The sequence below is a fragment of the Hymenobacter baengnokdamensis genome (genome assembly GCF_008728635.1).
Lineage (GTDB): Bacteria > Bacteroidota > Bacteroidia > Cytophagales > Hymenobacteraceae > Hymenobacter > Hymenobacter baengnokdamensis.
The window spans coordinates 3440220-3495924 of the sequence record NZ_CP044285.1 but is presented as its reverse complement, the minus strand read 5'-3'; the positions used below and the strand labels follow the sequence as shown (position 1 = coordinate 3495924).

Here is a 55705-nt window from a genome sequence, read left to right as displayed (position 1 = left end):
TCCGTTACGTGGATAGACGTTTCGCCGACCTGGGTCTTGAATACATGACCTTTCACGCCGATAAAGTCCCCCAAATCGAGCAGCTTCTTGAACACGACATTGTAGAGCGTTTTGTCGTCGCCGGGGCAAATTTCGTCGCGGTTGACGTAGAGCTGAATGCGGCCCGACGAGTCCATCAGCTCCGCAAACGAAGCTTTGCCCATTACCCGCACCGACATGAGGCGACCGGCCAGCGCTACTTCCTGAAAATTATTCAGCTCCGGATGATAATTGTCGTGGATTTCCTGGGCTGAGAAATTAACGTCGAATAACTCCGATGGGAAAGGCTCGATGCCCAGGGCGCGCAACTCGTCGAGCTTGTGACGGCGCAGGATTTCTTGTTCGCTCAAATGGACCACTGATTAGCACGGATTTTAGCGGATTGCACGGATTTTGTGGACGGTTAAATCCAAGCTCGTGCGGCTGCCCGGGCCGGCTGCGGGCAGTCGGGAGGGAGGGCGTTTTCCGCTGTGTGAAAAGTAAAATTGAGCTGCAAAAGTACGGCCCAAAAAAAGCCGCCCCGAATGAGGCGGCTTTTTTGGTAGCTTAATCGTTCACAAAATCCGTGTAATCCGCTAAAATCCGTGCTAATCAGTGGTCTAGGCGGCCATTTTCAGCTCCGGCTCCGGCTCGATACCGAGCAGGGTGGGCTGCACCCGCGTGCGCAGGCGCTCCTGCACAAAGCTGTGCTGCAAGTGAGTGGGCAACTCGCGCACCAGCTGCTCGTAGCGCTCCAGGCCCAGCGCCTTGGCCACGTAGGTTTCGTGAATACCGTTGAGATAGCTCACAATGCTCAGCAACGAGCTGTGAAACAGGCGGAAGTCGATGTCGGCCTCCACGTAGCGCTCAATCTCGCGGCTGCTCTGCGAGATGCGCAGGCGACCCAGCAGGTCGAAAATGGTAGTATAGCCCAGGCGCCAGGTAACCTGCTGCCAGTGCGCGGCGGTCCACTTGTCGAGGGGCTTGCCGGTTTTCTGGCTGCGAATAGCCGTGTTCGGGTTAGCCTGCACCTGCTGGCGCACGCTGATGGCTTTCTGCTTGCGCGTAGTGCGCAAAAACTGCCCAATCTGGGCCTGGGCATCAATCTCCTGCGAAGCAATGTGCAGCCCGGCCTTATAGCCGGCCAGCGGCAGGCGGTGAATGCTGAAGTCGCCATAAGCTCCGGCCGCGTAAAACGAAACCGGGCGCGGATAAGCATTCTTCACCACCAGGCGCCCCACTTCGCGGCGAACAACCTGCTCATTGGTAGAGCGCACGCCGGTGGTAAACAGGAAAGCCTGCAAGCCGGCTAAAATAGTGTGGTAAGCCTGCGGGAAGGTCCAGTGCAAGGCATTGCGCAGGAAATTCTCGTCACCCAACTCGGCCGTAGCGCGGAGCGCATACTCGGTGCTCCAGCACGAATGCAGCAGCTTAGTGAGGGAAGTTACCTCGCCTTCGCTTAGCTGGGCCTGGTGCTGGCGGAAATAAGGGAGGTTAGCGAGGCCGCCCAACGGGCTGTCCCCTTCCTCAATGTGGTAGCTCAGAGCAAAGAAATAGTTGAGAAATACCTGGGCCGGTATCGAGCGGCGCCAGGCTTCATCGGCCAGGCGCTGCTGCTCCTGCTCTTCAGGCGTGAGCAGGGCTTCAGCCGGCGAAACGTTCATCACCGGAGCCGGATACGTCTCGGCCGGAATGAGCGGGATAATGCGGGTTTCGGTTTTCGTTGTCATACCAGATAAACTATCGGTCAATGATTTTAGTTGCACGTTTGCTAATAAAATTAAGGGTGATTTGCTAAAAAAATTAGTGGCAGGCAAAGCCCGGGTTTTTCTGCCTCCCGGGCGGGGAAAGCTTACGAAGCAATACCCCAAAGGCTCGTGAGCCCACCTAGCCCCGCCGGCGCAGCACACAAAAAAAGCTCCTGAGCCAGCGGCTCAGGAGCTTGCAGTAAGGCAGGCGGTTTGCAGGTGTTATTGCCCGACCAAATCCGTCTTGGCTTTCCTTAATGTTGTTCGTCTTTGATAACAGCTACTGCCTCGCCCAGGGTGATATCCTTATTCAGGCCGCGGGTAAAGCGCATCGAGCGGTTCACTTTTACTGAGTCGCCACCGAGGGCCTGGCGGTCGGCTGAGAGGGGCACGAGCGCCAGCGGCGTTGCCGTTTTCTGAATAGTATCGTACTTGTCCGACTCAGCTTTCAGCTGGTGCTGCATCGCGCGGAACTTGTCGAGCTTGAGCGAAACCACCGTTTCATCTTTCCGCTTGCGCAGGCTCTGCACCAGCTCGGTCATCTGCTGGAAGGCCGGGTTGGCCGCTACGCGCGCCTTGCTGTTGGCCTGGAGCTTGGCATAGTTCGGCTGGTCATCCCAGGGGCGGTAGGCGGCCGGCTTGATTTCATCCCATTTCAACGGGTAGTCCGACTCCTTTTCGCCCTGGTCAAGATACGAGAGCACATCGGGCAGCACGATATCGGAAGCCACGCCTTTAAACTGCGTGGAGCCGCCCGTAACGCGATAGAATTTCTGCATCGTGAACTTGAGCGAGCCAAAAGGCTTGAGGCTACTCAGCTCCGAAGGCAGCGTTTCGTCGAGGTCGATGATACGCTGCACGGTACCCTTGCCATAGGTGCTGGCCGAGCCCATGATAATGCCGCGCTTGTAATCCTGAATGGCTGCCGCCAGAATCTCGGAAGCCGAGGCGCTGTACTTGTTTACCAGTACCACGAGCGGGCCGCTATACTGCACGCGCGGGTCTTTATCGTTGAGCACCTGCGTCATACCCTGGCTGGAGCGTACCTGCACCATGGGGCCGCTGGGCATAAACAGCCCGGCCATTTCCACGGCATCATTGAGCGAGCCGCCGCCGTTGGAGCGCAAGTCGAAGATGACACCCTTAACCCCTTCGGCCGTAAGCTTGGCGAGTTCCTTCTTGACGTCGGCCGCCGAAGAGCGGCCGCCGTTGTCGTTGAAGTCAGCATAGAATGCCGGCAGGCGCAGGTAGCCGATTTTTACGCCGCTTGGGTCGTTGATAACCGCCGACTGCGCATAAGTGTCTTCTACCACCACCACATCGCGAACGATGGGAATAACCTTGGTTGAGCCGTCGGCCTTTTTAACAGTCAGGCGCACTTCCGAGCCTTTCTTGCCCCGGATAAGCGTCACGGCCTTGCTGGTATGCCAGCCCTCAATGCTCACGGGCTCGTCGGCGCCCTGCGCAACGCGCAAGATGGCATCCCCCTTTTTCAGCTCACCCTGGCGATAGGAAGCCGAGCCAGGCACAATATCTTCAATATATATCAGGCCATCCTTTTCGCGCAGCGTAGCCCCAATGCCCTCAAAGCGACCAGTGAGCTGAATGTCAAACTCCTGCTTTTCGCGGGGCGCAAAATACTCGGTGTGCGGGTCGTAGGTATTGGCAATTACATTAGCGTAGTTGGTGAGTACATCATTAGTATCGGGCTGGTCAGCAAACTGCTCGTCGTAGTATTTGAGCACGCGCTTGCGGGCTTCTACTTCCATCTGAGCGGGCGTGCGGTCGGGCTCGGCGGTAGCAGGCTCCTTAGCCAGGCTGGCTACGCGAGCCCGGTCGTGGCGCTTGTCCTGCTCGTCCATCATCTCGGTTACGCGCGTCAGCGTCTCATACTTGAGCAGCTTGCGCCACTGCTCGCGCTGGTCGGCGGCATTGGCCGGAAAGGCAGCCTTCTCAAAATCGGTCTGGATGCTTTCGTCGTTGTCGAAGGTAAAGGGCTGGGCCAGAATCTCGTGCGTGAGCGCCTGCATCTGCTTGCTCCGCTCAGCCATGAGCTTAGTGCTCAGGTCCAGAAACTCGTGGGTACCGCGCTTGGTCTCGTCGTCGATATCGGTCTGAAACTTCATCAGCTGCGCTATATCCGATTGCAGCAGAAATTTTTTACGATAATCTAAGCGCTTGATTGCCAGGTCAAATACTCGCTTGCTAAACGCGTCGTCAATGCGTTCGGGCTGGTAGTGCGCCTGCGAAAGGCCTTGCACAATAGTGCCAACCAGTACCTGCTCTTTGCCAGGTACTGCCTGGGGGCCGCTGTGCTCGTAAAAGCGATAAGACGCCAACCCAAATACGGCGGCTACCAGGCCGGCGTAAGAGCTAATTTTGAGGCGGGGGGAAAACATTCAGAAGATAATTAGAAGAAGGCCAAATGTAGGGTCCAGGCAGCAGCTAGTTGCACGGCGCTACCCTAAGTACGGTAAAAACGTCGGCAGGGACGCGAATAGTGCCTACTAATCGATACTTCCAGCCTAATAGCCGATAAGCAGGCAATGTTTAGCTTTTGCGCCTTGCCAGTAGCTTATCCATAACCCGGCGCTGAGGAGTGCTGGCATCAGCTCGGTTAGTAATAATGTATTAATTATAATATAAAATTATTCGCCCCCAACGCTAGGCGCAACTTGCCGGGCCGTGAGCGTAGCCCCCGCGCTGGCGGCAGCTACCAGCCCTACGGCCAGCCACTGCGGAGGTGTCAGGCGCTCGTGTAAAAAAAGAAGCCCGCAAAGGGCGGCCGCGGCGGGCTCGAGGCTCATTAAAATACTGAATGTGCGGCTGGAAAGCTGCTTTAGCGCATTCATTTCCAGCGTAAACGGCAACGCGCTCGAAAGGATGGCCAGCGCGGTGCCCGCTACCAGCAGGCGCGGCGTGAGCGCGGCGTAGCCGCCCGCGGCCACGCTAAACGGCAGAATAACGAGCGAGGCGAACACCATGCCTACGGCCACCCCCTGCGTTCCCGGCAGCACCTCGGCTACCCGCCCGCCCAGTACAATATACACGGCCCAGGCTCCGCCAGCCAGCAACGCAAATAGGATTCCGAGCGGGTCGAGTCCGCTGCCGCTCCAGGGGGCCAGCAGTGCAATGCCGGCCCCGGCCAGCACCACCCACAGCACATCGAGCCCCCGCCGTGAGCCCACCATGGCTACGGCCAGCGGCCCCACAAACTCCAAGGTAACCCCCAGGCCCAGCGGAATGCGGGCTAATGCACAGTAAAACAAAAAGTTCATGCAGCCCAGGGCCACGCCATAGGGTGCTACGGCCCGCCATTGGGCTGCCCGTAGCTGCCCCAGCCGCGGGCGCACCGCCACCAGCAGAATCAGCGCCGAAATGCCAATGCGCAGCCCTGCCGTACCCGCGGCCCCTACTACCGGAAAGAGCCCCTTGGCTATAGCGGCTCCGCCCTGCACGCTCACAATGGCGAGTAGCACGGAGGGCACCGGCGGGAAAGACCTGGAAGACAAGGAGGCCATAGATATAGCGTATAAAGTACTTACTTAACAAAAGTCCCTTCCTGCTCTCAGGAAGGGACTTTGAGATAAAATAACAGATTTTACTACTGCCTGATTTGCACAGCATTGCGGCACCAGTAGCCCGGTAAAGGCGGTAGCCATTGTAAGTGCTAGTCTGACAGGTTGGCGAGCCGCAAAGGTAAGTTGCGCTGGCTGGTGCAGTTTCAGAGTCGCTGTACAGTATGCCGAAACGGCGTTTAACGTTTAATAGCAGCGTCTGGAAAGGCAAGGCCGCTAGTAGCCCAGACCCCCGAAAACCATTAGTTGTGGGCAGGCCCACTGGCACCAACGCAGTGCCTATGCTTCCTGCTTTTTATCTAACCGGCTGAACGCCTTACCCCAGCCACATTTAAGCGTTGGGAGCAGTAAAATCTGCCGCAATCTTAGACAGAGCCTGCTCAGCCGCCAGTTCCTTTAGCAGCAGCTCTACCTCATCCTCGGAGCGCAGCAGGGCGCTTTGAGCCATATCCAGAATAGCCTGTGCGCGCTCGCGCTCTTCAGGAGTAGGTATTGCCCCTTGCAGTAGATAATCCAATAATTCCTGTTCGGTGCGCTGCAAATGCGTTAAAAGCTCCTGCTCATTTACAGCCGGGCCGCCCAGCGCCAGATAAAGGCGTACGCTACGGCGCAACTGGTCTTGCCACGATGCGCTATAAGTATGCGTTACAGAAACAGAAGTAGTATTGTAAGAATTCTCCATATTTTGTGCAAGGTACGATGCAAAGAAGCGTTTGGACAAAATTAGGAAATCGATTCATGCGATACTCATTCAGCAGGCTGTCTGGCAGGTCAAGCTGTGCCGAAAGCAGCGTAAAAAGTGCTGATTATCAAGATATTAAATGAAAAAAAGGCAATCAAGACAGTGCCGCTGGCCGTGCAGGTGCCAACAGCTCAAATAAGCAGGTTACCCAGGCTGGACACACTCGCTCAGCAGCTGCTATGTTAAATATATTATAGTAAAATATATATATTTAACGAGCCTATCTCATTGCCAGAACTGCTGGCGAGTCTTCCCAAATGGCAGTATGCTTCTTTGAAGAAGGCCCGTTTGACAATCGAGCCGCGGCAAATAGCAGTTTAGCTGCGCCGCGCGGCTTCTTGGTCCCGTTGCGGGGCGCCCCAGGCAGTAGTAAATACTTGATTAAGCCTTGACAGACAAGGTATTTGTAGTCTGGTTGCTAGTTAAGAAAGCCATTGCGCACTTGCTTGAGGCGGTGTTTGCGCTGCTCAGCATCTTCCTTTGCCTCGGCAATGTGAAAGTATGAAAAGGAGAAGTGTACAAAGGCATCGAAGCTAAGACTGGCTGTTACTTCCGGGGCTTCCTCGTGGAGCAACTCATATTCGGCAAGGTAGCTGCGGAGCAAATCCCGGCGATTGGCGTAGTGGTCGAACGATTTGCTGGCATCCATTTAGGCTAAGGAAAGAAGGAGCAGAACAGGCTAAAGAACAGCAGGTACACTGACTGCGACGTCTATCGTAAGAAACGACTGTTTGGTTCCGATAGTTAGGCAATATTAGCAGAATTTAAGGAAAAAGTAGTAAAAATGGCGAAAAGAGTTGAGTGGCCGACTTGACCAGGGTAGCCCACCCGGCAGAGTTGGTTTCCCCAAATGCCCATTGCTTTTGCCTAATGCCTTATTGGTAATGGGTTTGCGGGGCCTGCGTGTATATCGACGGGCAGATTATAGCCAGCTGTCGGGGCTCACGCCTTAATTTTGCATTATGCTGGTTCCGATAGAGCTCGAATCCCGGATTATTTCCTTTCGTACCGACCTGCAGGTAATGGTGGTGCGCTGGCATACGCATGCCTCCTTGGAAGTTGTGCAGGCCGATTATGCGCGAATGCTGCGTGGCGCTGTGGAAGCGGGAATGAATCATTGGCTGCTGGATGTACGGCGCCGCGAAAAAGTTGCGGTAGAGCTAAGCGCCTGGGTAACCAATAGCTTCTATCCGGAGGCCGTTGCGCGGCTGGCCCCGACGCGGCTGCGGATGGCGGTGCTTAGCTCCCCGGCTTTATTTGAAGTGTATCGGTCAGATGCCGAGCATAAAAAGTACGTAGCGTATGCCGTAGACCGGGAGCGTCCGTATGATATCGGCCTGTTCCACGATGAAGGAGAGGCGATGCAGTGGCTTTGCGCCCCCGACAGCACCCTTGACCGGTTGTGAGGTAGATAATGCCTCAGGAGGTCTTGGTTTTTGATTACCTCACGCAATTTTAAATGCGTGGCCTAACGCACATTACAGCAAGCAGATGCGCCATGGGAGCGCGGTATTGCCGAATGCTACTCCGCGTTTAAGTAGGCTAATGGTAATAAAATCCGATACGGCTATAGTTCCGTACGTTCCCTTATTCGTAAACCTTTAAGCAGTGTTCTATGAAAAGGCTGACATTCACGAAGCGAAGCAAGGTGGCTCCGGGTAAACCATCCCTGGCTCACCAGTTATGGCAGCGCATTAAGGCTTGTTCTCAGCTGGCACAACCGCCAACCTTTGCGCAGATTGTGGCCGAGTTCAACGGAACAAGGCAGCTTTCGAACTAATGCAGCGCGGGCGGATGTAGCGGGTAGTTGCCAACGCAGGAGAATTTGCTAGTAAGCTGTGCAATGAGGCTGCTTGTCAGCTACTTGCTCGGGCTGCCGTGACTATTAACTTATGCCTGTATGCCTGTGCTAGTAGTAAATGCGGGTATGACGCCACATTAAGGCCTGGCTCGATGCACACTCTGCGGTGAGTAGCTGCCGATCTCTACCTTAGCGCAGCTGCTACGCTAAGGTAGAGATCGGGCTGTCCGCTCGTCGTTCGCGTCACTCATTCTTCCTAAGCGCGTATAGCCGGCAGCACGCTATATACACTAATCTGATACTAGATTTGTTTTGGAGTCGTTGTACGGTAGCGCGGGCTTTTAGTCCGCGCTACTTGACCAGCCTTATCCTGATTCCGAAACTGCTTTAGGGGTATTCGAAGCCGCCACGCTCTACACGGCCGACGTGCTGCTGACGTTCAACAAGCGCCACAACCTGCTGCTGGGCATGTACGGCCCGGCCTCGAATATCAGCGAGGGCGAGTAGATAGAGGACTTGCTGCGCGGTGAGGATGCCGACGTGCTCGACGACATAGGCCTGCTGCTCGCCGCGATGGATGAGCAGGTAGCTGGTGCCGGCGCGGCTGGCAAGGAAGCTGAGCCCGAATACCCCATCGTGGCTGAGTTCAGCGAGAAGTACACGGCCTTTGTCATTGTGTGCCGCAATGAGATTGACGAAAACAACGTGCGCGAACTGCTGGGCGTGGACAAACGCCAGAGTTACAAGAGCCAGGAAGTAGGCCAGACCCACGTAATCGACGCCAAAGCGTTTGCCGAGCGATGCACGTTGAAGTAGGCATTCCCTCGCACAAGCGGGCCGGGCGTATCGCTACCCTCGGTCTGCTGCCCTCGGCCATCGTGTGCATCGCCGAGAGCCAGGCGGCCGAGTACCGCGCCGCGCACCCGGGCGCGCAGCTGGTGACGCACCCCGACAGCGTGGTGGGTCTGCAAGCCAAGCGCAACTGGATGTACCAGCACTTTGGCAACCTGCTCATGGTCGATGACGACTTGACTGACTTTCGCCGGCTCTACCTGCCCGCTGGTGAGCCGGTGAGCGTGAAGGAGGAGGCCCGTAGTCCATCATCAACGAGACGGCCTACGCAGCCAAGCAATCGGGCTCGTTTCTGTTCTGGTTTAATAGCAACCCCTGTAGTACTCCCCAAAAGTTGGACAGTTCAGGCGGGCTATCTTAGTCAAATCCATGAGTCCCAAACGCACCCGCCGTCGCTACACGGCCGAGTTTAAAGCTGAGGTGGCGCTGGCCGCGCTCACCGAGCGCCAGCCCCTGGCCGAGTTGGCGGCCCACTACCAGCTGGCCCCAGCCCAAATCAGTCGCTGGAAGCTGCAGCTATGCCAGCAGGCCGCTCAGGTCTTTGCCGAAGCGCCCGCGCCCGCCGCACCAGCCCCGGACGTAGAGCCCCTGTACGCCGCCATCGGCCGGCTGCAGATGGAAAATGCGCTGCTAAAAAAAACGCTGGGGCCATGTCAGTAGCCCAGCAGCGCGCTGGTTAACCAGACCGACCCGGCCAGTTCAGTGCAGGCCCGCTGCCAGGCCCTGGGCCTCTCGCGCAGCAGCTTCTACTACCAGCTCTGCGGGGAAAGTGCCTATAACCTGGAGTTGATGCGCCTGCTCGAGGAGGAGTTTACGCAGCGTAATTTCAAAGGTGTGCGCGGCCTACGCGACCACCTGCGCCTGGCCGGCCACCTTGTCAACGAAAAGCGCGTGCGGCGGCTCGTGCGCCTGATGGGCCACGAGCCGGTCTATCCTAAGCCGCGGTTAAGCATTCCTGGTCAGGGTGTTACCCCCTATCCCTATCTGCTGCGCGAGCGCCCGGCCACCGCGCCCAACGAGGTCTTGGTGCCGCCGGGGCGGCACTTTGAGCACGGACATCACCTACGTGCCCATGGCCAAGGGCTTCCTGTATCTGGCCGCCGTGCTCGACTGGCACTCGCGCTATGTACTCAGTTGGCAGCTCTCCAACACGCTCGATGTGGACTTCTGCCTGCGGGCCCTAGCCGATGCGCTGCGGGTGGCCCCGGCCCCGCATATCTTCAACTCCGACCAGGGTAGCCAGTTTACCAGCTTGGCCTATGAGCAGGCCCTGCTTCAAGCTGGCTGCCGCATCAGCCGCGATGGTCGGGGCCGCGCCACCGACAACGCTTTCATTGAGCGCCTCTGGCGCACGGTCAAGTGGGAGCATATTTACCTCAATCCCGCCGACGATGGCCACCACCTCCATCACCAATTGCAGACGTACTTTGCCTACTACAACCACCGCCGACCACATCAAAGTCTGGAGGGCCAAACTCCCGCCCAGGTCTTCGCTCAACCTTCGTTTATCCAAGCATAAGCATATTATTTAACAAGCCCCGCTAAACTGTCCAGTTTTTGGGGAGTAGTACACTGGACCTGTACACGGATTATTTGCTGAGTTCGACGGGCCCGACCACGGCTACGGGCTTGTCGCGGCTGTTGGACGGGGCGTTGAGCCACGACCACGTCACGCGCTGGCTGAGCCAGGCCAGCTACGGCCCGGCCGATATCTGGCGGCAGGCCAAGCCGCTGATTCGCCAGGCCGAGGCCCGGCGGCCTGTCGACGAGTTCGCGGTGCTCATCGTGGACGATTCGGTGCTGGAAAAGGCCCACACCGACGCCAATGAGCTGATGTGCACCCATTGGGACCACAGCCAGCAGCGCTATGTCAAGGGGCTGAATTTCGTCACGCTGCTCTACCAGGCCGGCGAGCTGGCCCTGCCCATCGCCGTCGAGCTGGTGCGCAAAACCGTGCCCGTCTACCACCCCAAGACCCAGAAAACCAGCTACCAGAGTCCGTTTACCAAGAACGAGTACCTGCAGCAGATGCTGCGCGTGGCCCAGCAACAGGTGGCCTACCGCTACCTGCTGGCGGATTCCTGGTACGCTTCAGCCGAGAACATGTGCCTGGTGCGGGCGCTGGGCCATCAGTTCGTTTTTGCCCTGGAAAGCAGCCGCACCGTGGCCCTGAGCGAAGCCGACCGGGCGCAAGGCCGGTTTCAGGCCGTGCAGTCGCTGGTCTTTGCCGATGCGCAGCCCGTGCGGGTCTATTTGCGCTCCGTCCAAGCGGCGGTGCTCGTGCGCAGACAAGTCTTTACAAACCAGGACGGGAGCCAGGGCATGTTGTATCTGGTCAGCAGCGACACCGACCTGACACAAGCCCAACTGACCACGATTTACCAGAGCCGGTGGCGAGTGGAAGAATATCATAAGTCGCTCAAACAGAATGCCTCCATGGGCAAGGCGCCCACCAAAACCGTGCCCACGCAGGCCACCCATTTCTTTGCCGCCGTGTTGGCTTACACCAAGCTCGAAGTGCTCAAGCTCAAGTGCGGCCTCGGTCATTTTCGCCTCAAAGCCCAACTCTATACCGTGGGCCTGAAAGCCATGTACCACCAACTCGGTCAACTTCGTGCGTAACATCAGATTCTAATAAGAATGCAATGCCCCTGAGTATCTGGGCTACAAGGCTATTATTCTTTCGTAAATACTAGCGTTACACCGGTTGCCGGGCTAGAGAATGTGCTTTTGAGTTCGTATCCATTTTCATAAATATTTGCTATTGCATGTTGATATATTTCGCCAGAATCAACAAGCTTTTTTTTCTCGCTAAGCAAAGAAGGACCTATTGCATCCAGGATCTCACTCTTTCCATCGGGATAGATAATGGCCAGATACTCGATGCCAATTCGCACTACCAAGACCTGAGGCGCTCTCGTCTGGGCCATCACTGGCGAAGTACTAAGTGAGAATAGGAATGCGCCAATAAGAAGTAGTTTTTTCATAGTGGTAAAGATAATGCCTCACCTCAAACTCATATCTGCTTATTGCAGGTTTAAAGTCGTTCATACTACCTGCCACCAGGGGCTTTTTGCTGCCATTTTTTTGTGGATAAATAATCCATTTTTCTTTCAAAAAAGGTTGTTAAAATTTCTGTAAATCGTTCTTTATCAAGAATATTACAGTATCAACATCACCCCTTAACAACCTCACAATGAGCACCCAAATTCAAGTCAGGGTGGTTTCTTCAGCCGCGCTGGGCAGAGTATCAAGCATTACGCGACTGGTGGCCGCATCAATGCCCGCGCCGGCGTGGCCGACGTTGGGCAGCGTCACTCGGGCGGTGGTATCCGGATGGTGGACGGGGCCACCGGTGAGCACCTGGGCGAGTGGGAGAAAGGCGAGGCCTACATGATTCTCTCCCGCGACACCTACGCCAACAACAAGCACCTGGTCGATGAGCTGATTGATACCAGCCTGTATCGGGGCGGGGCACCGGTGCGGCCCAAGCCCGGCTACTTTGCCGATGGGGGAGTAGGTGGTACCGGCGCGGTACCGTCGGTGGCCGGGGCATCGGCCAGTGGCCAGGAGTTGATACGAGCCGTCGAGCGGGTGGAAGATGCGGTGCGCGCCCTGCCCAGCCGCCAGTATATCGGCTGGGACCAGACGGATACCGCCGCTATTGAGCTGGAGCTAAACTACCGGGCCCAGGACCGCGAGCATGCCGCAATCCGGTAACGGCTTGCCACCCTTTTTGCCACCCTTTTCAGTTTGGACAAAGAAAAAGGCCATTTCCGAGCTGGAAATGGCCTTTTTGCAAACGATTCGCGGTCTGGACGGGACTCGAACCCGCGACCTCCGCCGTGACAGGGCGGCATTCTAACCAACTGAACTACCAAACCGTTTGCTAAAACAGAAAGCATGTCGCTTTTCCGTTTTGGTGATACAAAGGTAGGGCAAGGGAAAACGTTTCCACAAGCAACGGGCCAAAAAAAGCGGGTGTTTGGGGATTGTACAGGCGTTGAGGCTTGTTTTTCAAGGGGATTAATTTTTGATGGCGGCTAGTGTGGGTTTGGGTTTACCTTTGCCGCCCGGTATTTTGGTCGCTTATGGCGCATGAGCTGCTTGGTAGCTCAAGGCCTTTATCGGCACCAAAAACGCATTTAGCACTCCCGATTACTCAGCGACCCCACTTATGCTGCTTGATTTTGAACAACCCATTGCCGCCCTCGAAGACAAGCTGCGTCAGATGCAGCAACTCGCCCAAGACAGCGACGTCGACGTAGCAGACGCCGTTGTAGCCCTGGAGGCCAAGATAGAAGCCCTGAAAAAGGAAACCTATGCCAACCTCACGCGCTGGCAGCGCGTGCAGCTTTCGCGCCACCCCGAGCGGCCCCAGATGCTGGATTATATTGGGGGAATGGTCGACAAGTTTGTAGAGTTGCATGGAGACCGCACCGTGGGCGACGATAAGGCGATGGTGGGCGGCCTGGGCGAGCTGGATGGCCAGGCGGTGATGTTTATTGGTCAGCAAAAAGGCCACAATACCAAGGAGCGGCAGTACCGAAACTTTGGCATGGCCAACCCCGAAGGCTATCGTAAGGCGCTGCGTCTGATGAAGCTGGCTGAAAAGTTTAAGCTGCCTATCGTAACGCTAATCGATACCATGGGAGCTTATCCGGGCCAGGAAGCGGAAGAGCGTGGCCAGGGCGAAGCTATTGCCCGCAACCTGAAGGAAATGTTCATGCTTAAGGTACCCGTCGTATGTATCATTATTGGGGAGGGGGCCAGCGGTGGCGCGCTGGGTATTGCCATCGGCGACCGGGTGATGATGCTGGAAAATACCTGGTATTCAGTTATTTCTCCCGAGTCTTGCAGCAGTATCCTATGGCGCTCGTGGGACTATAAGGAGCAGGCCGCCGAGGCGCTTAAGCTTACGGCTACTGATATGCAGCGGGCCGGCCTCGTTGATGGCATTATCAAAGAACCTCTGGGTGGGGCTCATACCGATGCTGCGCAGATGATAAATACGCTCAAGCAAACCCTGCTCGCAACGCTGGCGGAGCTAGCCGCCATACCGGCCGAAGAGCGCATTTCGCAGCGCATCGATAAGTTTTCGGCAATGGGGGTAGTGGTTGAATAGACGTAGGATTATAAAGTTGAAAGCGCGGGCTGGTAGCCAGATAGCTACGACTTCAGCTTTTAAGCTATAACTCCATATGAAAATCCATTCGATAGATACCGGTTTGTTTAAGCTCGACGGTGGTGCCATGTTTGGCGTGGTACCCAGGTCGATGTGGCAGAAGCTGAACCCACCCGACGCCAACAATATGTGTACCTGGGCCATGCGCTGCCTGCTGGTGGAAGATGGCGGGCGCCTGATTCTTGTCGACAATGGCATTGGCGAGAAGCAGGACGAAAAGTTTCGGGGCCACTTTTACCTGCACGGCGACGACACCCTCGAAAAATCGCTGCGCAAGCTGGGCTTTACGAGTGCCGACATCACCGATGTTTTTCTCACGCACCTGCACTTCGACCACTGCGGCGGCTCGGTGGTGCGCCGGCCCGATGGCGCCTTGCAAACGGCTTTTGCAAACGCTACCTACTGGAGCAACGAAGCACATTGGGTCTGGGCTAACCAACCCAACGCCCGCGAGAAAGCCAGTTTCCTGGCTGAGAATATCCGACCCATTCAGGAAAGCGGCCAGCTCCGCTTTATCGACCCGGCTCACGGAGTGCCCGATGCCCTGCCGCAGTTCAGCGACATTCTGTTTGCCAACGGCCACACCGAGAAAATGATGGTGCCGCTGATGCAGTACCAAGGCCGCACACTGGCCTACATGGCTGACCTGCTGCCAAGTGCGGCCCACATTCCGCTGCCCTACGTGATGAGCTACGACGTGCGCCCGCTCGTCACGCTCAGCGAAAAAGAGGCGGTGCTGCGCCGCGCCGCCGAAGAAAGCTGGGTGCTGCTGCTGGAGCACGACCCGCTGCATGAAGCCTGCACCGTGCAACTCACCGATAAGGGCGTACGGCTGGCCGAAACGCTGCGTATTAGTGACCTCTAATATTTCCGGCACCCTGTTTAAGGGTTGCGAGTGCAAACAGCTATGGTTCCGGAGCTAGAAGGCAGGAGTCAGAAACCGGCGGCCGGTCTTAGCCTGGCCCTGTCGGGCGGTGGGGCACGGGGCATCGCGCACCTGGGCGTACTGGCTGCGCTGGAGGAGCTGGCCATACCGGTTGGCCGGTTAGCGGGCGTTAGCTCGGGGGCCATTGCGGCCACGTTTTACGCGGCCGGCTTTGCGCCGCGCGAGATTTTGCGGCTCCTGCAAACCACTAATGTTGTGCGCCTTACCCGCCCGGTTTTTAGCCGGCACGGACTGCTGGGGCTCGACGCGGTGGAGCAGCTATTGGCCCGGCATCTGGGCCAGCAACTGCGCTTTGAAGACCTGAACCGCCCGCTCACGCTGGCCGCTACCGACCTGCGCGCGGGCGAAACGGTTTATTTCAGTGAGGGGCCGCTGCTGCTGCCGCTGCTGGCCTCGTCGGCAGTACCTATTCTGTACCGGCCCATCGAGTACCAGGGCCGGCTGCTGGTAGATGGCGGCCTGCTGAACAACCTGCCCGTTGAGCCCCTGCTGGGCCCACCCGGCAGCCCGCCGGTAGTGGGTGTGCACTGCAATCCGCTCAACCGCGAAGCCCGTCTGCCCACGCTGCGCCGGGTAATTGAGCGCACGCTCCAACTGGCCATTCATGCCAATACTGTTGCCAGTCAGGCGCAGTGTGCACTGCTGCTGGAGCCGCCCGAGTTGCTCAACTACCGCCCACTCGACTACCGTAAGGCGGCCGAGCTATATGCTGTCGGCTATCGCTACGCGCTAAGCCAGGCGGCCGCGCTACGGGCGTTGCTGCCGACCGGCATCTAACTAAGGCTAGGCCGGGCTTTTTGCCTAGCTTTGCGCACTTTTTCGCTCTTCCACCCCTATGGCCGCCCGCAAAACATCTACGTTCTGGTATTACATCGCAAAGGCTATTTTTGCCGTGGCCGGCTGGCGCCAAACCGGACAGATACCGCCGGATATCCGCAAATGCATGATGATTGCGGCCCCACATACCAGCAACTGGGATATCATTATGGCCCGCGCGGCTTTCTACATCATGGATGTGGACGTGCGCTTCACCGTGAAAAGCGAGTGGACCGAAAACCCCTGGCTGGGCTGGCTCGTGAAAGCTATTGGCGCGCTGCCCGTCAACCGCAGCCGCAACAACAGCCTGGTCGATGGCATGGTGCAGCTGTTTCAGCAGCGCGAGGAGCTGGTTATTCTTATTACGCCCGAGGGTACCCGCGCTTATCAGCCCAAGTGGCGCAAGGGCTTCTACTTTGCCGCGCTGGAAGCGAAGGTGCCCATTGTACTAGGCTTTCTCGATTACAAGAAAAAAGAAGCCGGCGTAGGCCCGGTCGTCTGGCCTTCTGGCGATTACGAAAAAGACCTGGAGGAAATCAAGGCTTTTTACCGCACCAAGACGGGGCGCTTCCCAGCGCAGGGCGTGCGGTAATTTCAGTTAGCAGTTAACTGAAAAATCAATCCTGCGTGAGCGCATATGCCACTAGGTTGGCGCCCATGCGCAGGGCCGCGTCGTGGATGGCGGGCGGGTCTTCGGGGTAGGTGCCCACGTCTTCCCAGCCGTTGCCGAGGTCGCACTCGTAGGTGTAGAAGCACACCAGCCGGCCTTTGTAAATGAGCCCGAAGCCCTGCGGGCGCTTGCCGTCGTGCTCGTGTACTTTGGGTAGGCCCCTGGGGAACTGATACTTCTGGTGATAGATAGGGTGGGAGAAGGGCAGCTCCACGAACTCCAGCTCGGGAAAAACCTTCTTCATCTCGGGGCGGATAAACTTGTCGAGCCCGTAGTTATCGTCGATGTGCAGGAAGCCGCCGCCCACCAGGTACTTGCGCAGGTTCTGGGCCTCGGCCGTGGTAAAGCTGACGTTGCCATGCCCAGTCATATGCAGAAAAGGATATGTTAGCAGCTCGGGCGCGTCGAGTTCCACGGTAGCCTCGTCGGGCGCGATGTTGGTATGCAGCGTCTGGTTGCAGAAGCTGATGAGGTTGGGCAGGCTCGTTTTGTTGGCGTACCAGTCGCCCCCACCGCCGTAGTGCAGCTTGGCAATCTGGTAGCTGGGCGCGGCGGGCGGCGTGGCGGCCGTGGTAGTGAGCAGGAGGCTAGCGGCGAGAAGGAAGTTTTTCAGCATGGCGGGGAGCCGGGCTAGCCGGCCTACTCCACAAAGAAAGGGCTAGCGCAGAAAGTTCGGCGCAGGTCAGTTGAGCAGGAGCAGAGCAGGAAGCTTTGCCATATTTTTGAAAAAAAACAAATTGCGTATCTTATGATAAACAAAATACTTTCCATCGCAACACTTCTCACGTTGGTCGTTAGTTGTAAACAGGCAGACAATCAGCCTTGTGACGACCATTTTATAAAAGGTAATAATTACTTGCTGTCGTCTGATTTTGACAGTGCACTGAAAGAATTTGACATTGCTACAAAAGAAAATTCAAAAAACGCTTACGCTTATTACGGTAAAGGGCTTGTGGCAATGCTGCAAGGGGACTTTCGCAAAGCCATTCAAGAGGATGATAAAGCTTTACAGGTTGACCCAACATTTGTATTTGGCTACTTTCAGCGGGGGAATGCTTTCGCTGCCATTGGGCAACATAAAAAAGCTGTTGTGGACATGGATAAAGTTTTGGAATTGAAACCTAATTTTCTCTATGGGTACTATACCAGGGCAACTTATCGACATGCTTTGGGTGATATTAGTGGGGCAATTGAAGATATGACAAAGGTTATTAGCCTTAATCCAAAGTATGGAAACGCTTATTTTTATCGGGGTAACTTCAATGGAGAAGCCAAAAAATATCAGCTTGCCGTAGCAGACCTGAAAATGTCAATAGAATATAAGGCGGATAACGTTGCGGCAAATACTATAAAAGGGTATTATGAGTACATGCTCGGGCAAAAAGAAAAGGCTTGCGTAGACTTTCTCAAAGGACAGGCAATGGGCGATACTAAAGCAGGGGCTTATATTGACAAACTATGTAAATAAGTCTTCCAGGAAATTATCCCACTCATGACTACCGGCAAAGACCTCCTCGACCTCGGCTTCAAATCGGGCAAATGGTTTAAAGATGCCCTGGCGCATATTAACGAGCATGAGCTGGAAGGCGAGGCCCGGCTAGCCTACCTCGACACGGTGAAGCCGCCAGCCGAGATTCCGCTACTGGCTACGTCGCTGCCGTTTTACGAGAATATCCGAGCCGAAACGGCCGTGGAGCAGCAGAATATCGACGCCGTGCGGCTGTCGATGCAGCAGCTCATGCGCACGCCCACTGTGGTGACGGGCGCCATAATGCCTGACGCCTGCCCGGCCGGGCCATTGGGCACCATTCCGGTGGGTGGCGTGGTGGTGGCGCGCCAGGCCATTCACCCCGGCATGCACTCGGCCGACATCTGCTGCTCGGTAATGCTGACCAACCTGGGCAAAATTGACCCCAAAACGGTACTCGACGTGGCCCAGCAAGTCACGCACTTCGGGCCGGGCGGCCGGCTGCCCGAGCGCCAGTACGCGCTGCCCGCCGCGCTACGTGCCGAGTTTGCAGAGAACCCGTTTCTGAGCTCCGAGAAAACCTTGAGCCTGGCGCAGGAGCACCTTGGCACGCAGGGCGACGGCAACCACTTTCTGTACGTGGGTACCTCGGCCGCCACCGGCGACACGGTGCTCGTGACGCACCACGGCTCGCGGGGCGTGGGCGCGCGCCTCTACACCGAAGGCATGAAGGTGGCTGAGCGCTTCCGCCAGCAGCTATCGCCCGCCACGGCCCCGGCCAATGCCTGGCTGCCCGCCGAGTCGCCCGAGGGCATGGCCTACTGGGCGGCGCTGCAAACCGTGCGCCGGTGGACCAAGCTTAATCACCTCTGCCTGCACGACGACATTGCTGGGCGCCTGCAAGCGCCGGTGCAGCAGCGCTTCTGGAACGAGCACAGCTTCGTGTTTCGGGCCGGCGACCTGTATTACCACGCCAAGGGTGCCACGCCGCTCGACCCGCAGTTTATGCCCGATATCACCGGCCCCCGCATTATTCCGCTGAATATGGCCGAGCCAATTTTAATTGTCGAAGGCGACACCACGGCCAATAACCTGGGCTTTGCCCCGCACGGCGCGGGCCGCAACCTCAGCCGCACCCGTCACAAGTACAGCAAGGCTGACAAAACCCGCGAGGAGTGGTTTGCGGAGGAAACCCAGGGCATTGACGCGCGCTTTTTCTTCAACGAAATCGACATTTCGGAGCTGCCCAGCGCCTACAAAAACGCCGCGCAGGTGCAGCAGCAGATTGCCGAGTTCAAGCTAGCCCGCACCGTGGACGAGATTCGGCCCTACGGCTGCATCATGGCCGGCGACTGGGAGAAAAATGCCCCCTGGCGCGTGAAGAAGCGTCAGGGTAAAACTCCTTAGCTCTAAGTTCGTTATGACGCCATTAGATAAATCGACAGCTACCCTGAAAACTGGCGACGAAGCATTGGTTTTTAACCAAATCGCCCTCCACTACTCGCTGCTTGATTTTTGGCGTTGGAGTGTTTCCGATGTTTTGAGCAATGCCACGCGGGGCCGGCTAGCCGAATTTATCGTGGCTACCGCAGTAGCTATTGACATCACAAAAGTTCGGGAAGAATGGAGTGCGTTTGACCTAGAAACTCCTGATGGAGTAAAGCTGGAAGTGAAATCTTCGGCCTATCTACAGTCGTGGTTTCAGCGAGCATTATCCAGTATTTCATTCAGCACGAAACCCGCTTTACCTTGGGATAGTCTGACCAATAAGCAAGGTACTGTAGCCGGGCGCCACGCCGATGTCTACGTTTTTTGATTGCTTCATTATCAAGATAAGCAAACGGTTGACCCGCTAAACCTGAACCAGTGGGAATTTTACGTTTTAGCCACGGCAGAATTAAATAACTACACGCGTAGCCAGCATTCGATTACGCTTAAATCATTGAAAAAGCTGACGGCAGTTTTAAAATACGACCAGCTAGCGGCGGCAGTTGCAGCAAAGCATTTGCTCAATAAAGTAGTAGTTTAGCTTTTAAGCTCCCGCACTACCTGCGCCGTGAATACGGCCGCCAGCGCGGCCGTTTCGGTGCGCAGACGCGAGCTGCCGAGCGTGACGGGCCGCACGCCCCGACCCAGCGCCAGCTCGATTTCGCTAGGGGAGAAGTCGCCCTCGGGGCCGATGAGCACGCAGCAGCGCGGCGCGGCGCCGATAACCTGGGCGAGCGCCGTGCGCTCGCCGGCTTCAAGGTGGGCGATGAAGGTGGTGGCTGGGTCGAGGCTAGCCAGGAATTTGTCGAAGTCGATTAGTTCGTCGAGCTGGGGCAAGTAGGCCTGGCCGCTCTGCTTGAGGGCGCTGACGGCGATTTTCTCCAGGCGCTCCAGCTTGAGGTCGCGGCGCTCGGAGCGGGCGCAGCGCAGGAAGCTCAGGCGCTCGATGCCGACTTCCACGGCCTTTTCAACCAGCCACTCCATGCGGTCGAGGTTTTTAGTGGGGGCCACGGCCACGTGGGTGTAGGTGGGGCGCGGGGCGATGGTTTCGCGGCCAGTAATAGTGAGCGTGCAGCGCTTGGGGTTGTCGTCGGCGATGAAGGCGGTGGCCACCGTGCCGTGCCCATCTACGAGCACAACGGGCGCGTCAGGGCGGAGGCGCAGTACGCGCACCGCGTGCTTGCTTTCCTCTTCCGAAAGTGTGTAAGTGGCTAAAGTGGGCTGAAGGTCGGGGGCAAAGCAAGTGAGCATGAAGGGCAAAATAAGGCTTGCGGAGGGAGTACTGCTTAGGGAGTAAAAAAGAAACCGGCGGAACTATCGGTCAGCGCGGGAAGGTTAGGGCTGAAATCTAATCTGGTAAAATACCAAGACCTGCCTGTACATTCTCTCTATCCGCTATGTCAACTGCTTCGCTATTTCTTCTGCCGCTGGCCGCTCTGCTGACTTTCAGCGGCCGGGCCCAGACGGTTTCGTCCCAAACGGTAGTCGAGATGACCCGCGAAATGAGTGCGCGCTTGCAGCTCAACGAAGGTCAGTTTGTGAAGCTGCTTACGCTAAACAGGATGCGCCTGACCCGGCAGCGGGAGATTGAGCAGGCTACCCGTAACGACGGGCCCGCCCGCGCTAATCAGCTGGCCGAGCTGCAGTCGCAGTACGAGCAGGAATGCGGCCGAATAATGTCGCCCTCGCAGCTGAGCCAGCTGCAGCAAGACGAAACCTCGGGCGGCGGCAATGGCTAAGCCGCTGATTAGGTAAATAACTACAAGCCCGCTGCCGCGTGCAGCTGGCTTTTTTTATAAATTTACGGTAGGGGGTCAGCCTGTACCTCCGTTACCGTGCCAAGCGGGCCAAAATGAATGCTCAGGCGCGGGCCGCTGGTGTGGGGGCGGCGCGGCCCACATTGGGCGCCGGGCGTAAGGTAGTAATGATAGACCTTTTCGGTCTGGGCCAGCAGCTCTTCCTCATCGGGCGGGCCGAGCACGGCCGTTACATCATTGGCGCGGGCCTCATAGAGACGGGGGCGGGCCGCCAGCAGCGGCGGGAGCAGCGCGGCGCGGTGCCCGCCGCAGGCATAGCGGTCGGCCCGCCAGGCCGGCGCGGCAAAGCCCGGAATATCGGGCAGCGCACGGCCGCAGCCAGCCAGCAGCACTCCGCTCAGCAGGAGCAGAAGCGGCCGAACAATCGGGCGTTGAAGAAGGAAAACAGCCATATAGCAGTGCCCGCAAGCGCGATGTAGTCCGGCTTGGGCAAGGCGAAGCTAGGGCTGAAACCTGATTTGCCCCCCAGGGCCAGTGCCCACGTAAGGTGCTGGGGATAACCTGGCGCGCGGTGGTGCGTTACACAGCCTGTAGCTGGGCTATAGCGCGGCTACGCTATGCTTTCACACTCACTCTTATTCTTTGCAGTTTATGCGCCTGAACTTTCGCGTTATTATTGGCCTCATCATCGCAGTGGTAACGCTGCTGGGCTACTTTTTTAACACTTCAACCAACCCTGTCACCGGCGAGAAGCAGCACGTGAATATGTCGGCCGACCAGGAAATTGCCCTTGGTGTGCAGGCCGCGCCGCAGATGGAGCAGCAGTACGGCGGCGAAAGCAGTGATGCCCGGGCCACGGCCGCCGTGCAGCAGGTGGGCCAGCGCATCGTGCAGGCCAATGCCCTCGACCAGAAGACCAAGTATCAATACCGGTTTCACCTGCTGGCTGATGACCAAACAATCAACGCGTTTGCCCTGCCGGGCGGCCAGGTGTTTATTACGCAGGGCTTGCTGAAAAACCTGACCTCGGAAGCGCAACTGGCCGGCGTGCTGGCCCATGAGATAGGCCACGTAGTGGCCCGGCACTCGGCCGAGCAGGTAGCCCAAAGCCAGCTGACGCAGGGCCTGACCGGCGCGGCGGCCATCGCGGCCTACGACCCCAACAGCCCCGGTAGCAGTGTGGCCCGCGCCGCCGCCGCCGCCATGATTGCTAAGCTCGTAACCCTGCGCTTTAGCCGCAACGACGAGTTGCAGGCCGATAATTTTGCCGTGAAGTTTACGCCCCAGGCTGGTTATGACCCTCACGCCATGATTAACGTGATGCAGATGCTGGAAAAGCAGGCTGGTAGCAGCAACCCGCCCGAGTTTCTGAGTACGCACCCCAACCCGGGCAACCGCATTGAGGAGCTACAAAAAGATATTCAGCAGGATTACCCGCAGGGAATACCGAGTGGGCTAAAACAATAGTAGTTTGTGGGAGCCGGGCCAATATATTTGTGCCTATGCTTCCTGAACTTACCTCTGCGCCGACGAGCTGGCAACGACTAGCCCCCCGCTGGCAGTTTCTACTAGTGGCCGCCAGCCTCTACCTGGTATGGCTCATTGGCTACGAAGGCTTTATTGGTCCCGATGGCCGGCTCGACAGCTGGCTTTCGGTGAATATCGCGGCGGCCAGTGCCGGACTGCTGCGCCTGTTGGGCTTTGCGGCTACGGCCGCTGCGGGCTCTACTACGCTGGCGGTGGATGGTCAGCCCGCTGTGCTGGTAGGCTACCAGTGCGATGGGCTGGTACTCTACGCGCTGTTCTCGGGTTTTATTATCGCTTTTCCGGGGCCGTTACGGCCCAAGCTTTGGTTTATTCCGCTGGGAGTTGTTACATTATATTTATTGAATATAGTGCGCGTAGCAGCGCTGGCGTTGAATCATCACTACGCCCATCGCTCGGTTGATTTTAATCACCACTACACGTTTTCCTTCGTGGTGTACGCCTTCATCTGTCTTCTCTGGATGCAGTGGGTACGCTGGTTTGGGTCACCGGCCGCCTCTGAAGCATGAGTGGTCGGGTGGTATTAGGACCGGTTACTCCCCTCAAACCTGGGCAGCTGATGCTGGCTGGGCTTTTGGCCGGGCTTATATTTTGGGCAGGTATGGAATCGGAGGCTGTTTTTGCGGCCCTGACGCGTGCCTGGCAGGCGCTATTTGAGGGTTTGGGCCTAAGCGGCGCTATTAGCCGCTGGCAGCGCGGTACGAGTAACCTAGTTACTACCCGTAGTATTCCGGCCATGGTGAGCTATAGTATTCTCTACGTTGGGGGCTGTATTCTGCTATTGCATGTGCTGCTGCGTAACCCACAGCGAACACGCTGGGTGATTCAGTTTTACTTGGTGTTGCTGGTGCTTTATGCGCTGCTGGTACTGGGAGGCCGGCTTGGGGGCAATATTGCCTGGGCATTTAAGTTGAGCCGGCGCATTATCGACTTTCTGGTTTCACCCCTACCCGTCATGCTGCTGCTGCCTTTGTTGTGGCCTGGCACTCGTGGCATTGCCCGGCGCTGAGCGGCGGCATGCGCGGGATAATCTGATGGAGCACCGAATTAATACCCACTACCTGCAAACAGCCCCGCCAGAGCTATCTGGCGGGGCTGTTGTACTAAATGCAGGCTGCTGGACTATTCCACAACTAATCGTTTGGTAACCTGGCCGCTGGTAGTAGTAGCGCGCACTGTATAGACACCCGCGGCAATGCCCACAAGGGGTAGCTCAAAGGTGTCGGGGCCACCGGCCGCTACTGTGCGGGTGAGCACAGTCTGGCCGAGCGCATTTACTAGCTGCACCGAGCAGCTACCTGCCCCGCGCAGCGCCTGTGGCAGCAGCAGCGTGGCCGTGCCATGCGCAGGGTTAGGATATACCGAAGCCAGGGCAGCCAGCGCGGCCGGCGCCGTAGCCAGTGGAGCAGTCGGGCTGAATAGGATAGCAAACCGCCCGTTAGATGGCGTAGCGGTTAAGCTGAGCGTAAGGCTGGGCGTGAGGCTCAGGTCGGTGTACGTATTCAGGATGGCATCACGCAGGTAGGCGTGGTAGCCGGCGGGCAGGTTGGCGAGGGTAGCCGCCCGCAGCGAGTACGTGCCGGCCGCGGCCACGCCCACTTGCAGCGGAATGGCAACGCTGCCCGCCAGCGCTGGCTGACCATTGATAGCCAGTACGTCAGTGCCGGCTTCCGTGGCCAGCAGCAAGCCATTCAGGAAAGGCAGCGCCGTTGCATCGTAGGCGTTGTCGAACCCTGCGGTGGCGCCATTCTGGAAATAGATATCCGTTTGCGAGGCCGTTTGGCCATTGCTCAGCTCCAGCAGCAGCTGCGGGCGCGCGTCGGCGGCTGTGCGCTGAAACGGAGCCGTAGCGCCCGTCGTGATGCGCTGGGTATTCTTAAAGTTGATATTGCCCGTAGCCCCGACCGCACTGGTTTGCACAAAGAAACCCTGAGCGACCGGAATAACATTGGTACCGCCATTAGTGCTCTGCCCGTTTATGTAGCTGGCATAAATGCCCCCGTACTGACTATTGCTTTTAAACACATATACTGCATTTCGAATATTAACCAGGCCGCCGGTAGCTACTACCTGGTCCCAGTCGAGCGAGCTGGGGTAGGGGTTGCCCAGCAGCTGCCAGCCCGCGTTGGCCTTGGCGCTGCGGCCCTGGCCGGCCGTGCTGATGTCGCCGTTGGTAAGCGTGCCATTAAAATCAACCAGCTCATTCCCGCCCAGGTTTACGGTGTAGCCCGTGCCGGGCACCCACGGCGTAGTACCATCGGTGGGCGAGTAGTAGCCCTTGTCAAAATCGGGGGTGGCGGCGCTGGCCGGCGAGCTTTCGTACTGCGCCTGGCTGTAGCCATAAACGGTAGGGTAGGGCCGCACAGTGCCCGGCGTGGAGCTGGTATTGTAGCTGGCATTGAAAACCGGCGTAAAGGTGCTGGTGGCCAGGTCGCCCACCGTGGTATTGCTTACCGGAGCCGAATAGTGGCGATAGCCCAGGCCAGGGTTGGTCGGCGTGATATAGCGCTGTACGGTAGCCGAGCCCGTAGCCACGCCGCCGCTGTTAACCACGTAGGCTGTGCCGCTGGCGTTGGAGAGGAGAGTAAATGGCTGGTTGGGACCAATAGCCAGGTTGCCAATAAGCGTGAGCCCGCTTTGCACGCTCACCGGCCCGGTGGTGAACGTGCGCCCGCCGCTGCGCCCATTTAGGGTGCCGCCCAGCACCAGGTTCTGAAAGGCCGAAAGGCTCGGACCGGCAATCTCGTGGCGCAGGGTGTCAACCAGGGCTACGGTGCCGCTGCCGCTACCCAGCACGGTACCATTGTTATTAATAAAATTGCTGCTGACGTTGAGCGTGCCGCCGTCAGCTGTGGTGAGGGAGGCGCCGCCATCCAGGGTTATCGAAAGCGCAAACTCGTTGTCGCTTACTGCGGGCTGCCGGGGCGTGTTGCCCGGAATCAGCACGTCATCGGCCGACGTAGGTACCCGGGCGGGCGTCCAGTTGGCCGGCAGGTTCCAGGCGGTGCTTACGCTGCCGTTCCAGGTTAGCGGCATCACGGTAGCCACGGCAATATTGAAAATTACGTATGGCACCTTGCCCGAAATATTAGAAATCAGCGTGGCCCGGCCGGTTGTCAGGTTCAGCGAGTACAGGTTGGAGGCATACGTAACAATGGTGCCGGGGCCCGGCCGCCCTTCCAGCAAAAAGGCCTGGTTGCTGCGAGTCGGGCGGTCATAAAATACGTCAATATCTATATTTGCCGTAGGCGAAGCCAGGGGGTAAGGTCCGGGCTGCGACGAGCCGGTAATGTAAAATGAAGCCGGGGCTACCGTGGTCAGCTGGCCATCATTAGGCGACGGCATCCCTTGAATAGAGAGAATACCGTTCGTATTGGTATCGTCGAAGTCGTAGAGCGTGGGGGCCGATAGCCCGATGCTGGAGTTAGTATAGGCGACTGCGCCGATGTAAGGCGCGGGTGGCAGCGTTACCCCGGCCGGATTGGCTACGTATTTCAGCGGCGTATCCGTTCCAACCAGGGTGCCGGTGTTGGGGTCGAGGCGGTAGTTGTTGCCGTTGGGCGCTACTACCCGAATGCGGTCGGTACGGGCGTTGAAAGCAAAGCCCACTACCGGCACAATGCCTGAGGTATTGCTGGAATTATTGCCGGCCAGCTCCAGGCGAAAGGCTCCGCCTACGCTGGTTGCCAGGCCCGTAGCTGGGTTTAAGGTATAAAGCTGGACGTTGTTGCCGTTGGTGGCAGCGTCGTAGCCCAGCCCATAAAGCTGCCCCGTATAGGGCCGCACCTCAATGGCTGCCAGCACCTGCCCTGGGGTAAGGCCCGTGATTGCAACTACCGGCGCGCTGGCGCTGCTCGGGTTGGCCGGGTCAATACTAACCAGGTTTTGATTGCCAGCCAGGTTTTGGCCACCATAAACCGCTCCTGGAGTGTACACACCCAGTCCATAGATAATGGTGGGCTGGGCATGGAGGCCCGACGCGCCGGCTGCGAGTAGCAGTACCACAAGCGCACCTAGCCAACGGCGAGTTCGCAACATGACAGAGGAAATTTTTTCCATAACGTGTTAAAATATAGGTACTTAAGTTCTGTTCTGCTGCCGTGCTGTGTCGGCTGGGCTAAGGTACGAATTTGCGCATCAGCAGGATGAAAAAACTGGCATTATTTCCATAATAATTTGCTAGCGCTCAGCTTAAAACTGGGGTGGCTGCAGGTTTTTGAAATGCCCGTTGAGGCGCACGCGCTCTTTGAGGCGCTCGGCCTCGAGCACGGCCGGCAGCAGGCGCTCGAGGTGCTCGCGTACCAGCTCCTGGCGCTCAAGCTCGGCAGTGGTGCCCAGCAGCTGATATTCCTGCTCGGTGCTGAGGCCAAGGTGGTGGGCCACGTCGAAAATGCGAAAGGCGGGGTCCAGCTCCAGCAGCAGCTTGCGCAAACCCAGCGCCTCGTATAGCTGGCGCACCTGCCGGGTAATGGTAGCGCGCAAAGCCGGGTCCGATTCCTCATCCTGCCCCACGTCCTCTACCTGGCCGGCGGCGTAGAGCTTGCCGGGTGCCTGGCGGTAAAACTTTTGCACCCGAAACACGCTCACGGCCTGCGTGCGGATGTCCATCTCGCCCCCAGGGTGGGTTTTTTCCACGCTTAGCAGGCGCATCCGGGTGCCCAGCTCCTGCACAGCATCATCCAGAAAAGGGATGATGCCGAAGGGCTGGTCCTCGGTGAGGCAGTCGCGCACCAGCTGCCGGTAGCGGGGCTCAAAAATGTGCAGATTCAGCTTCTCGCCCGGAAAGGCTACCAGGTTGAGCGGGAAAAGGGGAAGTAGTTGCATAGTGAGCCAAGAATACGGCGGCCCGCGAAATGTTTTGAGTAAGCCCAGGGTGCCGCTTGTTTAGAAAAGCTCTGAATTTTGTAAATCAGGGCTTCCGGACAAACTTTCGGTAGCCGACAGCGTTTTGGGCCTGATATGAAAGCGGTGGTTGCCTTTTTTCTTGCTTGCCTGATGCTGATAGGTAGCTTCATTCCGCAGAACGACCTGTCGGAGCTGAGCAAGCTGCCGCAGCTGCTGGAGCACTACCGCTTTCACCATTCGGCGGCGGGCGGCGGCTTGTCGCTGGCCCAGTTTCTGGCCGAGCACTATGGCTCGGGTACCAAGCAGCATTTTGGTTGCACCTTTTCGGCTCAGCACCAGCAAGACCACCAGGGGCTGCCCTTACACGGGCAGCACGGCGATAGTAGTCATATATCATTTTTGGTATACTTGCCGGCTTCATTGCTGCTGAGGCAGCCGCTGGCGCTGGGAGGCCCGGCCTACCGGCCCGCCGCTCATACCCTTTACCAGGACGGGCCGGATGCGGCCCTGCTGCAACCCCCACGAGCGTAGTCCGGCTGTGCCCCTGGGGGCAGTGTGCGCGGATAGCAGCACCTCGCTTGCGAGTTGAGGTGCCGGTTGCCCCTTGCGCACGGGCCGGTCGTTTGTTGGGGCAGTGCGCCCCGCGCGGTTGTATTGGTAATTCTGGCTTTTGGGAATGCGCTGGCCGTGCCGTTGGCACGCGCCGCGCTGATGTGAAGCGCTATGCTTCGCAGCCCAGGGCCGCATCCCTTTGTTTTCATGCTTTCCAAAATTATTGCGGCCAGCGTCCGCAATAAGCTCATTGTGGGCTTGCTGATGCTGGGCCTGCTGGCCTGGGGCGGCTTTTCGGCAGCCAACCTGCCGCTCGACGCCATCCCCGACGTCACCAACAACCAGGTGCAGGTTATTACCCAAAGCCCCGCGCTGGCGGCGCAGGAAGTGGAGCAGATGCTTACTATCCCGCTCGAATTGCAGCTGCGTACCATTCCGGGCGTAACGGAAATTCGCTCCATCTCGCGCTTTGGCCTGTCGGTGATAACCGTAGTGTTTCCCGACAACGTCGACACCTACCGTACCCGGCAGCTGGTGGCCGAAAAGCTCACCAATGCCCAGGCCGACCTGGTAGCCGGCTCGGGCACACCCGGCATGGCGCCCATTACTACCGGCCTGGGCGAGATATATCAGTACAGTATTCGGGTGCTGCCGGGCTACGAAAAGAACTTCTCCCTGGCCCAACTGCGCGACGTGCAGGACTGGATAGTGAAGCGCCAGCTCGCCGGGGTAACGGGCGTGGTGGACGTAAGCAGCTTCGGGGGCTTTGTGCGCCAGTACGAAGTGGCCGTCGACCCCAACCGCCTGGCGGCCAATAATGTAACGATGGTTGAGCTGTATCAGGCGTTGCAGGACAACAATGCCAACACCGGCGGCTCGTACCTGGAGCGCGGCCCCAATGCCTACTTTATTCGGGGTGAGGGGCGGGTAGCCTCGCTCCAGGACCTGGGCGCTACCGTTATTAAGCAGGCCGCTGCGGGCGCGCCGCTGCTGGTGCGCGACGTGGCCACCGTGCGCATGGGCCACGCCGTGCGCTACGGGGCCATGACCCGCAACGGCCAGGGCGAAACCGTGGGCGGCATTGTGCTGATGCTCAAGGGTGCCAGCTCCGAGAATACGATTAAAAGCGTGAAGGCGCGGGTGGCGGCCATTCAGAAAACGCTGCCCAAGGGCCTCGTTATCACCCCCTTTCTCGACCGCACCAAGCTCGTTGACAAAGCCATTGCCACCGTCGAGCACAACCTGATTGAGGGCGGCGTGATTGTGCTATTTGTGCTGCTACTGCTGCTCGGCAACTGGCGCGCCGCCGTGGTAGTGGCCACCATGATTCCGCTGTGCATGCTCTTTGCGCTGGGTATGATGAGCCTGTTTGGGGTATCGGCCAACCTGATGAGCCTGGGCGCACTGGACTTCGGGCTTATCGTGGATGGAGCCGTGATTATCGTGGAGGCCGTTATCTACCACCTCGTGCATCAGCGCGACCAGGCCGCCCACGAAACGATGGACGACATGACCGAAGCTGCCGCTACGCGCCTCATGTCGTCGGCCTTGTTCGGGCAGTTTATCATTCTTATCGTGTACTTCCCCATTCTGTCGCTCACCGGCATTGAGGGCAAGATGTTCCGGCCGATGGCGCTCACGGTCAGCTTCGCTATTGTGGGGGCCATGCTACTCTGCCTCACCTACGTGCCGGCCGTTACGGCCTGGGCGCTGCGTAAGGATATAAAAGAGGAAGGCACGATTTCTTACCGTATTATGAAGTTTTTGCACCGGGGCTACGACCCGGTTATCCGGGCGGCGCTGCGGGCGCGCTGGGTGGTGGTGGGCGCGGCCGTGGGACTGCTGGTGCTGGCGGGATTCATTTTTTCGCGCATGGGCGGCGAGTTTATTCCGCAGCTCGATGAGGGCGACATTGCCCTGAACGTGACGCTGGCCCCCGGCTCATCGCTGAGCCAGACGGTAGCCACCAATACCCGCGTGCAGCAGATTTTGCTGAAGAAATTCCCCGAAATCGAGCAGATTGTGGGCAAAAGCGGCACCTCCGAGATTCCGACCGACCCGATGTCGCTCGAAGACAGCGATGAGATGGTGATTCTTAAAGACCGCAGCCTGTGGACGTCGGCCACCTCGCGCGAGGAGCTGGCCAATAAGATGCAGGCCGCCCTGGCCGGTATTCCCGGCGTGACCCTGGAGTTTCAGCAGCCCATCCAGATGCGCTTCAACGAGCTGATTTCGGGCGTGAAGTCGGACGTAAGCATCAAGATTTATGGCGACGACCTGGCCGTGCTCTTCGAGAAAGCCAACGACGCGGCTGACCTGATTCGGCCCCTGGCCGGCGTGGGCGATTTGAAGGTGGAGCAGATTGCGGCCCTGCCGCAGATGCGCGTGCGCTACGACCGCCAGAAGCTGGCCCAGTACGGGCTGAAAGTGAGTGACCTGAATACCCTGCTGCGCTCGTCCTTCGCCGGCGACGTGGCGGGGCAGGTGTACGAAGGTGAGCGCCGCTACGACCTGGTAGTGCGGCTCGACAGCGTGCACCGCGCCGGCCTCAGCAGCCTGCAAGACCTGTACGTGGATACGCCCGGCGGCCAGAAAATTCCGCTCGATGAGGTGGCCCAGGTGAGCTACCACAACGCGCCCATCCAGATTTCGCGCGACGATGCGCGCCGTCGCATCAACATCGGCATCAACGTGCGGGGCCGCGACGTGCAGAGCCTGGTCGAAGAGATTCAGGGCAAGCTCAGTACCGGCCTCAAGCTGCCGCCCGGCTACACCCTGAGCTACGGCGGGCAGTTCGAAAACCTGATTCAGGCCAAAAAGCGCTTGTCGGTAGCCGTGCCGGTCTCGCTGACGCTGATTTTTATGCTGCTCTACCTCTCGTTCCGGTCGGTGAAGCAGGCGCTGCTGATTTTTACGGGAGTGCCGCTGGCTACCATTGGCGGCATTGTGGCGCTGTGGCTGCGCGGCATGCCGTTTAGTATTTCGGCGGGCGTGGGCTTCATTGCCCTGTTTGGGGTAGCCGTGCTCAATGGCATTGTGCTGCTGGCCAGCCTCAACGAGCTGGCGGCCGAAGGCGTGAAGAAGGTGCGTGAGCGCGTGTTGCGCGCCACCGAGGAGCGCTTCCGGCCGGTAATACTCACGGCCAGCGTCGCCTCGCTGGGCTTTTTGCCGATGGCGCTTAGCACCTCGGCCGGGGCCGAAGTGCAGAAGCCCCTGGCCACGGTGGTTATCGGCGGGCTGATTTCGGCCACGCTGCTGACGCTGGTCGTATTGCCGGTGCTCTACACCTTCTTTACCAAGGATGGCGAGCCTAACCCCGAAGAAGTAGCCGAGGCCGAGGAAAAAGCCAAGCACGCTGCCGAAGTAGGAGAGGTGCCCGCCGACCCGGTTCAGGAAGGCGGCCCGAAGGCCAGCCCGGCCCCGGTAGTGGCCGCTATTCTGTTGTTGGGCGGGCTGCTGGGGTGCGCCGGCTTGGCTCAGGCTCAGAACACGTTGGGCTCTACCGCCGGCCAGCCGCTGAGCCTGAGCCAGGCGCTGCAAACGGCTACCGGCCAGAACCTTTCGCTGCAAACTTCCAGCTTGCAGGTGGAGCAGCAGCGGGCGCTCAACCGCACCGGCTACGATGTGCCGCGCACGATAGTCGATTACCAGTACGGCCAGATTTCGGGCCCGTACAACGACCACAGTATCAATATCATTCAGCAAACGGCCCTGCCCAGCGTGTACGCGGCCCAGCGCCGGCTGCTGCAAACGCAGGCCCTGACGGCCGAGCAGCGCGCCCGGCAGCAGCGCCGTGATGTGGCCCAGGTTATTCGCAGCAACTACTACCAGCTGCTGGTAGCTTACCGGCGGGCCGCCGTGCTACGCCGCCAGGACAGCCTGTACCGCCGGGCTGCCCACGCGGCCCGCATTCGCTACCAGGTGGGCGAAACCAACCGTCTCGAGCAGGTATCGGCCGAGGCGCGCAGCCAGGAGCTGCGCAACCGGCTGGCCACGCTGCGGGTCGATATTCAGGTATTGGAGCGGCAGCTGGGGCAGCTGCTGGGTAGCGGGCAGCCGGCCCGCTTCGATACCACGGCCAGCCCCGTAGCACTCCTCACGCCCGCCGACACGCTGGCCCTCTCGCCCGAGAGCAACCCGCAGCTGGGCCTACTGCGCCAGCAGGTAGCCGTGAGCCGACAGCAGCTTAAAGTAGAGAGTCTGCGGCGCCTGCCCGACGTGCGGGTGGGCTATTTCAACCAGACCATCAACCTGGAAAAGGGCTTCAACGTGGGGCAGGTGGGCCTAGCCGTGCCGCTGCTCGGGGGTGTGCAGAAAGCCCGGGTAGCTGCCGCCCGCCTGGGCCAGCAGGTAGCCGACCAGCAGCTTACCTATGCTCAAAGCCAGCTTACTACCCAGCTCACCACGCTGCGCCAGCAGCTAAGGCGGGCGCGGGCCTCGCTCACGTACTACGAGCAGGCCGCGCTGCCGCAGGCTCGCCTCATTCTCGACACCGCCGAAAAAAGCTTTCGTGCCGGAGATATAGAGTATGTTGAATATGTGGTGAACACCCAGCCAGCCTGGCAAATTCAGGAAGGCTACCTCGACCAGGTGCGCCAGTACGACGACCTGGTGGTGAGCCTGCTGGCCGTGGTGGGTACCGAGCCGGTAGCTGCCAAATAGTAGTCATTTTTGCTAACGCCCAAGCGCTTAGTCGCTTTTATTATAATGTATTTCAACCCGAAGCTTTACTCTTTTATTGGCACGCTGGCGCTGCTGGCTGCCTGTCATTCGAAGCCCGATGCGGCGGCTGGCAAGGATGCCCCCGCCGGCAAAGATGCCAAGCCGGCCGCCGCCGCTGCCCCCACCAACCCCGACCAGGTAGCCGTAAGTCCCGCCCAGGCGCAGGCCGCCGGCATTGAGCTGGGCAGCTTCGAGCGCCAGAACATGACCACCGAGGTGCAGGCCAACGGCTCGGTAGAGGTGCCGCCCCAGAACCGCGTATCCATCACGGCTATTATGGGGGGCTACGTGCAAACCGTGCCCGTGCTGCCCGGCCAGCACGTAGCGGCCGGCTCGGTGGTGGCTACGCTGCGCTCGCCCGAGTACCTGACCATGCAGCAGACCTATTTGCAGAGCAAGGCCAAGGTGCGGTTTCTGGCCGAAGACCTGGAGCGCCAGCGTATCCTCGACGTGGAGGATGTAGGCGCCAAGCGCAAGCTGCAGCAGGCCCGCGCCGACTACGCCACCGAGCAGGCTACGCTACGCACGACGGCCGCACAGCTGCGGCTGCTGGGTATCTCTACCGCCCGCCTCGACGCGGGCACTATCGTAAGCAGCGTGCCGCTCACTACGCCCATCGCCGGCTACGTAAAAGCGGTGAATATCAACCCCGGCCAATATGTAAACCCGCAGGATGTGCTGGTAGAAGTGCTGAGCCGCGACGACCTGCACCTGGAGCTTAAGGTGTTCGAAAAAGACGTGGCCTTCGTGAAGCCGGGCCAGAAAATCCTGTTCAACGTGCAGAACACCGGTCGGCCCGAGGAGCTGATTGCCCGCGTCTTTCTGGTAGGCAAAGCCTTCGACGACAATGCCCGCACGGTGCGCGTGCACGCCCACCTGGAGCCCGAGCGCTCCGATTTGCTGCCCGGCCAGTTTGTAGCGGCCCGCATTCAGACGGCCGGGGCGCGGGTGCGCACCCTGCCCGAGGCGGCCCTCATTCAGGCCGGCGACCTGAGCTACATCTTCCAGCGGGTAGGTACCGATTCGGGCCGCACCGTTTTTCGGCGCGTGAAAGTGCGGGCCGGCCAGCCCCAGCACGGCGACGTAGCCGTGACCGTGCTCGACCCGCTGCCCGATACCACGCAGCTGGTGCGGCGCGGGGCCTATTTTCTCGATGCCGAGCTGCGCAAAGGAGCCGGGGGCGACTAAAACCTTGTCTTATATAACCCCGCCGGATTTGCCGACCTACGGCTGGCTAGTACCCCCCAAACCAAGTATATGGAATCTCCCTTAGTTATCAGCCCAGCGGCTGAAGAAGCAACCTTCGTCTTACAAAAAGTGCAGCCGGCCCTGCTGGGGCTCATGGATGGCTCGGTTTCGACGCTGGCCCCGCTCTTTGCGGCGGCCGGCCTGACCCATTCGGCGCATGCCGCGTTTTTTGTGGGGCTGGCCGCGTCGGTAGGGGCCGGCATCAGCATGGGCCTGGCCGAAGCGCTCTCCGACGACGGGGCCGTAACGGGGCGCGGCAACCCCTGGATGCGCGGCCTCATCACGGGCGGAGCCACGACGCTGGGCGGAATGCTGCACACGCTGCCCTTCCTGATTAGCGACCTGGCCCTGGCCCTGCGCGTGGCCTATATCGTAGTAGGGGTAGAGCTGCTGCTGATAGCATACATCCGCTTTCGGTTTATGAAAACCCCGCTGGCTTCTACTATTTTTCAAGTAATCGTAGGGGGCGGTATCGTTTTTGGTATCGGTCTATGGCTGGGTCGCATCGGCGCCGGAGGATGAGTGTTTTCCCTTACTCCGCACTCGTCTGGTGAGGCACGCGTTGCCTACGTAATTACCTTTTAATTTCTCCTTCTAATGCGCTCATTTTTGTTAATCAGCAGCGTGGCTGTCGTGGCCACGGCTGCTCCGGCCCAGGCCCAAACAGCTTCGGCTCCTACCTGGAACGCCTCGTTGCCCACCGCGCTGGAGCAGGCTAAAGCCAGCCAGAAGCCAGTATTAGTCGTTTTTTCGGGCTCCGACTGGTGCAAGCCCTGCATGATGCTCAAGCAGGAAGTATTTGACCAGCCCGAGTTTGCGCAGTTTGCCAAAGACAAGTTTGTGCTGGCGCGCTTTGACTTCCCGCGCAACAAGAAAAACCGATTGCCCGACGCGCAAACCAAGCTCAACGAAGATGCCGCCGCCCGGCTCAACAAGGAAGGCTCGTTTCCGGCCGTAGTGCTGGTATCGCCCGAAGGCAAAATTCTGGCGCGCACGGGCTACCGGCCCGGCGGAGTTGCCGCCTACGATACCTATCTGGAGCAGCTGCTCGCTAAAAAATAAGCAGTATGCCCATTTTTGGCTTGCCTGCCTGGTGGCGTAAAAGCGGAATACTACTCGGCGCGGGCCTCTTGGCCCTGAGCGCAGGCTCGGCCGCGGCCCAGCCCGTAGCCCCGGCCCGCGCCCGCACCTACACCCGCGAAGCCCACCTCATGGGCTCGCACTTCACGTTCACGGCCGTCTCGGCCGATGACTCGTTGGCCTGGCGGGCCGTGCGGGCGGGCCTGCGCGAAACCCAGCGCATCGACCGCCTGTGCTCGTACTGGGACTCTACTTCTCAGGTAGTGAAAATCAATCGGATGGCCGGTATCCGGCCGGTGGTGGTAGACCAGGAAGTGTACGACCTTATCCAGCGTACCCTCAGAATATCGGCCCTGAGCGGCGGAGCCTTTGACATCACCTTTGCCAGCGGCGATAAGATATATCAGTTTGACCGCCAGGAGCATGCCAGCTTGCCCGATTCGGCCGTGGTGCGGCGCTCGGTCAAGCGCATTGGCTGGCAAAAGGTAAAGCTCGACCCGGCTACCCACTCGGTTTTCCTGCCCGAAAAAGGCATGCGCCTCAACCTGGCTGGCATTCTGCAAGGCTACGGGGTGCGCCGGGCCCAGGAGCTGATGAAAAAAATGGGTATCACGGGTGGCCTCATCAACGGCTCGGGCGACGTGTATTGCTGGGGCCACCAGCCCGACGGCTCGGCCTGGCGCATTGCCATTGGTGACCCGGCCCGGCCGCATACCGTTTCCTCCTGGCTGACGGTGAGCGACCTGGCGGTCGTAACGGCCGGCAACTACGAGCAGTTCTTCACCGTCAAGGGCCGGTATTATGGCCACATCATCAACCCGCACACGGGCTACCCCGCTACCGGGTTGCGCTCCGTTACGATTATCTGCCCCGATGTGGAGCTGGCCGATGCCCTCGACGATGCCGTGTTCGTGCTCGGCCCCGTAGAAGGCCTGGCCCTGATAAACCGCCTCAAAGGCATCAACTGCACCCTCATTACCGACGAGGGGCAAACCCTGGTTTCCAGGGGTATGCAACTCAATCCATACCATAGCGCAGCGCCCGCCGCTGCTAACGTGCCTCACCCCCCAAAGCCATGAGATATTCTGTTGTTTTTCGCCCGGCGCTGCTGGGTTTGCTGCTGGCAGGCAGTGCCGCACTGCCCAGCTGCGTTTCGGTAGCCGCCTACCAGAAAGCTTACCTCAACGACGAGGATATGAAGCTCGCAACGAAAAAAGTTGAAACCCCGGAAGTAAACTTTGAAAGCTACCGTGAAGGCGCCGGCGGCGCCAATGGGGGCAAAGTAGGCGGTGGCTGCGGCTGCAATTAAGGAGAAGGAGGCTCATTGTATAGTAAATTTTGAATATAATAAATTAATTTGTGAGAAAGCTAATCCTCCTTGCGCTCATTTGCACGGCCCCGCTTGCTGCCTTTGCTCAGGCTACACCCACGCCCAACCGCCTCGATGGCTCAGGTATTTCACCCGTCAACGCGTCGCAACTGCCCACGCCGGCCCGCTACGGCGAAACGGAAGTGGATATATTGGGTAGCTACTACCAGCAAAACGGCGACCACAGCGCCGTGGAAGGCGGTATTGGCAGCCAGCACCTTACCGATACGGCGCCGACCATCCTGCTCAACGTGCCGCTCGACTCTACCACGCGCCTCTCGGCTAATGTCGGCATCGACTACTACGCCTCGGCCTCTTCCGATAAAATCGACCAGGTGATGTCGTCGCCCTCGGCTTCCGACGTGCGTTACCATGCCGATTTTGGCCTCTCGCACCTGCTGGCCGATAAGCTTACCACGCTGGGGGCCGGTGCGGGCGTGTCGAAAGAGTATGACTATCTGTCGTTTAACCTGGTTGGCTCCTGGGCGCGCACTTCGCTCGATGGCAACCGCCAGCTAAGCGTGAGCGGCCAGGCATTCTTCGACCAGATAAAGCTCGTAACCCCCGCCGAGCTGCGGGTGGGCGGCACGCGCAACCACAACTATGGCTCCGACACCCGCCAGAGCTTCACGCTGTCGCTCGTTTATGCGCAGGTGCTCAGCAAGCGCCTGCAGGCTTCCGTCAGCGTAGAGCCGGTGGTGCAGCGCGGGTTGCTGAGCACGCCGTTTCAGCGGGTGTACTTTAAAGACCGGCCCGATGCCAATGGCCAGCTCGGCACGCTCGGTACGGCCCTGGCCGAGGTGCTGCCGCGCCTGCGCTACAAGTACCCGGCCAGCCTGCGCCTAACGTACTACGCCACCGACCTGGTGCAGCTGCGCGGCTTTTACCGCTTCTACAACGACAATTTTGGCATCCGGGCCCACACTTTCGAGCTGGAAGTGCCGGTGAAGGTGAGTCCTTTCTTTACGCTCTACCCGTTTTATCGCTACCATACCCAAACGGCCGCCGACTACTTTGCGCCCTATCTGGCGCACGTTTCGACAGAAGAGTATTTCACCTCCGACTACGACCTGTCGGCCTTTTCGGCTAATAAAGTCGGCCTGGGCTTCCGCTACGCGCCGCTTTATGGGCTGGGCCGCTTCAAAGCGCCGTTTGGGGGCCGCATCACCAAGTTTAAGTCATTGGATTTGCGCTATGGCTACTATCGTCAAAGCACCGGCCTCACGGCCAACGTAGTAAGCGCCGACCTGTCTTTCACCATGCCCTAAGCAGCTGCCGCTTATGAATCCCATCACTGCGCCTGCGGCCGAAAAGCACCTCACCAGCTCGGCTATTTTGCAGGATATAGTTATCGGCCTCTCCGATGGCCTCACCGTGCCCTTTGCCCTGGCGGCGGGTTTGAGTGGGGCCGTGCAGTCGTCGGGCCTCGTCATCACGGCGGGGCTGGCCGAAATAGTGGCTGGCTCTATTGCAATGGGGCTGGGTGGCTACCTGGCCGGCCGCACCGAAGTCGACCACTACGCGGCCGAGCTGGCCCGTGAGCACGAGGAGGTTCGCACCGTGCCCGACGTCGAGCACCGGGAGGTGCAGGAGCTGTTCGTCGAGATGGGTCTTTCCGAAGCAACTGCCACCCAGGCTACCAATGAGCTTGTGAAAGACCCTGAGCAGTGGGTCAAGTTTATGATGAAGTATGAGCTGGGCCTTGAGCAGCCCGACCCCAAGCAGGCTTTCAAGAGCGCTATTACCATCGCCGGGGCCTACGCCGTAGGCGGCCTCATTCCGCTCAGCGCGTATTTCCTGACTGCCACTCCGCACGCGGGCTTGCTGTGGTCGGGGCTGATTACGCTGGTTTGCCTGCTCGTATTTGGTTTTTTCAAGAGCCGCATGACCGGTCAGGCACCCATTGCCGGCGCAATAAAGATGGCGGCTACCGGAGCTGCTGCCGCCGCCGCAGCCTTTTATGTAGCCCGGCTGGTGCAGGGGCAAAGCATCTAGCAGTAGTCAACAAAAGAGGGTTACCCAATTATGGGTAACCCTCTTTTGTTGATTGGCAAACATCACCTACTCAGTAGGTAGAGATAGTTCTACGCTTCTACTTAGTAGCGTCGCGCAGCGCTTTAATCTCATCGTGCGCCTGCTTTACGCCAGCGGCCTGCTTGGTCAGTACCGTGTGCAGGGCGCTGGGCAGGTCTTGTGCCTTAAGGGCAGTTTCGTAGGCTTTTTTAGCGTAGTCTTCGCCGCGCTCACACTCAGCAAGAACGGCGTGGTTGTCTTTGCTGGTAAGCGCCGATTTTAAATTAATCCAGGCGCGGTGTACGGTGCCGGTCACTGAGGCGCTTTCGTCGGGCTTAAGGTCCAGCTTAAACATCTGGTCTTCAATCTCCGTGACATAGCTGGCGCGCTGGGCGGCATATTTTTTAAACGTGTCTTTCAGCTTGGTGTCCTCCACATCGGTCATCGCATCCGAATAGCCTTTCTGGCCATCCTTAAGGGTTTCTACGAGTTCGTTGAGCAGGGCTTGAGTGGCTTTGGCTTCCATGAGTGGAAAAGAAATTTAGTTGGAAAAGGTGAGTGAGTTTACTACTCAACTGCCCACAAGGTTACAATTGGCCCGAAGATGCCCAAATTCTATTCTCCGGCTTCGGCACCGTTTGCCTACCCCTTAGTCGGCCTGGCAATCGCCTGCCCTGCCAGGAAACCGGTCGTCCAGGCCGCTTGAAAATTAAACCCGCCGGTAATGCCATCTATGTCAAGTACTTCGCCGGCAAAATAGAGTCCGGGCACGCGGCGGCTTTCCAGGGTAGTCAGGCTTACTTCGCTGAGCGGAACGCCCCCGCAGGTCACAAACTCGTCTTTGTGCGTGGTTTTGCCCTGCACCTGCAACGGCGTGCGCAGCAACAGCTCCAGCAGGCGGTTTTGGGCCTTAGCTGGCAAGTCGCTCCAGCGGGTTTCGGGCCCGATGCCGGCTTCGGCTGCCAGCGTGCGCCATAGCCGGGCGGGCAGGCCAAACTGCGGATGAGCGGCCACCTGCTTTTTGCCGTTTTCAAGCCGAAATTCCTGGGCCCAGGGCCGCAGGGTTTCATCGGTGTGAATGGGCACCCAGCTTACCAGCGCCGTGCCGTGGTAGCCCAGTTCGTGCAGGCGGCGGGCACCCCAGGCCGAGAGCTTGAGCACGGCCGGCCCGCTCACGCCCCAGTGCGTTACCAGCAGCGGGCCTTCGTATTGCAGCTTTTCACCCGCCAGCACTACCCGCGCCTGAGGTACGCTGACGCCCGGCAGCTCGCGCAGGGGCGAGGTAGGCACGTTGAAGGTAAAGAGCGAGGGCACTGGCTCGGCAATGGTGTGGCCCAGCTCACGCAGCCAGTCGTAGGCCGCCGGTTTTGGGTTGCCGCCCGTGGCTACCAGTAGCCGGCTTACGTGCAGCTCCTTGCCCAGGAGCGGGTTTACTTCGCTGAATGTCAGCGTAAAGCCTCCCGCCGCCAAAGGCCTGATTTGCTCAACGGCGGTGCGCGTGAGTACCCGTACTCCGGCCCGCCGGGCGGCATCTTCCAGCGCGCGGACGATGGTTTCGCTGCTGTCGGTGGTTGGAAACATGCGGCCATCGGCCTCGGTTTTGAGCGCTACGCCGCGCTGCGCAAACCAGGCAATGGTGTCGGGTACCCCAAACCGGCGGAATGCTTCTTTTAGCTGCCGGCCGCCGCGCGGGTAGTGCTGCACCAGCTGCGCGGCCGACTCGCAGGCGTGGGTTACGTTGCAGCGCCCGCCCCCCGAGATGCGCACCTTGCCCAGCAGCTTCGGGCTTTTTTCCAGCAGCAGAACCGTTAGCTGCGGATTGGCCTCGGCGCAGGCAATGGCGCCGAAAAAGCCGGCGGCTCCTCCGCCCAGCACCGCCACTACTTCAGGCTGGGTTGGGGCAGCGGCAAGAGACGAAGGCATGCACAAAGATAACCTGCCGACCAGTGCTCCGCTGCTCGCGGCCTAGCAATAGGGCAGGGCGGCCAGCACATCGTCGTGCTGAAACGTGTAGGGGAACAGGGCGCGCAGCCGGCTGGAATCAACGGTTTTACCCCCACTGCCAGTTGCCTGAAAGGTTGGCGGCTCCAGACCCAGATAGGCCGCGGCGGCGGGGTAAAAGTCGCGGCGCAGCGGGTGTTGCAGGGCGCAAACATTAAGCGTGTGCCCCCAAATCTGCTGGCCAATAATGGTGCTTAACACGCCTACCGCATCGGTGAGATGCAGCAGGTTGGTGGGTGCGTCGCCCTGCGGCAGGTCGCGGCGGCCGGCCAGAAAGCGGCCCGGTGCCCGGTCGGGCCCAAAAAGGCCGCCCAGGCGCACTACCGAGCTTTGCCACTGACCATAGCGCGGCACAAAATGCCCTTCGGTGCGCAGCACATCCGACGCCGCATCGCGGGTGCTGATAGCATCCGTTTCGCGCATTATCCGGGGCTCGTCGGGGTAAACCCCCGTGGTTGAGACAAATAAAACGGCCTTGAGGCGTGCGGCGGCTACTGCCCGGTGCACGGGGCGCAGCAGCGTGGGGTACCCGCCAGCCACCGCCGCGCGGGGCGGTACATTCAAGACCAGCGTATCGGCTTGCGACAGCCAGTGCGTGAGGCTGGCCTCGTCGGCCAGCGTAAAGCTACTGCCCAGCTGAAGCAGCTGAGGCTCGATGCCGGCGGCAGCCAGTAGCGGCACTTGCTCGGCAGTAGTGGTTGAGCCCAGCACCCGGTGGCCCTGGGCTAACAGCTTCTTTGCTAACGGCATCCCCAGCCAGCCACAGCCCAATACGGCTACCGTAGAAGACTCGGCTACCGGATTGATAAGCGTGGTAATAGACATAAAATATTATTCTTGATTACTAGGTGCCTATGTAAAAAGGCTGCAAGTTGCACATGAATCGATAAACCCTGTATCAGCTATTTCAACCTGGTAAGAATTACTACTTACCTTCGGGCGTTTCTCAACCTTAGCTGCGTACTGCTTAATCCCATTTGCCTGATGACAAATTCTTTTGCACAACCGATGCTGCGCGATAATGCGCTGGCTGGTAAAACCATCATTGTAACGGGTGGTGGAACAGGCTTGGGCAGGGCCATGACGACGTATTTTCTGCAATTAGGTGCCAATGTGACCATCACCAGCCGCAAACTCGCTGTATTGGAGCAAACAGCGGTCGAACTGCGCCAGCAGACGGGTGGGCGGGTACTGGCCCTGGCCTGCGATGTGCGCAAATACGATGAAGTAGAAGCAATGCTGACGCGCACGTATGAAGAGTTTGGGCGCGTTGATGTCTTGCTCAATAATGCTGCCGGAAATTTTATCAGTCCCACGGAGCGCCTCAGTCATAAGGCCTTCGATGTGATAGTCGATATTGTGCTACGGGGCTCCTACAACTGCACCCTGGCCGTAGGCAAGCGCTGGATAGCCGAAAAGCAGCCCGGCACCATCCTCAATATCGTGACTACCTATGCCTCCGTGGGCTCGGCTTACGTAGTGCCTTCGGCCGCCGCAAAGGCCGGGGTGCTGGCACTTACCCGCTCGCTGGCCGTGGAGTGGGCCAAGTACGGTATCCGCTCCAATGCGATTGCCCCCGGCCCGTTTCCTACGGAGGGCGCCTGGAGTCGCCTGTTTCCCGAACCGCTGGCCAGCAAGCTCGACCCCGCCGCTAGCGTGCCGCTCAAGCGCGTGGGCCAGTATCAGGAGCTGGCCAACCTGGCAGCGTACCTCGTGTCTGATTTCTCGGCCTACGTAAACGGCGAAGTCGTCACCATCGACGGGGGCGAGTGGCTCAACGGGGCCGGCGAGTTCAACAAGCTCGAAATGCTTACTCCCGATATGTGGGATACCATCGAGAAAACCATGCGCCGCTAGACCACTGATTGGCGCGGATTTTAACGGATTTCACGGATTTTGTGGACGATTTGTCACTAAGGAAAAAAGGCTACCGGGTAGGTGGCCTTTTTGGGTATACTTGTACGAGCGTTCAGCCGATGCTAAGCAGAAAGTAAGCGAATCGTCCACAAAATCCGTGAAATCCGTTAAAATCCGCGCCAATCAGTGGTCAGAGTTTATAGCCTTTGTAGCCTTTGCTAAACTCGGCCGGAGAAATTGGCTGGTTGGCTATAATAGCAGAAAACATATATTTCTCATATAAGCCGCGGTCATCATATACTGTGACGGAAGTCGGTAGGTAGCTTTTTGCCTCTACCGTTACTAATACGCGCCGGCCATAGGCAGTAGGTACTTGCAGTACCTGGCCCTCGCTGAGCTTGCTATCAGCACTTAGCTTGTTGCGTTCGATAATCCGGTATTCGCCGCAGCTGAAATGAGTTGCTATCGATTCAATACTTTCATTTTTGCCAACCCGATAAGCAATATAGCGAAACTGAGGGTAGTCGGAACGCAAGATATAGCCGCGCTCCCCTTGGATGGTAGTATCGCCCACATAGCGAAACGACTGGCTGAACGCGTTGTCGCCCCGGCCATTGGGACCACCCAGCAGGTTGGCAATTAAGGAAAAGCCGGCCTGCAAAACCGTGTGGTGCTGGCCTTTGCGCATTAAAGTACCAGCTGGGTTAAGGCTCAGCGTGATGTAGGGGAAAGCGGCCGGATACACCCAGGCCTCATTGTCGTTCTGCCCGGTTACGTACAATACTTCCACCCCTTTCTGGTTTTTCAGGTATACGCGATAGGGGTTGAAGGCAAGCTTCATTTGGGTGTAGTCGTGCGTTGTACTCGTGCCGACGCGCTCGCGCAGCTCAGTAGCGACGCGCAGTGTTTTGAGCCCCTGAATAGCCGAAATCAGCCCCGTAGTGAGCTGCTGCGTGGTAATAGGAGTTGCCTCCAGCGCCCAGCCGGCTGAGCTGCAGATAAATAAGCCGGCAAAAAATAAGGAGCGGATAATCACTGCGTAACTAAGTGAGGTGCAACTACTATTGAATCTGCCGAATATAGTTAATTCAGGCTGATAGTGGGAAACTGGGCGGCGGCGATGTCAAAAATAAACAGCTCGTCTATTTCAAGTATCTCCAAAAAAGCGTAGAGGGGAAAGCTTTCTACAATGCGTCGAACGGCTAGTTCATCTTCCCCATTGAGCACGACCCAGCCGCGCCCACGGTCAGCAGTAATGGCGTAAGCCTGAATAACCTGCTCAGCAATTAAGCGATTAATAAAAGTGCGGTGCTGCGGAATAAGTGCAAAAAATGCTTCGTCGAATATAGCCGGCAGGCGCAGGGAAACAGAAAAGGTCGGCATAAGCAAAATAAGGCGGATTGCTCGGGCCTCGCAGCGCGTAGAAAAAGCGGGAGGTCTGGCTAGCAAAGGCTACGATAACGTATTTAGGAATGGCCCAACTCTGCCGTGGCGGGCAGGCTACGGTCGCCCTGGGCCGGAGCCGACGCCTGCAGGTGCGCATTCCGGCCTTCCCAATCACGAAATCGCCCCAATTCTGCCTGAAATTTTCCGGCAAACCAACTTATTAAGCTCAGGTCGTCCAGAAAGCCCAGCACCGGAATAAAATCAGGGATTAAATCAATCGGGCTCAGTACGTAAAGTAACACGGCGAGCCCAGCCACAATCGTACTGGTCTTGATTTCCCGGTATTCTCCGGTAACGTAGCTGCGAACCAGTCGGATAAGCGTTGCTCCGGCAGCAAAAAGCTGCTCGAATTTATTAGCTTTACTATTTTCATCCGCTAGTTTGTCAGCGGTTTCATTAAGAATAGTAATAACTTTAAACGGCCGGCCCAGCAGCCGGCCAGCTCTACGAATAAATAAATTGAAAATTGCATTCTTGGAAATTCGGAGGCCCTGCTCAGTAAGAGTCGACATGGTGGTTGGCTTTAGATAAAAGCAATGGCAACCTGATACGCAGCCTTACCGCCTAAGTTGGCGCGCCAGCTTAACCTAGCGAGTGCTTTATTTTTCAAACAAAGGAGTAGTGCCGCCTACCCAATCCATATTTTTATTAAAATCTACCCCAATCATCTCTCCGCGGCTCAGGCGGGCCAGACCTGCCACCAGCTTGGGCTCAGGGGCAGTAGGCGGCCAGATGTAGAGCAGCCGGATTTCGCATTTCACCAAGCCATCGGGCGACTGCACTACGGGCTCGTATTTTACTTTACGCTGCAATAAATAATTATGCTTGTCGGGGAGCGCATCGAGGTCGCTGGCTGTAATGTGCAGGCGCACGCCCGCGCCAGCAAACGAAAACAACGGCTTCAAAACGTAGTTTTCCAAATCGGCCGGATACGTATTCAACTCGTGTAAGTAGTAGCTGGGCGGAGCAAACTCGCTGAAAATAAGAGGGAGCGTATATTTGCTGATTCGAAAAAACCAGTTGGGGTGGCCCACCCAGGTTACATCGACCTCATCAGTCAGATTAAATTCCGGGTTCAGGTCTGGATACCTGGCCAGCTCGTCAAAAATAATACGATTATAAATTCGCTTAATTACGATTTCCCGGCCGTCCTTTTCATAAAATAGTTGCCTGCCCCGCTTGCGTATATCGGGCAGCGAAACGGCTTCGATGCCCCAGTAGTTCTTCGATAACGCAAAGTCGATGCGGGTCTTCTGGCGCTCCGGAAAAAGCTCCAGCAAAATTACGTTTTCTGGGTTTTCATCCGCCAGAATCAGCTTTCTAAGCGCTGCTTTATAAGCATCCGAATCGGGCACGTCGATAAACGGTGAAACTGAATCGGCAATTGGGTAGTGCCTGGCAAATAATTCGGGTAGGTAGGCCTGAAACGCATAGAGCGAAGGAAAGCCTTGCATTTCAATTAGCTGCGGCTCCAACTCGCCGGCGTTGTTGCGGCATACTGCAAAATCGAAAGTCAAAAACTCAGCGTGGGCATCTTCATTCGGCACGCGCTGCCTGTCGGGAATAGCGCCTTCCGTGAGCTGCTTGAAAGTAGGCTGCTGAATTACGCGGATAATATCCTGGCCGGCCCGGATTAGTTTATCGCGTAATTCGGCAGGTACGAAAACCGGCGTTTCGGCTACTCTGAAGTCGAGCTGGCCGGGAAGCTGCTGGTTGATATCGGCCAGCATTTCCTGGTAGCGCTGCGGAGAAAAAGCAGCATTAAATAACTGACGCGGAGCAGGAATCATAACGGCAACGGGAAGAAAGAAATAAGTACGCGCGCAAGCCGGTTCGCGCCACTGCTAAATGCGGGGCTAAATTCTTAATCAGGCAAGTACAGGCTCGCTAGTGGCTGCCAGGGCCCGCCGTAAAAAAGAGGGCACTATCGTCGCCTCAGTTAGCGCAATGGCCTCGGGAGTAGCCAGCAGGCGCACCATCTCGTGGTATTTTTCTTCGCCATACGCTGTGATAACCTGCTGCTTACGCTCGTCGGTGCGCATGTAGCGCAGCATGCCTTCCCCATCAGCCTCCGGATGAAACTGCGTACCGAGTATCTCGGGTGAAAATCGCAGCGCCATAATGGCGCGCGCCAACGGAACGTGGGGCCGCTCCTTTTCGAGGCACAGCACGTCTACGCCCAGCTCGCGCAGGCGCTCGGGCAGCAAATCGGTAAGCTGATAATCGCGGGAGTCAACCGCGTAAAAAGGCTCCGGCAGCTGGGCAAAAATGGGGTCGGCGTGGCCGGCCGGCGTCAGGTGCACAGGCAACACGCCGAAAGAGGTAGACTTACGCTTGCTGATTTCTCCCAGCCCCAGGTGCCGGCTTACCAGCTGAAAGGAATGACAGATTAATAATACGTGCTTCTTGCGCTCGGCCGTAGCATTATACGCAAATAAGGCATCAATAAAATCGAAGTAGCGCGGCTCCCACGGCTCATTCGATGGCAGCGGACTGCCGGGCCCGCCTGTAGAAATATAGATATCATATTCGAGGTCAGGTAGTTCGGCAGTTGCCCGAACGTTGAAGGTATCGACCTCAAAACGGACATGATTAGCGGCTTCGGCTTGTTGTAATAGCTGGCGAATACAACGCATTCCCTCATTCGGGAAATTATTATACATATCTAGCAGGGCGATTCTTATGGTAGGCATAAACTCTGGGTGACTTTCAGAAATTTGCCGATTATTTACCGGCATAGCTACTAAATACGGGCAACGGGCTGCTTACAGCCCATAAATCGTTTCGCTCAGGATATAATCCACTACTTTGGTCAGGTCGCCGGTCTGCTGAAATACGGCGAGCTGGCGGTCGGCACCGGTGCCCATCTCAAGCATTTTAAGAATATATTCCACCTCGTGGCGGCTACCCAGCTCGTCGAGCACGTCATCCACAAAATCGAGTAATTCCAAGATAAGCTGGCGAGCCGGCTTCTCTTCTTCAGTACCAAAATCAATTAGCTGGCCATCAATACCATACCGGGCAGCCCGCCATTTATTTTCCTTGATGAGCGAGCTGCGGTAAAGCCGGAAGTTCAGGTTCTGGCACTTAAGCTTGTAAATCTTGGCTACCAGGGCCTGCATCACGGCTGCTACCGCAATAGTTTCGTCAGGCCGCATCATCATATCACAGATGCGATATTCGATGGTGTCGAAAAATGGGTGTAGCCGTAAATCCCACCATATTTTCTTGCCGTTATCAATGCAGCCAGTTTTGATAAGCAGCGCAATAAACTCGTCGTATTCAGATGCACTGCTGAAATAATCGGGAATGCCAGTGCGCGGAAACCGCTCGAATACTTTAGTTCTGAATGACTTATAACCTGTTTCGCGGCCTTCCCAGAAAGGAGAGTTGGTACTGAGCGCAAACAGGTGGGGTAAAAAATATCGCAGCGCATTCATCATATACACGCCCAAATCACGGTTTTCGATACCAATGTGGACGTGCATTCCAAAAACCAGATTCGAGCGGGCAGCCTCCTGCAATTCTTCCACTATTTTGTCGTAGCGGGCGTCGGGCGTAATAGGCTGGTCTTGCCAGCGCGAAAAGGGGTGCGTACCCGCCGCCGCTATTTTCAGCCCCACGCGGTCGGCCAGCTCCACTACCTGGCGGCGCAGGTGCAGTACTTCGGTGCGGGCCTCCTCAATATTTTTACAGATAACCGTTCCTACTTCCACTACCGACTCGTGCATTTCGGCCTTCACCTGCTCGTGGAGCGTAATCTTGCCGTCCTCCACAATCTTCGACATATGCGAGCGCAGGTCGCGCGTCGTGGGGTCGATGGTTTGAAACTCTTCCTCGATGCCGAGGGTGAAAACGGGGCGGGACATAGCTAAAAGTATATGTAATGAAAGTAGGTTAAACGCCGGCCACCTGTTTAGCGCAAGTACCAGAAAAAGGGCTGCCTCCTGATGGCGAGGGCAGCCCTTTTAAAAAGCACGCGCAATAACTAGCTGTTACGATTTTTTAGTTGTTGGTTTTTTGGGCTTAGCGCCTGAGCTGGCGGCTTTAGGAGCAGCAGTTGGCTTGGGCACTTCACCGGCGGGGGCTACAATGCCGGAGGCTGCTGGTTTGGTAGAAGTGGTCGCTTTTTTAGCGGCCTTGGGTGGATTGGTGCCTAAGTCGTTGGTTTCGTGCACCGCAGTCCCAACCTCTACTGGACCTTTCGTAGCCGGGAAGGCAGATTGCTGCCGGGCCGATTTCTGCACAAACGTGCCCCAGGTCAGGTTGTCCTGGCCCGGCCGCTGGGCCTGGGCGCGCGCAATGGCCAGGTTGGCCGCGTGCTCTACCACCCACTCAAAGTTTTCGGCGCCAACCGAGTTGATGTCGGCATCGGGAGCGGGGTTGCCAAAATCGATGGCAATCGGAATACCGTCACGCACGGCAAATTCCACGGTGTTAAAGTCATAGCCCAGGCCCTGACACAAGCGCAGCACATAGTCTCGGATAGTAGCAAGCAGCTTTTCGCCGGCCTCGCCCTGGGTTTTCATTTCCGTCTGGTAGCGCTGATGAGGGGCATTGCGCGGCTCATAAGGCATAATGAGCACGTCTTTGCCGCCGAGGCAGTAGCAGCGGAAGTAGTCGTCGAAGTCGATAGCCTCCTGGTACAGCATCACGAGCTGGCCGGTTTCGTCGTAGGCGCGCCACGCTTCCTCGGGGTTATCAACCTTGTACACGCTCTTCCAGCCACCCCCGGCGTGGGGCTTCATAAAAGCCGGGAAGCCAATTTTTTCGAAGGCCTTATGCCAGTCGAACATCGCCAGATTACGAAACGAGTTTTCGCTCGTATCGTCGGGGCGGGCTTTGCTGGGCAGCAACAGGGTTTTGGGCACCGGCACGCCAAGCTGCACGGCCAGGGCATTGTTGAAGAACTTCTCGTCGGCGCTCCACCAGAAGGGGTTGTTAATCACCGCAGTGCCCGTGAGGGCAGCATTTTTGAGGAAGGCGCGGTAAAAGGGCACGTCCTGCGAAATGCGGTCAATAATAACCGCGTAGTCGGTGGCTACGGCCTGCTCGACCTCCTCAATCCGGACAAACTCGGCCGTGATGCCATCAACGGCCTTCTGGTTGACGCGGTCTACAAAAGCCTGGGGAAAGGTATTTTCCTGGCCGAACAAGATGCCGATTTTTTTCATGGTGAAAGCTGAGCGTAAGTGCGAAGGTGTAGGTAAGTGCGCTACTTCTACGGAAGAAGCGGTTTAAAAGATAGAGGATACATAGTCCGGAAACATATCGCGCCACACGGGCCAGTCGTGGGTGCCGTAGGGGCGCACGTCGAGGCGGTGCGCAATGCCTTTGCGGGCCAGAATATCCGACATCCGGTAATTGGCCTCTTTGCAGAAGTCGTGCTCGGCAGTACCCAGAATGATGTTCATTTTATAGAAGTCAGCATTCTGCGCATCAGGCATATAATCGGGCGGATTGTGGAAATAGGCCTGCTCGTCGTAGTGCCCGTCCAGAAACATCCGAATGTCGAACGAAGCCCCCATCGAGAAAAGATGCGCTACCTGGTCGGGATGGCGAAAGGCGAAGTTTAGGGCCTGATAACCGCCTAAGGAGCAGCCGGCTACGCCTACCTTATCTACCTGGCACTCCTGCTGGAAGCGCGGCACCAGCTCGTCGGTTATCATGCGGTCGTAGAGGCCGTGATTGTGCACGCGGGTGCCGGGGTGCAAGTGCTTGGCGTACCAGCTCCACTTGTCGCCGCTGTCGATACAGATGAGCTTGAGCAGCCGGTTTTCCACAAACCAGCGTACCGAGTCGGTGAGGTGAAAGTCGCGGGCCTCGAAGTAGCGGCCGTTGGAAGTCGGGAAAATAATAACCGGGTAGCCGTAGTCGCCCACGACCAGCATTTCCATGTCAACGCCCAAATGCTGGGAATAAAAGCGGCGGTATTCTTCGTGCAAGGGGCAAGGCCCGGCGGGGATGACATGCGCCGGAACCGGCCGCAAACTAAGCAGAAAAACTGAACGGCCAAGTTTTCTTTGGAATGCCGGCAGGTATGTTTATTTGCAAGCCAATGGCCTTTTCCCGCTTTCAATCGCCCCGCGGCACCACGGTAGCCGTGCGCCACGACGAGTCGTTATTTTCGGTGGCGCTGGGGCGCGTGGTGCGCCTCGACGTGGTGCTGCCGCCGGGTTTTTCGAGCCGGGCAGCTACCCCGTATCCGGTACTGTATCTGAATGATGGCCAGGACCTGGCGCGTCTGCAGTTGCCGGCTACGCTCAACCGGATGTTTCGGGCCGGTGAGGTAAGGCCGTTCGTGGTAGTTGCTATTCACGCGGCCGACCGCCTGCAGGAGTATGGCGTGGCGGCGCGCCCCGATTACCTGGGCCGGGGCAGCCGCGCCGGGCGCTACACCACGTTTATGCTCAAGGAGTTGCTGCCCTACGTACAGGGCCGCTACCACGCCAGCGCCGACCCAGCCCAGGCAGCCGTGGCCGGTATGTCGCTGGGCGGCCTGATGGCCTTCGACCTGGCCTGGCATCACCCCGAGGCATTTCTGCGCGCCGGCGTATTCAGCGGCTCGTTCTGGTGGCGGGGGAGGGGGCTGCACGACGGCTATACCGACGCCGACCGCCTGATGCACAGCCTGGTAGCGGCCCGGCCGGCCCGGCCGGGCCAGCAGTTCTGGCTGCAAGCCGGCACCGACGACGAAACCAGTGACCGCAACAACAATGGCATTATCGATGCCATCGACGATACCCTGGATATGCTCGCGGCCCTGGCGGCCCAGGGCTTGCCCCCGGCCGCAGCGCGCTACGTGGAGGTGCCGGGTGGCCATCACCACCCCGGCACCTGGGGCGCTATCATGCCCGATTTTCTGCGCTGGGCATTTGGCACCAGGGGCTTGGAAGCGCCGCAGGTGGCCGCTACCGAAAAGCTACCCCTGCGTACCCAGCTTGGTGGGTTGGCGCTAACCCGCCGCCCCCAGGGTGCGGCCAGCCTGAAGTTTCGGTATCTGCGGCGGGCGGCTACCTTTGCCGCCATGTCTGCTGCTCCTGCTATTACCCAAGTGCGCCCGGCGCCCGGCACCTACCTGCCCTACACCCAGGCGTATATCGACCTTATTCCGGCCGGGGCCGACCCCTTGGTCCAGCTGCGCGAGCAGGCTGCCGAGCTGCACCGCGACCTGGCCAGCCTCACCGAAGCCCAGGCGCTGATGCGCTATGCCCCCGGCAAATGGACGCCCAAGGAAGTGCTGCTGCACATTCTGGATGCCGAGCGCATTTTTACGTACCGTGCCCTGCGCTTTGCCCGTGCCGACGCCCAGGAATTGCCGGGCTTCGACGAAAATGAGTTTGCAGCTCATAGCGAAGCCAATGACCGGCCAATGAGCGACTTGCTGGCCGAGTACCAGGCCGTGCGGGCAGCTACGCTGGCTTTCTTCGGCGGCCTCAATGGCGGGCAGCTCGACCGGGCCGGGCGCGCCAACGGTGGCCCGGTTACCGTGCGGTCGCTGCTCTATATAGTAACCGGCCACGAGCAGCATCACTTACGCATTCTGCGCGAGCGCTACTGGCCGGCTTTGCCCCCTGCCTAAAGGCCGCTTGGCTGCGCTCCGCTGCACAACATCAGACGGGCGCCCTGCGTTAATTTGCCGCTCCAGCTACGTTTTATCACCTTCACCCCCAACCAGTTTTCACTCATGGCCAAAGCCCAGGACGCCCGTAAAGAGAAAAAGAAAGAGCCTACCAAGTCGCTCAAGGAAAAGAAAGCCGAAAAGGAGGAAAAGAAAGTTGCCCGTGCCCGCAAGCAGGATTAATGTAAGTCTTACTGACAAGTTGCTTAAGCTTAAAAAACGCCGCCAACACACTTGGGGGCGTTTTTTGTCTTAAAACGAAGGAGCAGTTAAGGAAGCAGGATAAACCAACGCAGCGCGTCCGGCTCCTCTGACTTCCCCTCATCGAAGTGGTGCTACTGCTTGCTTCGCGAGGTGGCAGGGGTTCATATTATCATTAATATATTTATCTTTATAATTATAATAAATAACTGATTATAAAGAGCTTACGGGTAAGTAATCCTGCCTATAACGTATAGTAAGGTTCCTTTTCCTTGTCGTGGTAGCGCAGGTAGCCGTGCAGCACGAGCTTGATGAGGGTGCGGTAGGCGCGGCGGCGGCTCACGTTGATAAGCCTGGTGTACTGCGCTACCGTAATGCGCGGCTGGGAGGTTTTGAGGTAGTCGAGCACGCGCAGCTCATCCTTGTTAAGCGGAATTTTTTCGAGTCGGGCCGCGGGCTGCTCGCGCTCCAGAACCTTCTCGGTGAGGGCGCTGGCCTGCACGCTTTCGTCGCGAACGCGCACGTAGCCCCGCCACTCGCCGGGGGCTATCTGGGCGCGGTGCGGCTTGTTGTGGCTTTCGGCTACCTTGACTACCAAGACGATATGCTCGCCCTCCGTTTCAATTTCCCGAAATTCCAGCGTCAGGGGTGGGTCGATGTAGTGGGCAGCCGCCTCGCGCAGCACAAACATTTCTTCCTCGGCGTCGCGCACGCCCACCACGCGGCCATCATCGTCGACGCCTACCAGTACCTGGCCGCCGTGCGTGTTGGCCAGCGAGGCCAGCGTGCGCGCAATGCGGGTAGGGTGAGTAGTTTTCTTCTTGAATTCGAGCCGTTCGCCCTCGCCCTGGCTGATAAGTGCGCGTAAGTTCATGGCGCTTTAACGTAGGCCCGAACGCAAATGTGCCGCCCCCAGGAAAGGAGGCGGCACAAACCAGCTGTGTTCTGAAGCTTACAGCGCAAAGCAAGGCGCAAGGCGCCGCCTGGGCGTTTTAGAAAGGCAGGTCGTTGTCGTCGTCGCCGGCGATGGGCTGAGCCGTAGGCTGCGCGCGCAGGTTCGGATTCTGGTTTTGGGCCGGGCGCGCAGCAGGCTGCTGGCTGTAAGATGAGCCCCCGCCGCCAGCCGGCGCACCACCCGTGGCTGGCTCGATGCGCCAGGCTTCAAGGTTGGTGAAATACAGCATCTGGCCATTCTTGTTAAAGCCCCGGCCGCGCAGGTTAAAGGTCACTTTTACTTCGTCGCCCATTTTAAACGGGTCGATAAGCGCAGTTTTGTCCTGCACCAGCTGAAACTTAATCTGCTCAGGATATTGGCCATCCTGTACTTCGAGGACGAACTCACGCTTGCGGAATTTTTCGCTTACCTGCTGTTCGTCAAAGATTTCGTGCAGGCGGCCGGTTACGTCGTATGCCATCGGAAAGGGGAATGTTGAAATGAAGAAAACTAGAGGCCAAACCTACGAAAAAAAACTGAAGGAAGCCGGGCTTTAGCTACGAAAACCCGGCGTTTGAGAAGCAGCTTTCAGGCACTTACCACGCGTTTGGCTAAAAAAAATAGCTGATAGTACTGGCTATAAACTACTGATGGGTACTAAATTACTGCTCGCGGGCGCTTATTTAGACCCACTTTAAGGGCGGAAAGTGCCGTTCTTGCGAAAGAAACCTGGTTAATTAGCAAATTAGAATATGTTCGCTCTTGCTTTGCACGGCGGTGCCGGCACCATTGCCCGTACCGCGCTCACCCCGGCCCTCGAAGCCGATTACCGCGCGGCGCTGCGGGCTGCCCTGGCTACCGGCACGGCTCTGCTGGCCGGGGGCGCGCCCGCACTCGATGCCGTGGAAGCTACCGTGCGCAGCCTCGAAGACTGCCCGCTCTTTAATGCCGGGCGCGGGGCCGTGTTCACCCACGATGGCCATCATGAGATGGATGCTGCGATTATGGACGGGGCCACGCGCCGCGCCGGAGCCGTAGCCGGCGTGCGCACGGTCCAGAATCCTATCCGGGCCGCCCGGCTCGTGATGGAGGCCACGGAGCACGTATTGTTGGCTTACCCTGGGGCCGATGAGCTGGCCCGCGAGCACGGCCTGCCCTTGCAGCCGCCCGCCTATTTTTTTACCCAGCAGCGTTTCGACCAGCTTCAGGAGGCTATTGCGGCCGGCCGGGTGCAGCTCGACCATGCTGCCGCAACTGCCTCAGTGCCCGACCCCAACTGGAAAAAAGGTACCGTGGGAGCCGTAGCCCGCGATGTGCGGGGCCACCTGGCCGCCGCCACCAGCACCGGCGGCATGACCAATAAGCGCTACTCGCGCATCGGCGACGCGCCGCTTATCGGGGCGGGCACCTGGGCCGACGAGCGCTGCGCCGTCAGCTGTACCGGGCACGGTGAGTTTTTTATTCGGGCCGTAGCCGGCCACGATATCGCCTGCCTGATGGCATACAAAGGGCTCTCGCTGGCCGAAGCCTGCCGCGTGGTGGTGCACGACAAGCTGGCTCCCATTGGCGGCGAGGGCGGGCTTATTGCCGTAGATGCCGCTGGCCAGCTGGCACTGCCCTTCAACTCGGAAGGCATGTATCGGGCTAGCCGTAATGCAGCGGGTGAGGAAGTCGTTTCAATATATTAAAAAATACTTGTATATTATTATTTGCGTGCTGGTGAGGCCTTGGCAGGCGTTGGGGTAGTATTGGGTACCACTTATTTCCTGATAGCCTTAACTAGAAGAAATAAGCAACAAGGGCCGGCTAGCACTGCTAGCCGGCCCTTGTTGGCAGAAAGAAGGATGAGCTTAGTATTTCGTAACGCGTACTACCTGCTGGCCCTGGGCGGTAGCCAGACGTAGGAGATATACGCCGGTAGGCAGGCCGCTCAGGTCGAGTGAGGCGTGCTGGGCAGGGGCGGCCAACTGCTGCGTCAGCACCGGAACGCCCAGCATATTGAGCACTTCTACCCGCGAAACCGCAGTGGCCCATACGTCGAGCGGCCCGGTAGTGGGGTTGGGAACTGCGATGGTGGTGCCAGCCAGCGCATTGCCCGCTACCGCTACGCTGGGCGAGTAGCTGGTTGTCCCATCAAGGTCGGTCTGGCGCAGGCGGTAGTAGGCGGTAGTAAGCGCGGGCTGGCTGTCGAGGAAGATATAGCTGTGGGCCTGGGCCGAGGTGCCGGCCGCTGCTACGCTGCCTAGCGTACTAAACGACTCGCCATCGAGGCTGCGCTCTACGCTGAAGCTGCGGCTGTTAGCTTCGCTGGCGGTAGTCCAGGCGCAGCGAACGGCGCTGCCCGTGCGCTGCGCAGTGAAGGATGTGAGCACTACGGGCAGCACCCCATTGGCCCGCGACGAAACCGCAAAGGGCGAGAAAGAGGTAATGCCGGAGCGCGTAACGACATAAGGCCCGGTAGTGGAGCCTACGCCCCATTCGCTGGCATTGGTATTGGTATCCCAGGCCCCGCCGGTATAATGGTTGATGTGAGCGGTAGCCGGAGCGAAGTCAGCCGTGGTTTCGCTCGCGTTCCACTGGAGCGCCATCGTCACGTTTGACGCATTGGTCGGCACTTCTTTGCTGATAAGCCAGGTTTTCAGCGCATTCTGGTACAGAACGGCACTGCCGGTCGGGTTATAGCTGGCATCGTAGGCTGTCGAAACGCCGTCGAGCACCCTGGCCTCAAATACGTCGTCGCTTACTGATGTCGTTTGCTGCAGCGTGACGGGCGTATAGGAAGTGTAGCTGCTACCCACCGGGAAGCTAACAGCCGGCCCCGAGGCCGAGCCGCTGGCGCGAAGTACCTGCAAGCGCAGGCGGCCGGTGCCATTGGTAACGACGTAGCCCGTGGCCGAGCTGGTAGTAATGCTCCCCGGGCTGAGGATGGTGAGGTCGTAGTTGCCCAGTACCAGGTTGGCGCCCGGCGCGATGCTCAGGTTACCGGCCAGCAACGTGGGGCCGGTCAGGAGGCGGGCATTCAGGCTGCGGTCGGCGTTGCTGCCGCTGATGGTCAGGTTACCATACTGCGTAGCCTGCACCGGAATCTGGTTGTCGGTGGTAGTGTATTCAACCGTGCTGGTGGTCGCTAGCGAGCCCAAGGTGAACGCCGGCGATTGAGCTTGATTGTGCGTGAAGTAAGAGCCGGCAGCTACGTCGATGG

The 55705-nt window shown here is 58.4% G+C and carries 56 protein-coding genes, 1 tRNA gene and 2 pseudogenes (2 of these 59 only partly in view); 32 read left to right on the top strand and 27 right to left on the bottom strand.

Annotated features, from left to right (window positions below):
• The 6 genes from lysS to F6X24_RS14925 form a co-directional block, all read right to left on the bottom strand.
• Positions 1–398, bottom strand: partial view of a lysine--tRNA ligase gene (gene lysS / locus F6X24_RS14950; RefSeq protein ID WP_151088784.1) — the beginning only. The gene continues 1153 nt to the left of window position 1, outside the view; only the first 398 of its 1551 coding nucleotides appear in the window; its start codon is at positions 396–398; the stop codon falls past the left edge of the window.
• A 240-nt stretch (positions 399–638) separates the two neighbouring features.
• Positions 639–1748, bottom strand: a complete 1110-nt coding sequence (locus F6X24_RS14945; protein WP_229725131.1) for a hypothetical protein — start codon at positions 1746–1748, stop codon at positions 639–641.
• Between the two features lie 272 nt (positions 1749–2020).
• Positions 2021–4165, bottom strand: a complete 2145-nt coding sequence (locus tag F6X24_RS14940) for a carboxy terminal-processing peptidase (protein ID WP_151088783.1) — start codon at positions 4163–4165, stop codon at positions 2021–2023.
• Positions 4166–4414: 249 nt separating this feature from the next.
• Positions 4415–5287 (bottom strand): EamA family transporter, encoded by an 873-nt coding sequence (locus F6X24_RS14935; protein WP_151088782.1) that lies wholly within the window; start codon positions 5285–5287, stop codon positions 4415–4417.
• 388 nt (positions 5288–5675) lie between these two features.
• Positions 5676–6065: a hypothetical protein gene (locus F6X24_RS14930; protein ID WP_151088781.1), complete on the bottom strand. Its 390-nt coding sequence runs from the start codon at positions 6063–6065 to the stop codon at positions 5676–5678.
• Between the two features lie 439 nt (positions 6066–6504).
• Positions 6505–6735, bottom strand: coding sequence for a hypothetical protein (locus F6X24_RS14925; RefSeq protein WP_151088780.1), 231 nt, complete (start codon positions 6733–6735; stop codon positions 6505–6507).
• Between the two features lie 313 nt (positions 6736–7048).
• On the opposite strand from F6X24_RS14925, the gene F6X24_RS14920 reads away from it, so the two are divergent.
• The 7 genes and pseudogenes from F6X24_RS14920 (at position 7049) to F6X24_RS14890 (ending at position 11361) form a co-directional block, all read left to right on the top strand.
• Positions 7049–7492, top strand: coding sequence for a hypothetical protein (locus F6X24_RS14920; RefSeq protein WP_151088779.1), 444 nt, complete (start codon positions 7049–7051; stop codon positions 7490–7492).
• 911 nt (positions 7493–8403) lie between these two features.
• On the top strand, positions 8404–8703 hold the full coding sequence (locus F6X24_RS14915; protein WP_151088778.1) for a hypothetical protein: 300 nt from the start codon (positions 8404–8406) through the stop codon (positions 8701–8703).
• Positions 8688–9152 (top strand): GREB1-related protein, encoded by a 465-nt coding sequence (locus F6X24_RS14910; RefSeq protein WP_151088777.1) that lies wholly within the window; start codon positions 8688–8690, stop codon positions 9150–9152. Before F6X24_RS14915 ends, F6X24_RS14910 begins: the two co-directional genes overlap by 16 nt.
• Positions 9109–9399 carry a transposase gene (locus F6X24_RS14905; RefSeq protein WP_151088776.1) on the top strand — a complete coding sequence of 97 codons (291 nt, stop codon included), beginning with the start codon at positions 9109–9111 and terminating at the stop codon, positions 9397–9399. The genes F6X24_RS14910 and F6X24_RS14905 overlap by 44 nt, the downstream gene beginning before the upstream one ends.
• 129 nt (positions 9400–9528) lie before the next feature.
• A pseudogene (locus F6X24_RS19490) lies at positions 9529–9621 on the top strand (hypothetical protein); the annotation flags it as partial.
• 163 nt (positions 9622–9784) lie between these two features.
• A complete protein-coding gene (locus F6X24_RS19200; protein WP_229725129.1) occupies positions 9785–10258 on the top strand; it encodes an IS3 family transposase in 474 nt (157 codons plus the stop codon).
• A gap of 38 nt (positions 10259–10296) precedes the next feature.
• Positions 10297–11361: an IS701 family transposase gene (locus F6X24_RS14890; RefSeq protein WP_151088773.1), complete on the top strand. Its 1065-nt coding sequence runs from the start codon at positions 10297–10299 to the stop codon at positions 11359–11361.
• A gap of 53 nt (positions 11362–11414) precedes the next feature.
• Here F6X24_RS14890 and F6X24_RS14885 read toward each other — a convergent pair whose 3' ends face one another.
• Positions 11415–11726, bottom strand: coding sequence for a hypothetical protein (locus F6X24_RS14885; RefSeq protein WP_151088772.1), 312 nt, complete (start codon positions 11724–11726; stop codon positions 11415–11417).
• Between the two features lie 307 nt (positions 11727–12033).
• Between F6X24_RS14885 and F6X24_RS14880 the strand changes: the two genes are divergently transcribed.
• Entirely contained in the window at positions 12034–12459 is a 426-nt protein-coding gene (locus F6X24_RS14880; RefSeq protein ID WP_151088771.1) for a hypothetical protein, read from the top strand.
• A gap of 90 nt (positions 12460–12549) precedes the next feature.
• Here the strand turns inward: F6X24_RS14880 and F6X24_RS14875 are convergent.
• Positions 12550–12623, bottom strand: a tRNA-Asp gene (locus F6X24_RS14875).
• Between the two features lie 293 nt (positions 12624–12916).
• Between F6X24_RS14875 and F6X24_RS14870 the strand changes: the two genes are divergently transcribed.
• The 4 genes from F6X24_RS14870 (at position 12917) to F6X24_RS14855 (ending at position 16278) form a co-directional block, all read left to right on the top strand.
• A complete protein-coding gene (locus F6X24_RS14870; protein ID WP_151088770.1) occupies positions 12917–13864 on the top strand; it encodes an acetyl-CoA carboxylase carboxyltransferase subunit alpha in 948 nt (315 codons plus the stop codon).
• A 76-nt stretch (positions 13865–13940) separates the two neighbouring features.
• A complete protein-coding gene (locus F6X24_RS14865; RefSeq protein WP_151088769.1) occupies positions 13941–14789 on the top strand; it encodes an MBL fold metallo-hydrolase in 849 nt (282 codons plus the stop codon).
• 42 nt (positions 14790–14831) lie between these two features.
• The gene (locus F6X24_RS14860) at positions 14832–15647 is read left to right on the top strand and encodes a patatin-like phospholipase family protein (RefSeq protein WP_151088768.1); all 816 of its coding nucleotides are present in this window, start codon (positions 14832–14834) and stop codon (positions 15645–15647) included.
• Between the two features lie 58 nt (positions 15648–15705).
• The gene (locus F6X24_RS14855) at positions 15706–16278 is read left to right on the top strand and encodes a 1-acyl-sn-glycerol-3-phosphate acyltransferase (RefSeq protein WP_151088767.1); all 573 of its coding nucleotides are present in this window, start codon (positions 15706–15708) and stop codon (positions 16276–16278) included.
• Positions 16279–16303: 25 nt separating this feature from the next.
• Here the strand turns inward: F6X24_RS14855 and F6X24_RS14850 are convergent, their stop codons facing one another.
• Positions 16304–16972, bottom strand: a complete 669-nt coding sequence (locus F6X24_RS14850) for a DUF4159 domain-containing protein (RefSeq protein ID WP_151088766.1) — start codon at positions 16970–16972, stop codon at positions 16304–16306.
• Positions 16973–17104: 132 nt separating this feature from the next.
• Between F6X24_RS14850 and F6X24_RS14845 the strand changes: the two genes are divergently transcribed.
• From F6X24_RS14845 to F6X24_RS19195, 4 genes are read left to right on the top strand one after another with little or no spacing between them, the layout of a single operon-like run.
• Positions 17105–17824: a tetratricopeptide repeat protein gene (locus F6X24_RS14845; RefSeq protein ID WP_151088765.1), complete on the top strand. Its 720-nt coding sequence runs from the start codon at positions 17105–17107 to the stop codon at positions 17822–17824.
• A 24-nt stretch (positions 17825–17848) separates the two neighbouring features.
• Entirely contained in the window at positions 17849–19231 is a 1383-nt protein-coding gene (locus F6X24_RS14840; protein ID WP_151088764.1) for an RtcB family protein, read from the top strand.
• Between the two features lie 13 nt (positions 19232–19244).
• Positions 19245–19640, top strand: coding sequence for a hypothetical protein (locus F6X24_RS14835; protein WP_229725125.1), 396 nt, complete (start codon positions 19245–19247; stop codon positions 19638–19640).
• Complete coding sequence (locus F6X24_RS19195; protein ID WP_229725123.1) at positions 19641–19853, top strand: hypothetical protein; 213 nt, start codon at positions 19641–19643, stop codon at positions 19851–19853.
• On the opposite strand, the gene F6X24_RS14830 is transcribed toward F6X24_RS19195, so the two are convergent.
• Complete coding sequence (locus tag F6X24_RS14830) at positions 19850–20563, bottom strand: RsmE family RNA methyltransferase (protein WP_151088763.1); 714 nt, start codon at positions 20561–20563, stop codon at positions 19850–19852. The genes F6X24_RS19195 and F6X24_RS14830 overlap by 4 nt on opposite strands.
• Before the next feature lie 146 nt (positions 20564–20709).
• Here F6X24_RS14830 and F6X24_RS14825 point away from each other — a divergent pair, with 146 nt between their 5' ends.
• Entirely contained in the window at positions 20710–21051 is a 342-nt protein-coding gene (locus F6X24_RS14825; protein WP_151088762.1) for a hypothetical protein, read from the top strand.
• A 62-nt stretch (positions 21052–21113) separates the two neighbouring features.
• Here the strand turns inward: F6X24_RS14825 and F6X24_RS14820 are convergent, their stop codons facing one another.
• A complete protein-coding gene (locus F6X24_RS14820) occupies positions 21114–21521 on the bottom strand; it encodes a hypothetical protein (RefSeq protein WP_151088761.1) in 408 nt (135 codons plus the stop codon).
• Positions 21522–21720: 199 nt separating this feature from the next.
• On the opposite strand from F6X24_RS14820, the gene F6X24_RS14815 reads away from it, so the two are divergent.
• The 3 genes from F6X24_RS14815 (at position 21721) to F6X24_RS14805 (ending at position 23623) form a co-directional block, all read left to right on the top strand.
• Complete coding sequence (locus tag F6X24_RS14815; protein ID WP_151088760.1) at positions 21721–22536, top strand: M48 family metallopeptidase; 816 nt, start codon at positions 21721–21723, stop codon at positions 22534–22536.
• A 35-nt stretch (positions 22537–22571) separates the two neighbouring features.
• Positions 22572–23123, top strand: a complete 552-nt coding sequence (gene xrtX / locus F6X24_RS14810) for an exosortase X (RefSeq protein WP_151088759.1) — start codon at positions 22572–22574, stop codon at positions 23121–23123.
• 92 nt (positions 23124–23215) lie between these two features.
• Positions 23216–23623: an XrtX-associated membrane protein gene (locus tag F6X24_RS14805; protein WP_151088758.1), complete on the top strand. Its 408-nt coding sequence runs from the start codon at positions 23216–23218 to the stop codon at positions 23621–23623.
• 113 nt (positions 23624–23736) lie between these two features.
• On the opposite strand, the gene F6X24_RS14800 is transcribed toward F6X24_RS14805, so the two are convergent.
• Positions 23737–26673: a DUF4394 domain-containing protein gene (locus tag F6X24_RS14800; protein ID WP_151088757.1), complete on the bottom strand. Its 2937-nt coding sequence runs from the start codon at positions 26671–26673 to the stop codon at positions 23737–23739.
• Between the two features lie 132 nt (positions 26674–26805).
• Positions 26806–27438, bottom strand: a complete 633-nt coding sequence (locus F6X24_RS14795) for an LON peptidase substrate-binding domain-containing protein (RefSeq protein WP_151088756.1) — start codon at positions 27436–27438, stop codon at positions 26806–26808.
• A gap of 171 nt (positions 27439–27609) precedes the next feature.
• Here F6X24_RS14795 and F6X24_RS14790 point away from each other — a divergent pair, with 171 nt between their 5' ends.
• From F6X24_RS14790 to F6X24_RS14750, 9 genes are all read left to right on the top strand, one after another.
• A complete protein-coding gene (locus F6X24_RS14790) occupies positions 27610–27990 on the top strand; it encodes a hypothetical protein (RefSeq protein ID WP_151088755.1) in 381 nt (126 codons plus the stop codon).
• A gap of 228 nt (positions 27991–28218) precedes the next feature.
• On the top strand, positions 28219–32673 hold the full coding sequence (locus F6X24_RS14785; protein ID WP_151088754.1) for a CusA/CzcA family heavy metal efflux RND transporter: 4455 nt from the start codon (positions 28219–28221) through the stop codon (positions 32671–32673).
• Between the two features lie 45 nt (positions 32674–32718).
• Entirely contained in the window at positions 32719–33921 is a 1203-nt protein-coding gene (locus F6X24_RS14780; RefSeq protein WP_151088753.1) for an efflux RND transporter periplasmic adaptor subunit, read from the top strand.
• 69 nt (positions 33922–33990) lie between these two features.
• Positions 33991–34503 carry a VIT1/CCC1 transporter family protein gene (locus tag F6X24_RS14775; protein ID WP_151088752.1) on the top strand — a complete coding sequence of 171 codons (513 nt, stop codon included), beginning with the start codon at positions 33991–33993 and terminating at the stop codon, positions 34501–34503.
• A gap of 75 nt (positions 34504–34578) precedes the next feature.
• Entirely contained in the window at positions 34579–35043 is a 465-nt protein-coding gene (locus F6X24_RS14770) for a thioredoxin family protein (RefSeq protein WP_151088751.1), read from the top strand.
• A gap of 5 nt (positions 35044–35048) precedes the next feature.
• Positions 35049–36140, top strand: coding sequence for an FAD:protein FMN transferase (locus F6X24_RS14765; RefSeq protein ID WP_151088750.1), 1092 nt, complete (start codon positions 35049–35051; stop codon positions 36138–36140).
• A complete protein-coding gene (locus F6X24_RS14760) occupies positions 36137–36370 on the top strand; it encodes a DUF4266 domain-containing protein (protein WP_151088749.1) in 234 nt (77 codons plus the stop codon). The genes F6X24_RS14765 and F6X24_RS14760 overlap by 4 nt, the downstream gene beginning before the upstream one ends.
• Before the next feature lie 50 nt (positions 36371–36420).
• Positions 36421–37698, top strand: coding sequence for a DUF3570 domain-containing protein (locus F6X24_RS14755; RefSeq protein ID WP_151088748.1), 1278 nt, complete (start codon positions 36421–36423; stop codon positions 37696–37698).
• A gap of 13 nt (positions 37699–37711) precedes the next feature.
• The gene (locus F6X24_RS14750) at positions 37712–38425 is read left to right on the top strand and encodes a VIT1/CCC1 transporter family protein (RefSeq protein WP_151088747.1); all 714 of its coding nucleotides are present in this window, start codon (positions 37712–37714) and stop codon (positions 38423–38425) included.
• 97 nt (positions 38426–38522) lie between these two features.
• On the opposite strand, the gene F6X24_RS14745 is transcribed toward F6X24_RS14750, so the two are convergent.
• From F6X24_RS14745 to F6X24_RS14735, 3 genes are all read right to left on the bottom strand, one after another.
• A complete protein-coding gene (locus F6X24_RS14745) occupies positions 38523–38969 on the bottom strand; it encodes a PA2169 family four-helix-bundle protein (RefSeq protein WP_151088746.1) in 447 nt (148 codons plus the stop codon).
• 116 nt (positions 38970–39085) lie between these two features.
• Complete coding sequence (locus F6X24_RS14740; RefSeq protein WP_151088745.1) at positions 39086–40366, bottom strand: BaiN/RdsA family NAD(P)/FAD-dependent oxidoreductase; 1281 nt, start codon at positions 40364–40366, stop codon at positions 39086–39088.
• A 42-nt stretch (positions 40367–40408) separates the two neighbouring features.
• Complete coding sequence (locus F6X24_RS14735; RefSeq protein WP_151088744.1) at positions 40409–41269, bottom strand: NAD(P)-binding domain-containing protein; 861 nt, start codon at positions 41267–41269, stop codon at positions 40409–40411.
• Between the two features lie 159 nt (positions 41270–41428).
• Here F6X24_RS14735 and F6X24_RS14730 point away from each other — a divergent pair, with 159 nt between their 5' ends.
• The gene (locus tag F6X24_RS14730; RefSeq protein ID WP_151088743.1) at positions 41429–42301 is read left to right on the top strand and encodes an SDR family oxidoreductase; all 873 of its coding nucleotides are present in this window, start codon (positions 41429–41431) and stop codon (positions 42299–42301) included.
• 190 nt (positions 42302–42491) lie between these two features.
• Here the strand turns inward: F6X24_RS14730 and F6X24_RS14725 are convergent, their stop codons facing one another.
• The 8 genes and pseudogenes from F6X24_RS14725 to F6X24_RS14690 form a co-directional block, all read right to left on the bottom strand.
• The gene (locus F6X24_RS14725; RefSeq protein WP_151088742.1) at positions 42492–43337 is read right to left on the bottom strand and encodes a LysM peptidoglycan-binding domain-containing protein; all 846 of its coding nucleotides are present in this window, start codon (positions 43335–43337) and stop codon (positions 42492–42494) included.
• A gap of 47 nt (positions 43338–43384) precedes the next feature.
• Positions 43385–43684 carry a hypothetical protein gene (locus tag F6X24_RS14720; RefSeq protein ID WP_151088741.1) on the bottom strand — a complete coding sequence of 100 codons (300 nt, stop codon included), beginning with the start codon at positions 43682–43684 and terminating at the stop codon, positions 43385–43387.
• Between the two features lie 221 nt (positions 43685–43905).
• Positions 43906–44013, bottom strand: a pseudogene (locus F6X24_RS19190) (YkvA family protein); the annotation flags it as partial.
• A gap of 333 nt (positions 44014–44346) precedes the next feature.
• A complete protein-coding gene (locus F6X24_RS14710) occupies positions 44347–45537 on the bottom strand; it encodes a hypothetical protein (protein WP_151088739.1) in 1191 nt (396 codons plus the stop codon).
• Positions 45538–45615: 78 nt separating this feature from the next.
• A complete protein-coding gene (locus F6X24_RS14705) occupies positions 45616–46440 on the bottom strand; it encodes a type 1 glutamine amidotransferase (RefSeq protein WP_151088738.1) in 825 nt (274 codons plus the stop codon).
• Positions 46441–46512: 72 nt separating this feature from the next.
• Entirely contained in the window at positions 46513–47616 is a 1104-nt protein-coding gene (locus F6X24_RS14700) for a carboxylate-amine ligase (RefSeq protein WP_151088737.1), read from the bottom strand.
• 126 nt (positions 47617–47742) lie between these two features.
• Positions 47743–48921 carry an ATP-grasp domain-containing protein gene (locus F6X24_RS14695; protein WP_229725121.1) on the bottom strand — a complete coding sequence of 393 codons (1179 nt, stop codon included), beginning with the start codon at positions 48919–48921 and terminating at the stop codon, positions 47743–47745.
• A gap of 63 nt (positions 48922–48984) precedes the next feature.
• The gene (locus tag F6X24_RS14690; RefSeq protein WP_151088736.1) at positions 48985–49692 is read right to left on the bottom strand and encodes an alpha/beta fold hydrolase; all 708 of its coding nucleotides are present in this window, start codon (positions 49690–49692) and stop codon (positions 48985–48987) included.
• Positions 49693–49805: 113 nt separating this feature from the next.
• Between F6X24_RS14690 and F6X24_RS19185 the strand changes: the two genes are divergently transcribed.
• The gene (locus F6X24_RS19185) at positions 49806–51329 is read left to right on the top strand and encodes an alpha/beta hydrolase-fold protein (RefSeq protein WP_229725120.1); all 1524 of its coding nucleotides are present in this window, start codon (positions 49806–49808) and stop codon (positions 51327–51329) included.
• 484 nt (positions 51330–51813) lie between these two features.
• Here the strand turns inward: F6X24_RS19185 and F6X24_RS14675 are convergent, their stop codons facing one another.
• Both F6X24_RS14675 and F6X24_RS14670 read right to left on the bottom strand, forming a co-directional pair.
• Entirely contained in the window at positions 51814–52443 is a 630-nt protein-coding gene (locus F6X24_RS14675; RefSeq protein WP_151088735.1) for an RNA-binding domain-containing protein, read from the bottom strand.
• 118 nt (positions 52444–52561) lie between these two features.
• Positions 52562–52984: a DUF3127 domain-containing protein gene (locus tag F6X24_RS14670; RefSeq protein ID WP_151088734.1), complete on the bottom strand. Its 423-nt coding sequence runs from the start codon at positions 52982–52984 to the stop codon at positions 52562–52564.
• Positions 52985–53255: 271 nt separating this feature from the next.
• On the opposite strand from F6X24_RS14670, the gene F6X24_RS14665 reads away from it, so the two are divergent.
• On the top strand, positions 53256–54191 hold the full coding sequence (locus F6X24_RS14665) for an isoaspartyl peptidase/L-asparaginase family protein (RefSeq protein ID WP_151088733.1): 936 nt from the start codon (positions 53256–53258) through the stop codon (positions 54189–54191).
• Between the two features lie 162 nt (positions 54192–54353).
• Here the strand turns inward: F6X24_RS14665 and F6X24_RS14660 are convergent, their stop codons facing one another.
• Positions 54354–55705 carry the 3' portion of a T9SS type A sorting domain-containing protein gene (locus tag F6X24_RS14660; protein ID WP_151088732.1) on the bottom strand. Its footprint extends 1045 nt past the window's final position, so only the last 1352 of its 2397 coding nucleotides appear in the window; its start codon lies beyond the right edge, outside the window; the stop codon is at positions 54354–54356.

Coding starts and splice junctions, on each gene's coding strand:
- F6X24_RS14945 (WP_229725131.1), bottom strand. CDS start 1,748: ATGACAACGAAAACCGAAACCCGCATTATCCCGCTCATTCCGGCCGAG.
- F6X24_RS14940 (WP_151088783.1), bottom strand. CDS start 4,165: ATGTTTTCCCCCCGCCTCAAAATTAGCTCTTACGCCGGCCTGGTAGCC.
- F6X24_RS14935 (WP_151088782.1), bottom strand. CDS start 5,287: ATGGCCTCCTTGTCTTCCAGGTCTTTCCCGCCGGTGCCCTCCGTGCTA.
- F6X24_RS14925 (WP_151088780.1), bottom strand. CDS start 6,735: ATGGATGCCAGCAAATCGTTCGACCACTACGCCAATCGCCGGGATTTG.
- F6X24_RS14920 (WP_151088779.1), top strand. CDS start 7,049: ATGCTGGTTCCGATAGAGCTCGAATCCCGGATTATTTCCTTTCGTACC.
- F6X24_RS14910 (WP_151088777.1), top strand. CDS start 8,688: ATGCACGTTGAAGTAGGCATTCCCTCGCACAAGCGGGCCGGGCGTATC.
- F6X24_RS14905 (WP_151088776.1), top strand. CDS start 9,109: ATGAGTCCCAAACGCACCCGCCGTCGCTACACGGCCGAGTTTAAAGCT.
- F6X24_RS14885 (WP_151088772.1), bottom strand. CDS start 11,726: ATGAAAAAACTACTTCTTATTGGCGCATTCCTATTCTCACTTAGTACT.
- F6X24_RS14870 (WP_151088770.1), top strand. CDS start 12,917: ATGCTGCTTGATTTTGAACAACCCATTGCCGCCCTCGAAGACAAGCTG.
- F6X24_RS14865 (WP_151088769.1), top strand. CDS start 13,941: ATGAAAATCCATTCGATAGATACCGGTTTGTTTAAGCTCGACGGTGGT.
- F6X24_RS14860 (WP_151088768.1), top strand. CDS start 14,832: ATGGTTCCGGAGCTAGAAGGCAGGAGTCAGAAACCGGCGGCCGGTCTT.
- F6X24_RS14855 (WP_151088767.1), top strand. CDS start 15,706: ATGGCCGCCCGCAAAACATCTACGTTCTGGTATTACATCGCAAAGGCT.
- F6X24_RS14850 (WP_151088766.1), bottom strand. CDS start 16,972: ATGCTGAAAAACTTCCTTCTCGCCGCTAGCCTCCTGCTCACTACCACG.
- F6X24_RS14845 (WP_151088765.1), top strand. CDS start 17,105: ATGATAAACAAAATACTTTCCATCGCAACACTTCTCACGTTGGTCGTT.
- F6X24_RS14840 (WP_151088764.1), top strand. CDS start 17,849: ATGACTACCGGCAAAGACCTCCTCGACCTCGGCTTCAAATCGGGCAAA.
- F6X24_RS14835 (WP_229725125.1), top strand. CDS start 19,245: ATGACGCCATTAGATAAATCGACAGCTACCCTGAAAACTGGCGACGAA.
- F6X24_RS14830 (WP_151088763.1), bottom strand. CDS start 20,563: ATGCTCACTTGCTTTGCCCCCGACCTTCAGCCCACTTTAGCCACTTAC.
- F6X24_RS14825 (WP_151088762.1), top strand. CDS start 20,710: ATGTCAACTGCTTCGCTATTTCTTCTGCCGCTGGCCGCTCTGCTGACT.
- F6X24_RS14820 (WP_151088761.1), bottom strand. CDS start 21,521: ATGGCTGTTTTCCTTCTTCAACGCCCGATTGTTCGGCCGCTTCTGCTC.
- F6X24_RS14815 (WP_151088760.1), top strand. CDS start 21,721: ATGCGCCTGAACTTTCGCGTTATTATTGGCCTCATCATCGCAGTGGTA.
- xrtX (WP_151088759.1), top strand. CDS start 22,572: ATGCTTCCTGAACTTACCTCTGCGCCGACGAGCTGGCAACGACTAGCC.
- F6X24_RS14805 (WP_151088758.1), top strand. CDS start 23,216: ATGGAATCGGAGGCTGTTTTTGCGGCCCTGACGCGTGCCTGGCAGGCG.
- F6X24_RS14800 (WP_151088757.1), bottom strand. CDS start 26,673: ATGGAAAAAATTTCCTCTGTCATGTTGCGAACTCGCCGTTGGCTAGGT.
- F6X24_RS14795 (WP_151088756.1), bottom strand. CDS start 27,438: ATGCAACTACTTCCCCTTTTCCCGCTCAACCTGGTAGCCTTTCCGGGC.
- F6X24_RS14790 (WP_151088755.1), top strand. CDS start 27,610: ATGCTGATAGGTAGCTTCATTCCGCAGAACGACCTGTCGGAGCTGAGC.
- F6X24_RS14785 (WP_151088754.1), top strand. CDS start 28,219: ATGCTTTCCAAAATTATTGCGGCCAGCGTCCGCAATAAGCTCATTGTG.
- F6X24_RS14780 (WP_151088753.1), top strand. CDS start 32,719: ATGTATTTCAACCCGAAGCTTTACTCTTTTATTGGCACGCTGGCGCTG.
- F6X24_RS14775 (WP_151088752.1), top strand. CDS start 33,991: ATGGAATCTCCCTTAGTTATCAGCCCAGCGGCTGAAGAAGCAACCTTC.
- F6X24_RS14770 (WP_151088751.1), top strand. CDS start 34,579: ATGCGCTCATTTTTGTTAATCAGCAGCGTGGCTGTCGTGGCCACGGCT.
- F6X24_RS14765 (WP_151088750.1), top strand. CDS start 35,049: ATGCCCATTTTTGGCTTGCCTGCCTGGTGGCGTAAAAGCGGAATACTA.
- F6X24_RS14760 (WP_151088749.1), top strand. CDS start 36,137: ATGAGATATTCTGTTGTTTTTCGCCCGGCGCTGCTGGGTTTGCTGCTG.
- F6X24_RS14750 (WP_151088747.1), top strand. CDS start 37,712: ATGAATCCCATCACTGCGCCTGCGGCCGAAAAGCACCTCACCAGCTCG.
- F6X24_RS14745 (WP_151088746.1), bottom strand. CDS start 38,969: ATGGAAGCCAAAGCCACTCAAGCCCTGCTCAACGAACTCGTAGAAACC.
- F6X24_RS14740 (WP_151088745.1), bottom strand. CDS start 40,366: ATGCCTTCGTCTCTTGCCGCTGCCCCAACCCAGCCTGAAGTAGTGGCG.
- F6X24_RS14735 (WP_151088744.1), bottom strand. CDS start 41,269: ATGTCTATTACCACGCTTATCAATCCGGTAGCCGAGTCTTCTACGGTA.
- F6X24_RS14730 (WP_151088743.1), top strand. CDS start 41,429: ATGACAAATTCTTTTGCACAACCGATGCTGCGCGATAATGCGCTGGCT.
- F6X24_RS14720 (WP_151088741.1), bottom strand. CDS start 43,684: ATGCCGACCTTTTCTGTTTCCCTGCGCCTGCCGGCTATATTCGACGAA.
- F6X24_RS14710 (WP_151088739.1), bottom strand. CDS start 45,537: ATGATTCCTGCTCCGCGTCAGTTATTTAATGCTGCTTTTTCTCCGCAG.
- F6X24_RS14705 (WP_151088738.1), bottom strand. CDS start 46,440: ATGCCTACCATAAGAATCGCCCTGCTAGATATGTATAATAATTTCCCG.
- F6X24_RS14700 (WP_151088737.1), bottom strand. CDS start 47,616: ATGTCCCGCCCCGTTTTCACCCTCGGCATCGAGGAAGAGTTTCAAACC.
- F6X24_RS14695 (WP_229725121.1), bottom strand. CDS start 48,921: ATGAAAAAAATCGGCATCTTGTTCGGCCAGGAAAATACCTTTCCCCAG.
- F6X24_RS19185 (WP_229725120.1), top strand. CDS start 49,806: ATGGCCTTTTCCCGCTTTCAATCGCCCCGCGGCACCACGGTAGCCGTG.
- F6X24_RS14675 (WP_151088735.1), bottom strand. CDS start 52,443: ATGAACTTACGCGCACTTATCAGCCAGGGCGAGGGCGAACGGCTCGAA.
- F6X24_RS14670 (WP_151088734.1), bottom strand. CDS start 52,984: ATGGCATACGACGTAACCGGCCGCCTGCACGAAATCTTTGACGAACAG.
- F6X24_RS14665 (WP_151088733.1), top strand. CDS start 53,256: ATGTTCGCTCTTGCTTTGCACGGCGGTGCCGGCACCATTGCCCGTACC.